The sequence below is a fragment of the Candidatus Zixiibacteriota bacterium genome (assembly GCA_040752815.1).
Classification (GTDB): Bacteria; Zixibacteria; MSB-5A5; order GN15; family FEB-12; genus JAGGTI01.
Window position 1 is genome coordinate 1 of the sequence record JBFMGC010000016.1, and the last position, 45,249, is coordinate 45,249.

Below are 45,249 nucleotides of genomic sequence, written 5' to 3' on the forward strand. Positions count from 1 at the left end.
TCGCCCGCGCGGCTGCTTTTGCTATCGGGTTGACCGGACAGAGCCAGTTTGCCGGTTCGCTTGCCGACTCAGCGCGCTCCGGGCCGACGGCTGTTGCTGCAAACGCCCTAAAGTCGGCCGGTCGACTGGCCGACAGCAGCATGACCGCTGTCCACGGCGTTATCGCCGGATACCTGGGCGACGCCGCCCCCGAAGTGCGCGAGGCGGCCGGCCTGGCTCTGTTTTACGCTCGCGCCAAAAGCGCCGCCGAGGTGATTATCCCGCTATTGGAACGCGAGACCGATCCCGTGGTCCAGCGGGCGGGCTTGTTTGCTCTGGCCAGGTTGGGGGTGGCCACGGCCGGGCCGACTTACTCCCGCTACCAGGCTGATCCGGACCCGGAAATCAGAATGCTCGCCGTGCAGGGGCTCGGCAAGGCCAACCTGCCCGACCGGGTTCGCCTGATCGCTCTCTCTCTCAACGACGACGACAAAAGAGTCACCGCCTCAGCTATCGCTGCCCTGCAAACTACCGGCGATTCTGCCGCCACGTTCTATCTCGCCCGCAAGCTGGAGACCCAGTCAGATGAAACGCTGATTGTCGCCTTGCTCGGCGCGCTGCAGGCGCTGAAAAGCGATAAGGGTGTCGCCACGGCGGAAACGCATCTCTCATCCGGGTTGTCCGACAACGTGGTAGCCGCCGCTATACGCTATCTCGCGCTGATAAAGAAGGACCGTGTGGTCGGTGTGGTTGATTCGCTTCTCAGCACGGAACCGTCGCCCCGCGTGCGGGTCGCCTGTGCCGATGCTTTCGCGGAGGTTCGTCACTCCTCGGTAGTGCCGCGTCTCGCAATGCTCTTCAAGGATGAGGATCCGCTGGTACGCGGCGCGGCCTTCGAGCATCTGGTCGAACTTGACTCGACCCAGCGCGATCTGTACATCAAGATCGCCTTGGACGATCCGGATCTGATGCCGGTGGTGCTGGCGCTCGATCAGATCGGCCAACGCAAGTTGGTCGGCTACCTCCCGCAGGTCGAGGCGATGATGGCCGATGCCAAAGAGCTGGATATTGATATTCGTCGCGGACTAATCGACGTGATCGGCCGGTTTGTCGATTCCCTCGGGACCGACACCACCATGGCGGAACTGCTGATAAAGGGGCTGTTTGATCCGGAGTACGTGGTCAGGCGCCAGACCAACGAGCTGTATCTGGAGAAATTCGGGCGCGACCGCGCCAACATGGTCACGCCGGCCGAAACGCGTATCTCCGAACGCCGGCTCGAAACCGCTGTCGGTGATAAGAAAGGCAACCCGGTGGCCATCGTTCAGACCAGCCGCGGCGATATCGAAATCGAACTGCGCCTGGATATCGCGCCGCTCACCGTGCTCAATTTCATCGAGCTGGCCAAATCCGGGTTCTACGAGGGCCTCAATTTCCACAGGGTAGTTCCTAATTTCGTGGTGCAGGGAGGCTGTCCTCGCGGCGACGGCTGGGGCGGGCCGCCGTATTACATCCGCTGCGAATATTCCGATCTGCCGTTCGAGCGCGGCACGGTCGGTATAGCCACGTCGGGGCGCGACACCGGCGGTTCGCAGTTCTTTATCTGCCACTCGCCGCAGCCGCATCTGGACGGACGTTACACCGTGTTCGGACAGGTGCTGTCCGGCATGGATGTGGTCGACCAGATCGTGGTCGGCGATACCATCGAGAAAATTATCATTCGGGAGAGCTAAATCATGTATGGATACAGGCTAATCCTGTCGGCGGTGCTGCTGGCCCTGCCCCTGGGCGTGCTGACAGCACAGGACCCCAGCGGAATCGAGCCGGAGGCCCTGATCGAGCGGGTTCTCGCGGTAGACAAAGCGCAGCGGGAGCAGCTCCGAGATGTGACCTTTGACGCCGAGTATATCGAGCGCGAGGAGTCAGACGAAGGTCCTAAAGAGAAGATCCGTTTAGAGAAGAAAGTCTATATCAAGTATCTCAACGATACCGCCTGGTACGCCGAAGAGTATCTGGCCTTCTATGAAGAGGGCCGGCAGAAGAGCGAAAACGACCTGAAGAATGAAGCCGCCGAGCGCACCGAGAAGAAGAAAAAGCGCAAGGCGCAGGATATCTCCTACCCGATGCTCAAGCCGTTTTACTCGATCGCCCGCCCGCTTTACGATATTCAGTATCTCGGCGTGGCCGACGAGCGAATCGAAAACCGGATCTGCCATCACTTCACGGTCACGGCCAAAATCCCCGAAGACAGCCTGGTCAACGGGCATTATTACTTCGAGGCCGAGAACTTCCACCTGGTACGCGTCGATTTCACGCCGTCGAAACCGGTCAGGAAGATGATGTTCAAGCTCAAGACGCTGGACATGTCGATCTTGTACGGCCCGGGCCCCGATGAGATCTGGCTGCCGAAACAGTTCGATATCCGCGGCAAGGGGAAGGCGGCACTTTTCATTGGCGTCAATTTCGCCGGCACCGAATATTACCGCAACCCGCAGATCAATACCGGTCTGCCGGAGTCATTGTTTGAGGCTGGCCATGACGACTGATCGAGGCTTCAAGGAACATATCGTCAAAGTGAACATCCCGGCCGGAACCAATTTCATCCTCGGGATGTCGCACTTCATCAAGACGACCGAGGACTTGTACGAAACGCTGGTAACCGCGTCGCCGTCGCTCAAATTCGGTCTCGCTTTCTGTGAGGCGTCGGCCAAACGGCTTGTGCGTTCCGACGGCAACGATGCGGAGTTGATCGAGCTGGCGGAGAAAACGGCGTTCGATATCGGCTGCGGGCACACGTTTATGGTGTTTCTGCGCGACGGGTTCCCGATCAACGTGCTGGGGCGGATTCGTAATATCGACGAGGTCTGCCGAATATTCTGCGCCACCGCCAATCCGCTGCAGGTAATTGTAGCCGAGACCGACCAGGGCCGCGGCGTACTAGGAGTTATCGACGGCCAGACGCCGCTGGGAATCGAGGGCGAAGAGGACAAGCGGGAGCGGCTGACGTTTTTGAGGAAGATAGGATACAAGCGCGGCTGATTAGTGGTGGCCCGCTGGCCTGCCATATTTGGTGGAAGGACACGAATCTAAGTACGGACCGCGCCTACTGACTTACAACACCAACGGAGTTGCACCATGCGCTTTGAACTGGAACGATCTGAAACCGAAAAGCTGGTAATCGAAAGCAGTCAATACAAAGGGCACGACCTGGTGTCGCTGCGAATATACTTCCTGAGCCAGGAGCAAGAGTGGCTGCCGACCAAAAAGGGCGTGACCTTCCGCCGCGATCAACTCGACGAGGTGCTCGGTTTTCTAAATCAGATCAAGGACGAGTGAATAGTAGGTCGGGACCTTCATGGTCCCCGACATCGTACCGGTGTCGGCAGCTGTGCGCCTCGACTGCGGAGAAAGAAAAACCCACCCGTTGGGTGGGGGTACCGGTTTAGATCTACAACTTTCATCCCAGGGCAAGCCCTGGGGCACCGGGATGGACAATTGATATAATTCCAATCTCCCGCATGTTAGTCTTCACCACCAACAAGAAACGCCTGGTGCGGCATTTCCGCAAAGACCCGGTTCTGTTCGGGTATCATATCGGCGACCTCGATGATTTCTTTTTCCCCGACTGCCTCTGGACAACGCTGGTCGGCGAACATGCCGATATCGGCGATGTCATCCTCACCTACGTGGGAGGCGATACTCCCACGGTTCACGCGTTCGGTCTGGGCAATGCGTTCGAGACACTGCTTCGCGAATACCTGCCGATCGCGCCTAAGCAGTTCTACTGCCATTTCCAGAAGCAGCATCACGGCGTATTCCGAGATTTCGCGGACGAATCGCCGCTGGGCACTCATCTGAAGATGAAGCTCGACCCGGCAGCTTTCACGCGATATCAGGCAGCAGCGATTAGTGGCGTCGGGCGACCCGGCCCGACGCAGCTTAGTAGGTCGGGACCCCGCCACCACCATGATGGTTGCTCTATTGTTCGCCTTGACCCGTCGCACGAAGCGGCATTGCTTAACCTCTATGCTATCGCCTATCCTGATAACTACTTTACTCCGCGCATGCTCCAGACCGGCAAGTACTTTGGATGTGTCCACAACGGCTCGATTATCGCGGTCGCCGGAGTGCATGTGGTTTCCGATGAACACAAAATCGCCGTGCTGGGCAACATCACCACTCATCCGGATCACCGCGGACGCGGCCTGGCGACCGACATCACCAGCGCGCTGGTTGCAGAGTTGGCGTCCGAAGAGAAGCTGGTCTGCCTGAATGTTAAGGCCGACAACGCACCGGCACTCGCCTGCTACCGCAAGCTCGGCTTTGTGCCGGTGCACGAGTACGAGGAATCGTTGTTCGAATTGAGGTAGCTGCGTTGATTGAGATAGGGCAGAATTCCAACGGCGGCGGACCGCTGGCGTCAGCGAGCGACCGGCAATTCTGCCAACCATCATCAGTGTCTGGTACATGCCACACGCAAGAAAAAACCGGCCCGCCGTGAGGCGGGCCGGCCGCGTGATGCATGGGAGTCCAATCCCAGGAGTATTTCTTTCGCGTCCGCCTACAGCTCGTTCCAGATGAACGTGTACCAGCCGCTTGTCAAGGTTCCGCCCACGTTAGCGTAGTAGCTCTCGATCATCAGCTTGTACACATTGCCGCCGGTTCGAATCAGGTAGACATGCTCGTCCGACAGAAGCTGGTGCATCGGCGGGCCGGTGTAGGTGTACCAGTCGGTGAGGGCGGAACTCGGGTTGTCGGGGAACAAGGGCGCTACTGGCTGGGTCGTGAAGGCATCGATGTCGGTCCGGTCGTCCAGCTCCGTGTAGGCGTCGAACACGGCACACTCGCCCGTTCCGTTCGGACCGGAATTCTGCATAACAATGTAAGACGAGAATGCCAGGTCCCACTCCGTAGAGTTGCTTGGCGTGGCCGGAGTGACAACCGAGCCCGAGGAGAAGTCAAAATAGGCAGTGCCCATCTCCACCGGGATCGCCGCTGTTGTGGTCGCACCGCTCAGATCGCGAGAATCGGCAGTCGGTTGGTAGTAGTAAGTAATGTAAACCGTTCCCATATCCGGCGGCATTCCGGCGCCTACCAGTGAGTCGATTTGAAACTTGATGTAGTTGTCGCCCTCGGCGTCGACCATCGAATAGACATACCTGTTGGGTATCAACTGGTGCAGCGGCGGGCCGGTGTAGGTGTACCACGGATCGACTTGGTACTCGATCACATCCTCCATCCACATCGCACCGGCGGTGTCTGCCATGGTCACCGCCTTAAATGCCATCACCCCCAAATCGGCGCCTACGCAGTCGCCTGCATTCGACGTGGAGCTGCCGCCGTTGAGTTTAATCACTTCGCGCCGGAATGCCAGATCCCAGCCGGTTGCCGTTCCCTTGGACAGACCGGACGTAGTTGTGTCCTTGGTAGTAAACGAGAAACCGTTGAAGTCAGTGTAGCTGGAGGCGTCCACTTTCGAACGCCAAAAACCGCTGTCGACCCAGGTCGACGTGGCCGTGTTGTTGGGCCGGTTGTTCGGGCCGGTCGGATTGTCGTCGTCCGAACATCCGGCGACCACGGCCAGCGACAACAGTGTCGCCAGTGCCAAAAGTCTCTTCATCAAAAAAGTCCTCCTAAGGGTTGTATTTGTCAATTGCTTAATTTCCAGTCGTATTTCATGCCGGCGAAAACGGTAAAGCCGGGCCAGTAGCCGTAGTTCACATCAACCTGGTCGAGCAGGTTTTCCAGGCGGACATAGGTCTCAAGCCCGCCCATGCGCTTGAAGAAGTTAAGGTTGAGAGTCGTTCGCGAGGGAGCGTATCCCGGTTCGCCCTCATTGCCTCCCGTGTTCGAGCGCGGCACCCACAGTTTGCGAGACTGGTACGTGCCCCAGAACGTGCCGCCTATCCCCCACTTGTCACAAAATCCGGTGAGGAACAGTTTGGCGGTGTGGGCGGGGCGATTGACCAACTCCTCGCCCGTGCCGAGGTTGAGGCTCTTCAGGTAATCGTATGAGAACGAGAAGTCGACATTCGATGACAGCCGCACGCGCGACTCCCATTCTATCCCCTGCGTGACGGCCCGGTCGATGTTCTGATAGACGTAGATCCCGCGCCAATAGGTGGGGTTGCTCCCGATCATGACGAATTCGATCAGGTCGTCCAGGTGGTTATAGAAATAGGTGATGCGGTGCATGCCGATCGCGCCGTACGAAAACTCGGCCGATATCGACGCGTTGAGCGAGTTCTCATCTTTGAGCGGCTTGAAATCGAGCCCTGCACTGCGCGCCAGGCTGTCGACCGCCCCGACCCGCCCGCCATACACAATATAACCGGCGGCGGTGTGATCGAAGGTAAAGTACTGCTGCTTTATCGACGGCGCCCGGAAACCGTAGCCGGTAAACCCGCGAAGTTTGAGCTGCTCGTTGGGCTGATACATGATGTTGATCGACGGGTTGGTCTTCCCGCCGAATGAACTGTGGTGCTCATAGCGCACGCCGGGCAGGAAGGTCCACTTCTGGTGGGGGCTGTATTCGTATTGCAGGTAGGCATCGCCGGCCTCGTCGGCTTCCTTCTCGCGGGCCAGTTCATTCGATTTCAGGTCCTGGTGGTTGTAATCGAAGCCGTAGGTGGCCACATGATTCTGGCCGATGACGTAATTCGAGCTGTACGAGGCCTCCAGAAAGACGTCTTCGGTTTTCGACGTATCCACCCAGGCGCCATACTCACGCTCTATCTTGTTCCACTGGTGGTCATAATAGGTGCCGTAAAGGCGAAACTTCATCGAGTAGTGTTCCCCGGACAGATAATCGAGCACCAGGGAGCCGTCGTAACGGTTGTTGGTTTCGTCGTCATCGTAGACCAGCAGCAGATTGCCCGGCCAGACTTCGGATTCGATCCAGTTCTTGTTCTCGAACATGAGCCGGGTCGAGCCGGTGACATTCCATCGCTCGGAGAGCTTGCGGCGGAGCTTGCCGTCCAGATTGAGCCGTTCGATCGCGTCCTGGCCATTTGTGTGCGGAGTGGATTTGTCCAGATCGAACCCGTCGGTACGGTAGTACTTCGCGCCGATATTGGCGCCCCAGCGATTGTTGCTGAATTCGGCCTGGAGGTCCGGATTGAACGTGGCGTGTGTCCCGTAATCTCCACGGAACGCTAACCCCCTGGTGTGTGTGTGCAGCTTTTTAGTGATGATGTTAATGACACCGCCCATGGCGTCCGAGCCATAGAGGGTCGAACCGGTTCCCTTCACAATCTCGATCTTCTCGACATTCGACAAGGCGAACTGTCCGAGGTCGAGCGAACCGTTCACCCGCCCGACCGCCCGCTCACCGTTGACCAGCACTAGGATCCGGTCGTTCTGTATGCCGCGAATAGTCGCCCCCTTGCCAGAGAGATCATCATTGATAGTGATGCCTATCGAAGACACCAGAGCTTCATCGACCGTGGTGGCGCCCGTGCGCTGGAAATCACGCCGCGTGACTACCTCGGTCTGAACCGGCACTTCTTTGAGCAGGTGCGGCGAACGGGTGCCGGTAACGACTACGTCGTCAAGCACCCACGGCAGCGGTGTGAGGGTGATGTCAAGTTCGGTATGGCCCTGGACCTCAATCCGCAGCGTATCGCTGCGATCATAGGCGACATGAGTAGCGAGCAGGCGATAAGGGCCGTCAGGAAGCTTCTCGAAAGCAAAAAGCCCCTGGCGGGAGGTTTCAATGACCGTGTCCAGCTCGACTATCCTTACATTTGCGCCCCAGATGAGATTCCCGGTTTCGGAGTCGAGCATGCGGCCGCTCAGTGAGCCGGCGATCGCCGACCCGGTGGTCAGCGAGATTGTCGCCAGAGTTGCCGGAACGAGGGAACATCGCATATTCAAATCCTTTATCTCCGCTTTATCCGGCGGGAATTATAGAGTTTTTGGGATTTCTTATGTCACGATATTGTCATGATCCGGGTTTTTCGTCCGCTGAGGCATCTGTTGTGCTGCAAGAGGTTACACGCTATGATCGCCCCCGCCAGCCACTAAGTTTGTGAAAGAAAGAACATGGAACGGCACTTTAGAGTACCGGCCAGGGGTCCCACCGATCTGGCGGCTCACCCGTGATGTACTTCACGCATCAGGTGGCCCACCCGCTTGCGGGTGGGAACCGGATAACTCTCTCACAGCAAGTCTCTAATTCAAGCCTCGATTTCATTCAATCGCGCGCTGCGCGACCGCGTGGGGTTGTGCCCTGACACCAGCCAGGCTGATTGCCCTGCACGCGTCAGTTCACACCCCTTTTGCCTTGTTGAACGGTCAAGGCAAAAGGGGCAGGAACTGACGTAAAGGCGCTTGGGGCCTTCTGGCTGTGGTGCGTGGTGGAGCCTGCCCCCGACTCGATCGGGGGTCCTCGTCCACCACGGGACCGCCCCATGACTCAGCGTGAGAACTTCCGCGCGGCGCGTTCGAGCTCGGGTGTTGTCAGGTTAGCAAGCTTGCGGCGGATAAGAGCGAGCATACGGTTATCGAGCTTGGCCAGCTTGCGGGCGAAACCGCCCGATTGAATCTCCTGGAATAAGCGCTCCATGCGTTTGCGAGTACCCCGATCTATGATCCTGGGTCCGGCCCCGAGCGAGCCAAGTTGAGCGGCCGGCGATATCCGCGAGAGCATTCCGGCGATCCCATGAGTCTTGATCAGGGCGACAATCAGGTCCAGTTGGTAGGCAACTTCGAGATAGGCGTTTTCAGCATTCCAACCGTGTTTGCGCAGGGTTTCGAAACCGGATTTTACCAGCATCGCTAAACCGCCGCACAGCACCGCCTGCTCGCCGAACAGATCTCCGACCGCTTCCTTGGAGAAACTGGTTTTCACCAGATTCTTCCTTCGAATTCCTATAGCCTGTGCCAATTCCAGCGCGGTCTTTGCCGCCTTACCGCTCGGATTCTGGTGCACACCGACGAAAGCCGATAGCGACCGATCGGCGAGAAACGCCTCTCGAACTGCATCACCCGGCGCATGCGGTGCTATCAGGATCACATCGGCTCCTCTGGCCGGCTTGAGCAGACCAAAATGCACGGAGGTACCATGCAGGAACCAAAGCGTGACGCCGGGGGTGAGGAGGGGGGCGATGCTTCGACCGTAGACACCAGCGTGCAGATGATCGGGGAAGGCAAAGCAGATAATCGACGCGTCCTGTACAGCTTTCGGAATTGTTGTGACTGTCAATCCCTCTTTGCGGGCGCGGCTCCGGGAGTGGGATTTCGGACGAAGGCCGACCACGACCGAATATCCGGCGTCTCTCAGGTTTCGGGAGATCGCCCGTCCCTGTGACCCGTATCCGATAACCGCCACCGATTTAGCTTTTCGCGAGCGCGCCATAACGGTAATATACTCCTGAGGCCACTGGCCGCAACCGGCGTGAATACCCATGGACGCTTACCATCAGCAGATGCTCGATTTGGTTAGGGCCGCACTCAACGAAGATATCGGCCCCGGCGATATCACCTCGCTCGCCTGTCTCGAACCGGCGCGTATCAAGGCGGAGATCATTTCCAAGTCCGACGGCGTCCTTTCGGGTGTGGAGCCGGTTCGGCTCGCTTTTCATCTGGTGGACTCGGCGAATCGCGTGAACTTCATCAAGCGCGACAGTGACCGCTTCAGGCGCGGCGAGCGGATCGCGGAGATCGAGGGGTATAATCAGACCATCATGACCTCAGAGCGGGTGGCGCTCAATTTCCTGGCACACCTGAGCGGTATCGCTACTCACACTGCTCGGTTTGTGGAGAAACTCAACGGCACCACCTGCCGGCTGCTCGATACCCGCAAAACCACACCCGGCCAGCGCCTGCTCGAAAAACGGGCGGTGCTTCACGGCGGTGGGAGCAATCATCGAATCGGCTTGTATGACATGGTGCTCATAAAGGACAATCATATTGCCGCGGCCGGCTCGATCACCGAGGCGGTACGCCTAACACGAGAGTATCTCGGTTCGGTCGATTGCCGCGAGCAGTTTGGTGCGGTAGGTCCGATTGAAATCGAAGTCGAGGTTACGAACGAGAAGGAGCTTGAGCAAGCCATAGCGGCCGGAGTCGATCGCCTTTTATTTGACAATCAATCATCGGAGGCGTTGGCTGAGTTGGTCGCAAAGGCGCGCTCGATTAAGCCGGCAGTCAAACTCGAGGCCTCCGGGAATGTCACGCTGGATAATGTCGCCGTCGTGGCCGCGACCGGGGTCGATTTCATCTCAACTGGAGCGATCACCCACTCGGCGCCGGCGGTCGACTTCTCCTTGCTCGTGGTAAACAGGCTCCCGTGAAACAGGCCGAACTCGACAACCTCACCGAAAGACTGATTGCTTACGTCCGAAGAAAGCCGGGGCAGTATTATGCCTGGGGCAAACTGTCCTCGCGGTTGCAGGTCGACCGAGCGGCGCTCACCCAGGCGCTTGCGATGGCCTCGGGATGGGAATACAAGTTGAGGGCGAACCGCACGAGAGGTGTGAAGTTCGTCGCTCCGCCCGATCTGATGACCGCAACCGAGATACTCCACGGTCTGAAAACCAAATGGCTGGGTCACGCGGTGCACACTTTTGGAAGTGTCACGTCGACCAATGACGTCGCCGCCAAGCTCGCCGAGGACGGCGCGCCGGAAGGTGTCATTGTCACCGCCGAAGAGCAGACCCGGGGGCGGGGGCGTCTTGGCCGCAAGTGGTACTCGCCGCCAAGGACCGGCATCTATGTCTCAGTCATTCTGCGCCCGAGAATCCCCCCCGAAGACGCGCCCGGCCTGTCGGTCATGACCGCAGTGGCGCTCGCTGATACGCTGCACAAGTGGAAACCGGGCCTGGTGCAGATCAAGTGGCCGAACGACGTCTGGATCAATGGCCGCAAGACTGCTGGCATTCTAACTGAACTGTCCGCGGAGCGGAACAGGATTCATCATGTGATAGTGGGGGTGGGAATAAACGTCAATCATCGCGCGACTGATTTTCCCGAAGAACTTCGACCACTCGCCACGTCGGTGGGCCGCGAACTTCGTCGCAAGGTTAACCGGCTGGGTCTTCTCCGCTCATTTCTGGCCAGATTCGAGAGAGAGTATTCTGCTTACCAGAAACATCGGCTCAGAAAATCTCTTCTCCGCGTGCGCAAGTACTCGGCGCTTCTCAACCAGACCGTGACAATCCAGTTCGGCCAGACTCGGCAATCCGGGAAAGCGAAGGACATCGCGCCTAACGGGGCGATGTTGCTCGAGACCGGCGCTGGCATACAAACAATCACGGCAGGGGAAGTGACGGTGGTGCGGGGGTAGACGCTGCCGCTTGCTCGCGTGCCGCAGATTCGTTACCCTTCCCCCATGTACAACGACACCGTCATGGACCATTTCCAGAACCCGCGCAATACGGGCGACATGCCCGATCCGGACGGACTCGGCCAGGTCGGCAACCCGGCCTGCGGCGACGTGATGCGGTTGTATATCAGAGTGGTGGACAACCGGTTGGTCGATATTCGCTGTCAGACGTTCGGCTGTGCGGCGGCAATCGCGTGCGCGTCGGCGGCGTCCGAAATGGTCATGGGGAAATCGCTCGACGAGGCCTTCAGCCTGACGCGCGATCAGGTGGCCGCTTATCTCAACGGCCTTCCGGAGCACAAGATGGCCTGTTCCAATCTCGCCCCGGATGCCGTCCGCGCCGCAATCGAGGACTACCGGGCCAAGTTTACCAAGTGAGAGATGGATTTCTCCGCAGCTTCGGCGGGGTGACTCAGACATCGCCGATCTGGTCGGGGACCACAGAAAGGACGAGACCCCATAGGCGGTAGCTTAGGCCTCGTGCGTGGTGGACGTCCTCGTCCGCCACGTCCCTATCGGACTTTTTCAACCAAAAAAAGAGCCCCCGGTGGTCAGGCGGGGGCCTTAGGTCTAACTTCGCTGGGACAATTTGCCCAACAAGGTCAGCCATCACATAGAGCAAACCCCGTGCCTCGGCGGCTTTCGATCTCACAGCTAATTCTATGACATACAATTAGTTAGGCGCAGAAACTGCGTCGAGCCGCGCCGCGGTGACTAGTTGTGCAACCCTGTTCAGGTTTTGAACAGTGACGTGCGGCTGGACTGTGTCACTTTAACTGACGGAGCTACCCTATGATGATGCTGTCGCAGGGCTTTAAGGTGCCCATTCGAGTGGCTGGAACGGTCGCGGCGTGGCATCATCGTTCATAGACTCCTGGGGTGCCTTTTCCAGGCGGCATATCAGACATTTCTATTCTGCGTTGGCAAAGAGTGCAAATTGCCTTGACCTTGAATGGGGTTCTGCTATATTCGAAAGCTGTTTTAGAAGCAGGAAGACATGAAGAGAACATTTCAACCATCGAATCGCAAGAGACTGAACGATCACGGCTTCCGCGCCCGGATGGCGACGAAGAACGGCCGCAAGGTGCTCGCGCGCCGTCGGGCCAAAGGCCGCAAACGTCTGGCGCCATCGGTTGGTCGGAAGAAGTAAACTGCCGCGCTCGGCCAGCCTCAAGCTTCGGGCCGAGATCAATTCTCTTTTCGATAAGGGGCAGCGATTTCCGACCGATTTTTTTACCCTTATCTGGCAGCCGGCCACACAGTTCAAATATGGCGTGTTTGTCGCAAAACCCCTCGGAACAGCCAGCCGTCGCAACCGGATCAAACGCCGCTTCCGCGAAGCGCTTCGGCTCAGCCGACAGGCGCTGTCGGTTCCCGGTTTCGTGGGGCTTTTGCCTCGACCGGCCCACGACGAGCCGCCGATGGAGCGATTGATTGACGATGCCAGCCGGATATTCGAGCAGATCAGCCGAGGCAGGTGAGCGTCCCGGCTTGGCGACCTGGCCGCTAATCGGGCTTATTTTATTGTATCGCATGCTCTTGGCGCCTGTACTGCAGAGCTGGTTCGGGGTCGGGTGCCGCTTTTATCCGACCTGTTCCCATTACGCCGAGCAAGCCCTCCGCAGGCACGGAGCATGGCGCGGGAGCATCATGGCCATCAGGCGCCTGGGCCGGTGCCACCCGTGGCACGAGGGAGGGTTCGATCCGGTCAGATGACCTGATCCCACCAAACCGCCGGGCCCGAGCGGGCCGCCGGCAAACAAGGATGTGGTAGTGGACAAGAAGTCGATCATCATTGTCGTAATCCTCGCCATCATAGTCATCTTCTACTGGCCGATTCTGGAGAAGCTCGGCCTGATCGAGCCGACCCAGCCGCCGGCGCCCACTGGCGACACGCTGTCGGTTGCGCCCGCTGAGGCTCCCGGAGTCGTCTCACCACCGCCGACTTCTTCATCGGACACCACACAATCTGCCCAGCTGATGACCGCTACGGCGGACTCGGTCAAAGCGGACACACTGGTCGTGCAGACCAACAAGTACCAAATTACCATGACCACCCGGGGCGGCGGGCCGATATCGATTCTGCTCAAAGACTACACTTACCGAGATGGCCGCCTGGTCGAGTTGATTCCTCACGCCGACCAGGCAACACTCGCCGCCGCTTTCAACAGCGCCACTTTCTCAACCACGGCCCTTCCCTTCGTATGTAACTTGCCTGGCGGCGAACATAGCGCGACCGATCGGCCGGTCGAAGTGGTTTACACTTATTCGGCCAACGGCGCCACTATCGAGAGGCGGTTTCTGTTCCGCCCGGATGACCATGCCTTTGATCTGAAATTCAGTGTCGATCAACCGTCGCGGTTCGGTTTCGAGCGCGAGTACCAGCTCGGATGGAACACACCGCTGGAGCCGACCGAGCCGGATCTGCAGGACGATTGGACGTCGATGCAGGCGGCAGCCATGATGGCCGGTTCGAGAGAGACTCTCGATGGTTTCGATGACGGCGTCTTGCGGGAGAGCATCGACGGCCAGGTGACCTGGGCGGGGGTGCGCTCCAAGTATTTTGCGTCGGTGCTCATCGCGCGCAGCCGCCCGGCCGAGGGTGCGTACGCCAACGGCCGCGAGCACGACGTCATCCGCTCCGACGGCGGCATGCTCAAGGAGCGGCGCATCACCGCCGGCCTGAAGATGCCGTTCACGGCGGCGAGCCCTATCGTAGATAGTTTTACCGTTTTTGCCGGACCGCTTGACTACATGATGATGTCCGAGTACGATGTCGGCCTTCAGGACATGCTCGATATCGGCACTACCCCCTATGTCGGCTGGCTCATCAAGCCGTTCGCGCTGGCGATCATGTGGATCCTGCCGATTCTCTACAGCGTCGTTCCCAATTACGGAATCGTCATCATCCTGTTTGCGCTGATCGTCAAGCTCATCACGCTGCCGCTGTCGATGCGGTCATTCAAGTCGATGCAGGCTATGAAAGAACTGCAGCCGAAAATCGAGGAGCTGAAGAAACGCTTCCCCAAAGATCCGCAGAAGCTCAACCAGGAGATGATGAAGCTCTACAAGGCACACGGGGTCAACCCACTCTCGGGCTGCCTGCCGATTCTGCCCCAGATGCCGTTGTTCTTTGCGCTCTTCTCGGTCTTCCGCTCGACCATACTGTTGCGCAACGCGCCGTTCGTCTGGTTTATCGATGACCTCTCGCGCGGGGCGCAGTCGTTTACCGATCCGTATATCATCCTGGTAGTACTGATGGTGGTGGCGCAGTTCTATTCACAGAGCCTGACCATGGCTACCGGCCAGCAGAACAAGATGCTCTTGTACCTGATGCCGCTGCTGATGGGTTTCATCTTCTATAAGTTCGCCGCCGGGTTGGTCTTATACTGGACCAGTTTCTCACTATTGTCGCTGGTGGATTATTTCCTGTTCCGGAAGAGCAAGAACCACGAAGTCAAGACGGCCTGATCGGTATGCCCGCGAAAAAAAAAAGAGTTCTCCGGCGGTCGGTGACGACACCATCGCCGCCGTCATAACCCCTCCCGGCCAGGGTGGCGTGGCGGCGATGCGAATCGCCGGACCCGGGTCACGGATGATTCTGGAGAAGCTGTTTCGTCCCAGTTCGCGCGCCAAACTCTCTCCCTTTCTCATGCGCCATGGACATGTCGTATCGTGCTCCGGAGAGCTGATCGACGAGGCCCTCGCGGTGTTTATGCCGTCGGGTCGATCTTACACCGGGCTTGATCAGGCGGAGATCTTCTGCCACGGCGGCAGCCAAGTGGTCAAACGGATCCTTGAGGCGACTGTAACCGCGGGAGCACGCCCGGCTCAGCCGGGAGAGTTTACCAAACTTGCCTTTCTTAACGGCCGGATCGACCTGGCGAAAGCTGAGGCGGTGGCTGAGATAATCGCCGCGTCTACGGAAACGTCATACCGGGCGAGCCGTGAACATCTAGTGGGCAGCTACTCCCGACACGTCGAGAAGCTGCGATCCGGTTTGCTGGCGTCGCTGGCCGACCTTGAGGTCGCTATCGATTTCAGCGAGGAAGATATTGGCCAAACTGAAGTGAGCCGACTCAAACAACGCCTCGACGGAATAGCCTCAGAGATAGATCGCCTAGCCTCGAGTTACAAGAGGGGGCGGATTATTCGCGAGGGGTTTCGCGTTGTCATTTGCGGACGGCCCAATGCTGGTAAGTCCTCGCTGTTCAACTTGTTACTGAAACAGGAACGGGCCCTGGTCGATCCCGAGGCAGGTACCACGCGGGACTATCTGTCGGAGTGGATCGACCTCGACGGGTTCGCGGTCAATATCATAGACACGGCTGGACTGCGGATACCGGCTGGTCGCGTGGAAATGCGGGGACAGGCCAAGGCGCGGGAGCTTATTGACTCAGCGGACCTTATTCTATGGCTGGCTGACATGACTCTGCCGGAATGGCAGAACGAGCTTGAGGCCGATACTCAGCCGTTCGTCCAACGCAGTAACCTGTTAATTGCAAACAAGATAGACGTCGTGTCCAATGCTGGTGCCGATATGCTGTCAGGCATCTTACCGCTTTCGTGTGTCACTGGTGAGGGACTGGAACGGCTTAGGTCGGCAGTCTTGCATGTCATCAACGCGGCCGCTCCTGACCTCACCTCCGGCCAAGTGGTCACCTCAGCCCGGCACAAACGGTGTCTGGACGAGGCAGCCGAGTCGATCGCTCGGGCCTCGGCTGGTATGACGAGCGGTGAATCGCCGGAGATTTTGGCGTTCGAACTGCGCCAGGCTGCCGACCAGCTCGGCGAAATCACTGGTCAGGTTTACACCGAGGAGATCCTGGGAGAGATCTTCTCGCGGTTTTGTATCGGCAAATGAACCGAAGTGCGCCCTGACGGGTTTCACGTGAAACTGGTTTGGTGCGCCAGCACTCTCTGGCAGGGCAAGAGTCAGGCACTCATCCCATTCTGTTACCACTATCTTGGTTGTTTTGTGACTTGACGTTAGATTCTCGCGACAACATGCCTGATTTCGATGTCATAATCATTGGTGGCGGACACGCCGGTGTCGAGGCCGCTCTCGCCGTGGCGCGCATGGGCAAGAGAGCCGCTCTGATGACGATGGACCGGACCAGGTTGGCGCTGATGTCCTGCAATCCGGCGATTGGCGGTATTGGTAAGTCACAGTTAGTTAAAGAGGTAGATGCGCTCGGCGGGCTGATGGGGGAGGCCATCGACGCCACCGGTATCCAGTTCCGTCGGCTCAATCTCTCCCGAGGCCCGGCGGTCTGGTCGACCCGAACCCAGGCGGACCGGATTGCGTACAACCGGTACGTGGTCGATTATGTCTCACGGCAGTCGGGAATCGAGATTATCGAAGGGCTTGCCGGCGATATTATGGTCGAACATGGTGAAGTGATCGGGGTGAGGCTGGAAAACGGCGAGGCTGTTTCGTCGCGAGCTGCGGTCATCTGCTCCGGAACCTTTCTTGGAGGACTTATCCATATAGGAGAAAAGAAGATACCTGCCGGGCGAATGAACGAACCGGCCGCCTATCGCCTTTCAGATAGCCTTCGCCAACTCGGATTCGAGGTCGGCCGTCTCAAGACCGGAACTCCGCCTCGGCTCGATGGAAACTCGATTGACTGGTCTCGCTGCGAGCTTCAACCGGGTGATGTGCCGATACCGTTCTTCTCCTATCGCACTACCCGTCAACCGTTTGAGCAGACACCCTGTCACCTCACCCGGACGACCGAGGCCACTCAGTCGCTCATAATGGCCAACTCGCATCGCTCGCCAATCTTCTCCGGTCAGATCAAGTCAACTGGTCCCAGGTACTGCCCGTCGATCGAGGACAAGTACTACCGATTTGCCGACAAGCTGACTCATCACATATTCTTAGAGCCGGAGGGCAACGGTACATCGGAGATCTACCCCAACGGCTTTTCCACCGCACTGCCGGAGGAGGTACAGCGCGAGGCGATTCGCACTGTGGTTGGGCTGGAGAGAGCCGAGGTCACACGGCCCGGCTATGCGGTCGAATATGATTACTGCCCGGCCTGCCAGATTGATCGGTCGTTCGAGACGCGGCGAATCAGAGGGCTGTTCTTTGCCGGGCAGATCAATGGCACGTCGGGCTACGAAGAAGCTGCCGCCCAGGGGATTATGGCCGGGATTAATGCCGTGCTGAGGGTCGAGAACGAGCCGTCACTTGTACTTGACCGGTCGGAGGCGTATATCGGCGTGATGGTGGATGATCTGACAACTCGTTCTACCACAGAGCCATATCGGATGTTTACGTCGCGAGCCGAGTACCGGCTCGCGCTTCGCGAAGACAACGCCCGCGACCGGCTTTATGGGTATGCCCGGAAATACGGCCTGGTCGACAAAGCAGAGCTTGACGCCTTCGGCCGAGTGCAGACTGAGACTGAGGGAGAGATCGCAAGGTTCGAAAAGACGAGAGTGCCCGTTGCCGACTTGGGCGAGTTGTGCACCCGGTTTGAGAAGCGCGATCGGGTATCAATAGCCGAGCTGCTGAGGCAGCCGGGACTGTCACTGGTCGACGTTCTTCCTATCCTGGCCCGCTTCAACGGCGGCATGAACAGTTCCACCGAAGTGCTTGAGCGGGCGGCGATCAATATCAAGTACCGCGGTTATGTCGATAAGCAGCAACGGGAAATCGATCACTTCCGGCGTTTGGAGCGGGAGACAATTCCGGGGAATCTGGCATACGAATCGATGGCTGGACTGCGGCGCGAAGCCCGTGAGAAGCTGGTCCGGTTTCGTCCGGTGTCGCTCGGGCAAGCGGGGAGGATCGAGGGGATAACCATGGGCGACTTGGCCGTTCTGTCAGTTCACCTGAAGCGGCACAAGGTGCTGGCCGGTTGAGCGGAGCGCCGAAAGACCTCGGCCCGGTCGACCTGGCGGCATTGATCGACCGGTATCTGGACCGAACGCGGCTCGATCGTTATTTCGAGCTCCTCATGGAGCACAACCAGCGGGTCAACTTGGTTTCACGTGAAACATCCCGCGCCGATTTCGATCGCCTGGTAGGAGAGTCACTCCTGCCTCTCGCGAAGATAAGATCTACTGTCGACAGCTATCTCGATATCGGCTCCGGCGGCGGCATACCCGCCATACCAATCATCCTCAGTTCAGCAGTATCGGCCGAATCGACTTTAGTCGAACGCACGATCAAGAAAGCGCGCGCACTCGAAGCTCTGGTTCGTGATCTCGGCTTGAAAGCTGCTGTGCTCCCGCAGAATTTCGAGGAGCTCCGCGATCTGCCCCCGTTGAATCTCATAACTCTTCGTCTGAGCAAACCGACCGAAGCGATGCTCATCAAGATTCGCCGGTCGCTCGCACCCGGAGGGACGTTTGTCTATTACAGTACCCCGCAGGTGTCTATTCCGGGATTCAAAGGCCAGGTGTACACTTATCGCTCGACAGAAGATCCAGTCGCCAAGAGCCTTACCGTCTTCAGATTATAAGCTCACAGACCGCCCAAGTTTTTCCTTGCGCCTGTACAGCAAACTGCTGTACCATCGGCTAAAGGACTATTCATGACAAGGAGTTGTCGTTGAGCAAGATCATCGCGATTGCCAACCAAAAGGGCGGGGTCGGCAAGACTACAACCGCGGTCAATCTCGCCTCTTGCCTGGCCGCGGCAGAACAGCGCACTCTCCTGATCGATATCGATCCCCAGGCCAATTCCACGAGTGGGATGGGTTACGAACACCGACCGGAAGACACCACCATATATGAAGCGCTCATAGGACGGGTATCAATCACCGACACCATCCGCCCCACCCAACTCTCGTATCTGAATCTGGTCCCATCGGCGATCTCGCTTGTCGGCGCGGAGGTCGAGCTCGTGAGCATGATCTCGCGTGAAACGCGTCTCAAGCAGGCGTTGGCGCCGATCTCCGGCGAATATCAATATATAATAGTAGACTGCCCGCCGTCGCTCGGTCTTCTCACCATTAATACTCTCACCGCGGCAAGTTCCGTTATCATCCCGATGCAGTGTGAATACTACGCTCTCGAGGGGCTGAGCCAGTTGATGAACACGATCAAGCTGGTGCGGCAGCATCTCAATCCGGATTTGAGAATCGAGGGGGTACTGCTCACCATGTACGATGGCCGCCTGAATCTCTCGAAACAGGTTTCGGCCGAGGTGCGCGGGCATCTGCACGAGCGAGTCTACGACACCGTGATCGCCCGCAACGTACGACTCTCCGAGGCGCCGTCGTTCGGCAAGCCGATTATCCTCTACGACATCCTGTCGACCGGCGCGGAAAACTATCTGGCCTTTACCAAGGAAGTGATGGCGTCATGAGCAAGACGGTTCTGGGCAAGGGGCTGGGGGCGCTCATTCCGGCCGAGCAGGATATCTCGGTCGATGAAGTCCATTATCGGGTGATACCGCTGGACCGGATCGCGCCCAACCCGATGCAGCCGCGGCAGCAGTTCGACGAGGTCGGCCTGGCCGAGCTGGCCGAGTCGGTCCGGCAGAACGGCCTGGTGCAGCCGCTGGTGGTGCGCCGTAACGGTGGCGGCTACACGCTGGTGGCCGGTGAGCGCCGCTACCGGGCCGCGCGCATGGCCGGGCTGGAAAAGGCCCCGGCCGTTATCATGGATGATATTGACGATGTTCGTATGCTGGAGCTGGCCCTGGTGGAAAACATCCAGCGCCAGGATCTCAACCCGCTCGAGCTGGCCGACGCATACCGTCGGCTGATCGAGCAGTGCGGCCTCACGCAGCAGCAACTGGCCCAACGCGTGGGCCGAAGCCGCGCCGCGGTCGCCAATCATCTGCGTCTGCTCTCGCTGCCTGATTCCATCAAGCGGCTTATCGCCGATGGCCGTCTCACCGAGGGTCACGCACGGGCGCTGCTGGCGCTCGACAACGAAAGCCGCATGCTCGAGATGGCCGAGCGCATTGTCAGCAACTCCCTGAGCGTGCGCGAGGCGGAACAGGCCGCACCCGGCAAAAAGAAACGGCGGCGGCTGGAAGTTAAACGCCTCAGCCCGGCGCTGGCCGATATTGAGGCCGATTTGAAGCGTCGGCTGGCTACGTCGGTAAAGATCATGCCCGGTCTCAGGCGAGGGCGGATCGAAATCGAGTACTACGGCGAGGACGACCTGAGCCGCCTCTGGCAACTGTTTCGTAAGATCGACTCGTAGGTATGGCCGCTCCGAAGTACGTAACCATCATGCTGGTGCCCGACGGCACCGAGGCGCGCACCGGCTGGCGCGTGCGGCAGTGGATGCTTCGGACGATACTTATAGGCCTGGTGGTGCTGCTGGTTGGCATCGTTTTGTTCTTCATTTACTACGGCGCCGTGGTTTCGCGGGCGGCGCGCACCGAGCAGGTGATCAAAGAGAACGAAGACCTCAAGCGGTATTACTACAAGGTGCAGTTACTGGAACAAAACCTGCATCAGGCGCGCGAGGTGGTCACACGCATGGCCCGCCTGGCCGGCATGGAAGATTTTCAATTGCCGGAGATTCCCGATGATTCCTCACTGTTTATGGAACTGTCCCGCTCCGGCGCGACTACAAACATACGTCCGCGCACCCCGGACTGGAGTTTGCCGGTCGGCCTGCCGATACAAGGATATGTGACGCAGCGCTTCGAGTTAGTCGACCCCGGCCGGTATCATCCCGGGGTGGATATCGCCTGTCCGGTCGGCACGCCGGTGCTGGCAACCGGATCGGCGGAAGTGGAATATGTGGCGTTCGATTCCGCCTACGGCAACATGGTTGTGCTGCGGCACAATGACAGTGTGACGACAATCTATGCGCACAACGATACCATACTTGTTACAGAAGGCCAGGCGATTCGCGCGGGCGCCAAGATTGCCGAATCAGGCAACAGCGGCCGTTCGAGCGCGCCGCACCTTCACTATGAACTGAGAATAAACGGAGAACCGATAGATCCGCTGGAAAATCCGTATGATCAAGAAAACCACCACCAATGAGGCGAATGGATTAATGAACACCATTATCGGTAAGGACACGGTCATTACCGGCACGCTCGATGTCAAGGGAGCGCTGCGGGTCGACGGCCAGGTCAAGGGCAAGATCATTTGCTCTGACTGTGTCACGGTCGGAGCGACCGGACAGATCGAGGCTGATATCGAGGCTCAGACCGCGATAATCGCCGGCCATGTCAACGGCAACGTGGTCTGCGGGGACAAGATCGAGCTGCAGGCCAAGTGCGAGATGGACGGTGACCTGAAGACCAGGTCGCTCGTAATCGAGCAGGGAGCCATATTTTGTGGCGCCTGCAACATGAAGGGCGGCACTCCGGATCTCGGTTTCCTGACCCCGGAACGTTCATCTGAGCGGATCACGATAGCCGACCAGGACGAAGATCGCTAATTCACACTTTCTCAAAATGTGTGGACAAACGCCACGAATTGTGGATAGTGACGTAAGCGGCTGTCGTACTTCAAGATATCGTCAGGCGTCCCGCTCGGCAGAATGCCGCTTATCCACAAAGCGGCGTCAAAGTTAAGCCCCTAAGATGATTTGGGTTAGATGCGGCTTCTGAAGCGGTGGATTAGGGTTTCACCGTCTAACTGGTTGCGCCGCAGTGCATTCCCGATTTCCACCGGCGACCCAGTTCGCCGGCCCGCTGCCTTGCAGCCAAGGTGGCGGAGCACCCACGGCCGAGCGACAAAGTCACAATCGCGCAGCTCGATTCAAAATCGTTTGGACTAACCCCTGTACTCGCCGTAACTTGGCACGTCAGACCGAGTATAAGTTTGTTGTAAGAAAAGAAGATACCAGCCTGCACCGCAACCCGGAGGAGCGCATGACGCCTCTTGAGGCCACATCCGATATTCAAGCTGTCCAAAACCTCAATTCCGCGACCGCGAAAATCAAAGCCGAAATCGGCAAGGTGATTGTCGGTCAGGATAAAGTGATCGAACAACTGCTCATCTCGCTGTTGTCATCGGGCCATTGCCTGCTCGTGGGCGTGCCCGGTCTGGCCAAGACGCTCATGATCTCCACCCTGGCACGCGTGCTCAATCTCAAGTTCAGCCGCATTCAATTCACGCCCGACCTGATGCCGTCGGATATCACCGGCACCGAAATCATCGAAGAGGACCACACCACGGGGCGCCGTGGCTTTCGTTTTGTGAAAGGACCGGTGTTTGCCAACATCATTCTCGCCGACGAGATCAACCGCACACCGCCCAAAACTCAGGCGGCGCTGCTTCAGGCGATGCAGGAGCATGAAGTGACTGCGGCGGGCGAGACCTACAAACTCGAGGAGCCGTTTTTCGTGCTGGCTACGCAGAATCCGATCGAGCAGGAAGGTACCTATCCGTTGCCCGAGGCGCAGCTCGATCGTTTCATGTTCAACGTGATTGTTGACTATCCCGCGACCGACGAAGAGGAGTTGATTGTCAAGACTACCACCACAGTCGCGATGCACGAACTAAACCGCATCATGTCTGCCGACGACATCATTGGTTTCCAAAAGCTGGTTCGCCGGGTGCCGGTGTCCGATCATCTGGTTCACTATGCCGTGCATCTGGTGCGTGCGACCAGGCCGCATGAAAACAACGCGCCCGACTTTATCAAGAAGTGGGTCAACTGGGGCGCCGGTCCGAGAGCCTCGCAGTATCTGATTCTGGCGGCGAAGACCCGCGCGATTCTCGACGGCCGTCCGACTCCCGGCCCCGACGACGTCCGTTTTGCGGCGTACCCGGTGCTGCGGCATCGCATAGTCACGTCGTTCAACGCCGAGGCCGACGGGGTTGATTCGATCGAGATCATCCGCCGCGTGCTGGAGACGGTGAAGGAGAGGGAGTGACTACCAGCCATCGCATAGTCTTTGGCGACGCCCGTTCCATGAGCCTGGTGCGGGATAAAAGCGTGCATTTGGTGGTTACCTCGCCGCCGTACTGGCAGCTCAAGGACTATGGCAGCAGCGACCAGATCGGCTTTGATGATTCCTACGAGACCTACATCAATAACCTGAATCTCGTATGGAAGGAGTGCCATCGCGTTCTGCACGATGGGTGCAGGCTGTGTGTGAACATCGGCGATCAGTTTGCGCGCTCGGTCTATTATGGCCGATACAAGGTGATACCGATACGCACGGAAATTACCCGGTTCTGCGAAACTATCGGTTTTGACTTCATGGGTTCGATCATCTGGCAGAAGGTCACAACGTGCAACACAACTGGTGGCGCGACGGTGATGGGATCGTATCCGTACCCGCGCAACGGGATCGTCAAGATCGACTACGAGTTCATACTTCTCTTCAAGAAACACGGGGCGGCGCCCCGGGTCAGCGAGGAAATCAAGCGGCAGTCAGTGATTGCGCCTGAAGAGTGGAATGTCTTCTTCAACGGCCACTGGAATTTTCCCGGTGAGCGCCAGGATGGACATCTCGCCATGTTCCCGGTGGAACTGCCGCTTCGACTGATTCGCATGTTCACGTTCCAGGGAGAGACGGTCCTTGACCCGTTTCTCGGGAGCGGGACAACATCACTGGCCGCAATGAAAACCCAGAGGCACTCAATCGGCTATGAAATAAACCGGCGTTTTGAAGATCACATCGCTGATCGGTTGAGAGCGGGGGACAGTCTGTTCACCAGGGCGACAGTTGAGTATGTACTTGATGCGAGTCGCCCTTCGACGGAAAGTCTGGTCAGTCTGCCCTATCAGTTTCGAGACCCCTTGATGCTGGACAAGAAAACCGATCCACGCAAACTGCGATTTGGATCGGTGATCTCAGCGGCAGATAAGAAGGCCACAAAAGATGCGGCATACCACAGATGACATAGCAGCGTCGTGAATTGAAGGCGCTGGTAGACATAACCGCTATGACCGAACTGAAACCCCTCTCCTCCTTCCCCCCCATCGCCAGGCTGTTTATCGGTCTGTTCACTACCCTCATGCTGTTGGTCTGCGCGTGGGCGGTCTGGATTTACTCGGTCGAGAAGGGCGAGGTCGACCAGTCCCTTCTCAACCCCCCGCTCACACCTGAGGCCGAAATCGAGGTGATCTCGTCCGACAGCTCCGCGGTGCTCGCCCCGATCTGGGACTCCGAGCACGCCGGTCTCGCGCTCCCGCTCGACAGCGGCGAAATTGATACGATGGAGGACCTGTCTGACCTGGTTGAAGGGTACGACGGTGTCGGCGATGACAACGAATACCGCGAGGAACCGGAAAACCGCTTTCGCCACAACCTCGGCCTGGCTCACGTGCACGTGAACGGGCAGACGCTTCTGTTCTTCGCGCTCGGGGCGGTCTTTCTGTTTACATCGGTCAAGCTTGCGCTTAAGAAGACCGTGCTCTGGTCATTTGCGATCATGATACTCGCCCATACAATTGGGCTCACCGGCGAGGGTTTCCACTGGATATATGATGACCTTCTCGCGCTCAGCGGCGTTCTCCTGTTGGCGCTGGTTGCGTACATGTGTTTGATGATTTATGTCGACCTGGCCCGCTCGCCGAGAGACAGCACGTGACATCGGTATGGCTTACCCCTCAGTGAATTCGCGCACATGAACAACTTCGCTATCGCCATACACGGCGGCGCCGGTACGATACTCCGCTACGAGCTGACGCCGGAGAAAGAGAAGGCTTATCGCGACGGCCTCGCGGATTCTCTCCGCTCCGGTTGGAACGTGCTGCGCGACGGTGGACTTGCGCTCGAAGCTGTCCAGGCGGCGGTGGTAAGCATGGAAGACAACCCGCTGTTCAACGCCGGCAAAGGGGCAGTGTTCACCCATGAGGGAATCAACGAACAGGACGCCTGCATCATCGATGGCCGCACGAAAAGCGTGGGCGCGATCGCGGGCGTAAGACGAATCAAGAACCCGATACTTCTTGCGCGGCTTGTGCTTGAGAAAAGCGAACATGTTCTGTTCTGCGGTGTGGGCGCTGAAAAGTTCGCCGTGGAGAATGGCATGATTCCTGTCGATGACCCCGGGTACTTCTGGACCGAACATCGCTGGAATCAACTGCAGAAGGCGCTCGAGCGCGAAAAGCGCGAATCGAAAGTGACCACACGGCTCGATCACTCTGATGATCGGGAGAAAACCGGCACGGTCGGTGCGGTGGCGGTCGATCAGCACGGCAATCTTGCGGCGGCGACCTCGACCGGCGGGATGACCAACAAGCGCGACGGCCGTATCGGTGATACTCCGATTATCGGCGCCGGTACGTACGCAGATAATAATACCTGTGCGGTCTCGGCCACGGGTGTGGGTGAGTTCATCATGCGTAACGTGCTGGCGTATGATATTGCGGCGCTGATGGAGTACAGAGGGATGTCGTTGAATGACGCCGCCGGCCTTTGTGTGATGGAGAAACTGGCTGCGCTCGGCGGCAGCGGCGGCGTGGTGGCGATTGACAGAGATGGCAACATCGCGATGCCGTTCAACAGCGACGGCATGTACCGCGGCTTCATGCTCGCCGACGGCACGATGGAGACGGCGATATTTAAGTGACTTTGATTTCTGATCGGCAGCGCTCCATCCCTGCCGAGGAAACGCCGGCAGGCACGGAGGCCTGCCGATCAATAGTGGTAGGTCGGGTTCCGAACATTGACCATTTGAGTGAGAAACCCGACACCATAAGTCACCCTGAGCCTGTCGAAGGGTGACTATATGACGCATGTAACGTATATAAGTCAGGCTTCGACAGGCTCAGCCTGACTTGCAGGCAAACGTGCCCGGCAGACGTCTTCGTCTGCCGGCGCAGGAAGTGGTAGGTCGGGTTCCGAGAAGCGGGCGACGGAGTCGGACGCGACGTGAAACCCGACACAGGCAGAGATGAACAATGTCGGGTTTCTTGGTCCTTCGCTTCGCTCAGGACCGGCGGAACCCGACCTACAAAACCCGAATGATTCGGCAATGTCGGGTTGCTCGTGTCTCGCTTCGCTCGACGCTCGTGAACCCGACCTACAAGAAATTGCCCGATTGAAATGACCCGCGGTACCCCACAGCTTGCTGTGGGTTCGGTCGCAGAAAATGAAATGATCACACATGCCCACTGATTACCGACAATACCTCCAGCCCGAAACCGTCTCCAAGCTCAAGGGGATGGAGCTCAAGGCCCGCATGGTGGTGGAGGGGTTTATCGCCGGGTTGCACAAGTCGCCGTACCACGGCTTCTCGGTCGAGTTCGCCGAACATCGCCAGTACATGCCCGGCGACAACATCCATGACATCGACTGGAAAGTGTACGCCAAGACCGATCGGTATTACATCAAGCAGTATGAAGAAGAAACCAACCTCAAGGCGTACCTACTGCTCGACTGCTCGGCGTCGATGCGCTACCACTCCGGCAGCCCGGTCAGCAAATTCGACTACGCCGGCATGCTCTGCGGCGCGCTCAGCTACATGATGCTGCGCCAGCGCGACGCGGTCGGGCTGGTTACATTCGACCGTACCATCCGCCGCTATGTGCCGCCGCGCTCGAAATCGGGTCACCTGCACGACCTGCTGACCGAGATCGCCCACCAGCAGCCGTCCAACGAAACCGATATCGCCGGCGCGCTGCACGAGATGGCCGAGCGAACCAAACGACGCGGCCTCGTGATCATTCTGTCCGATCTGTTGGACGAGGCGGAGGAGATCATCTCCGGGCTGAAGCACTTCCGATACAATCGTCACGAGGTGATTGTCTTCCATATTCTGGATCCGCGCGAGCGGGATTTCAATTTCGGCGGTGAGGCGCTGTTCAAGGATATGGAGACGGGGGAGGAACTGTCGACCCTGCCTTACCAGATGAAGCGCGAGTATGCGCGGGCGGTGCAGTCGTACGCCGAAACGATCGCCTCGGCCTGCCGCCAATCGAACATCGACTATCACCCGATCGACACCGCCATGCCCTTCGATCAGGCGCTGTACGCGTTTTTGGCGAAGCGGGAGAGGTTGTACTAAGGGGCAGAGAGACTTACCACACTTAGACAACGAACTCCACAAACTTCTTGACTATTAGGTAATTGCTATGTTGATTGTCTAATGGTAGAGTACGGGGGAATGGTATGGCAGCCAACGAATCGCCAAACGGCACGCAGAGCCAACATCAAGTAGAATCAAGCTCGGAAGCCCGGCCTGAGCAACATGGTGTTTCAACTGAGGCGGGACCACTTACCCCGGTGAGGGATTTGACGAAGAATCCGAAGTTCATTCGCGACCCGATTCACGATCTAATCCAGATTGACGACCAAATGGTTCTGAATGTTTTGAGTACAGAGCCTATTCAGCGGCTCAAGTACATCAGGCAGTTGGGGGTAGCGTTCTTCGTCTATCCAGGTGCCGATCACAGTAGGTTTTCACATTCACTGGGCGTCTACCACTTGGCTCGTCGAGTTCTGAACCAGATTCATGAGGATGATTCAGAAAGGAGGAAAATCATACAACTTGCTGCTCTGTTGCATGACACAGGGCACGGACCATTTAGCCATCTTTTCGAAGCCGCGCTAAAAGAGGTAAAATACGCACATTTCGAGAAACACGAAAAGTGGACGAACAGGATTGTTATGGAGCATCCGCAAGTGCTCCAAGTGCTTGGAGAATCCATGTGCGGGCACGTGCGAGATGTGATAGCGGGCTTCTACAAGCCGCAGTATCTTGGTTCCATAGTCAACTCCCAGCTCGATGTAGACAGATTCGATTACATGTTGCGTGATTCTCATATGACAGGCGTCCATTACGGAAAGTTCGACCTTACGTGGATGCTCAGGAATCTCTCGAGGCAAAGCTATGAAGAGCTTGACGCCGACGGAGAAAAGGTGCCGGTAGATAAGATCGTGATAGATGGAAGGCGGGGATTAGGCAGCCTTGAAACCTACTTGCTTGGGAATTTCTACTTATATGCGCATGTTTACTATCACAAGACTGTTCAAGCAGCAGAAGGAATGCTCGTTAAGATACTCCGGCGAGCAATCGACTGTGCGAAAGAAGATGCGAAACGCACATTCCTTCCCTCCGTTCTCGCCAAGATTGGCGCCAATGAGAAACTCGAGCTTGATGAGTATTTGCAGTTGAATGATTTTGTGGTCTTGACTTGGATACATGAATGGGGCAAGAAAGAAATTGACACCATTCTTCAGGACCTGTGCAGGCGGTTTCTGCAGCGGAAACTCTTCAAGGCGCGTTTGGTCACTGATCTCGGGGGGCGCGAGTATGCTGACAAAAGGGATGAGGTGAAAAACCTGCTCAGCGCAAAGGGTTTTGATCCCCACTACTACCTGGTCGAAGCTGAGCCAACCAGATTGGCTTATAAGGACTTCTTCTTCCTCAAAGGAGCCGGTAAGGCTCTGGACGAAGTTTATTTTGTTGACTCGGATGGCAGGGTGAAGCCTTTTTCGTCTATCAGCAAGTACGAAGTCAGTAAGGCTATTCGTGATGTAACTCTTGACGAAAAGTTCTTCATCGTTCCTGATGAAATCGAGCTATAACTTGTATGGCGGAACGTGAAAGGTTAGTAGATGGATTCGATAGATAGGATTTCCATGCTTCGGCAACTCATTGCTGAGGCTAGTGGGGTGGTATATAGCCGGAAGAAGCTTCACAAGCTGGTCTTTCTTTTGCAGGCCGCTGGTGAGGATTTTGATCAGGAGTTCATTTATCACAACTATGGGGTGTTTTCACCAACGCTGGCCCACGACCTTGATGAGGCTCGGGGTAGTCAGCTCATAGCGGAATCGAGGTCTGTAGATCGCGGCGGCTATACTCTGAGTCTGCCGACGGACGGCGGTGAAACTCCTTCCGTTGGCATCCAGATTTCCCCAAAGTGTGCTGATCTAGTAAGACGCTTGGCGGGAAAGTCTCCACAGCACCTCGAGGTTCTTAGTACAATTATCTACTTGTCCCAGCACTACTATGCAGCGGATGCGATCAGGGAGAAACTGAAGATTCTGAAGCCTGACCTGAGTGATCATTACAGCGCCGCGTATACTGACGCTCGAGATATCTTTGGTGTGGCGGTGTGAACCGCACTGCCTCACCCGGTCACAGCATAAACCTCATCTTCGGGCCGGTGTGCGTGAAGCCCTCGCGAAGATAGAAATCCACCGTGCGTTGCCAAACCTCGCCGGGCGGGGCGGTGACATCGAGACGCATCCAGCCCCGGTTGCGGCCGTAATCCTTGGCCGTCTCCACCAGCATCTTGCCGATGTTCTTGTTTCGATGTTTGGGCGGCACGTAGAGTTCGTTGATGGCGCCATAGCAGCCGCCCGCATAAATCGCGAACGATTCCGCCAGCGTGATCATCCCCAGGGTCTCGCCGTTCTCGGCAATCGCAACGAACGCAATAAACCGCTCTTTGCTCGTCTCCCAATCGGCGAGAATCTTCGCTCTGTCCAGCGCGCGGAACTCGTCGTCCTCGCCGCCGAGTTCAACGGCCAGTTTATTGACCAGATCGATAATCTGATCGGCCTGCTCGATGCCCAGTTCTTCTATCAGTACCATGCGGCCAATTTAGCGCAAGCGTCGCACCAGCGCAAACAGAAGCAGCATCGCTCCAAAAGCGCACACAATGGTAGCGCCCGTGGGCGTGTCCAGCAGGAACGACAGCACCAGTCCCAGCGCGGAGCCGACCAGGCCGAACAGCCATCCCCAGACCAGGCGACGTGCGATCGAATCGGTTATCAACGCCGCGAAAACCGATGGCACCACCAGAAAGATGAACACTAGGAGCACGCCACACATCTTAACGGACGATGTCACCACCACGGCAAAGGTGGCATAGAATAGGAAATCCCACAGACGCGCATTAGCCGGCCGGTGGGAGTGGTTAAGCGTCAATGCCAGAAACCTGTCACGCGCCAGATAGTGAAACGCGCCGACCAACGTGTACGTTATGGCCGTCTTGAGCACCATCGCCGGAGTAACAGTCAGAATACTGCCGACCAACAGATGTTTTATGTGCTCAGCGCCTTCGGGTGCATGGCTCACGCCCAGGATGGCGGCAGCCGTACTGACCGCATAGACAATACCTATAATCGCCTCTTGCGGGACCTTGCCCTCAATCTCACGAGTAAAGGTGAATATCGTGCCGCCCAGCAGCGCCGAGCCGAGCGAAAAGAAATACGCAACATCGCCCTCCAACTCGAACCCGAGCAGGAATGAAAAGGTCATGCCGAGCGCCGCTACCTGGGCCAGCGAGAGATCGACAAAGATGATCCCTCGCTTGATGACATGCAGTCCGAAATATACATGTATCCCCACCAAGACTACGCACGCGATGAACGGCCAGAGCAGGAACTGAAGATAGTCGTTCATTTTATTGCCTCAAGCAAAGCTTCGATATTGCCTGCGAGCCATTGGGTGTAGGTTTCGTTTTCTATGCGGCCACCGACCGACGGGTAGGCGGTGATCACTTTAGCGCCGGTCTCTGCGGCGATTTTGTCCGGAACCCGCTTGTCAAAATACGGCTCGACCGCAATCGCCTTGATGTTTTTGCTCCGCATGAGGTCGATCATCTCCTTGATGTGTGAGGGCGACGGCGCCACGCCAGGGTACGGCTCGACAAATCCGGCGGCCACGATCCCTGTGAAAGCGCAGAAGTAGGGCCAGGAGTTGTGGTAAAAGACCACTTCTTTGCCTGCAAGAGTTGCGGCTTTCTGTTTCAATGTTTCCAACTCGGTCTCAAGTGAAACCAAATATGTCTCCTGGTTCTGTTTGAACTCTGAGGCATGCTGGGGATCGGCGGCAGAAAGAGCATCGACAATGGCGTCAGTGATCAGTCTGACGTTCTGTGGGCCGAGCCAGTAATGGGGATTGCCGAAACGGTGCAGGTCGCCGTAACGGGCGTCGGCCTTGAATGTCGGGACTTCCAGTGGTCGAACGTACTTTGAACAGTCGACGATTTCGAGTTTGCTGTTGCGGGAGCCATCGATGATCTTGTCCATCCACATATCCAATTCCAGTCCGACCTTCAGAACCACGTCGGCTTTGGCTACCTTCATCATGTAGCTGGGGCGAACCTCTACGAAATGAACGTCTGTTTTCGGAGACGCGATCGACTCGACCTCGACCAAGTCGAGGCCGATCTGACGAGCGAAATAGGCCAGGTCGCTCGTGGACGCCACGACTTTCATCTGAGCCGTGGAGACCACCGGTGCGAGTAAGAGAGCAAAGGACATCAATGTATATTTTTTCATGACTGCCTCTTAGAAGTTGTGAGGTTGATGGGGGCCAAGCGAAAACAGGAACTGGAGCTTAAGCTCCCAGTAGCCCTCGCGGTCATCCGGTTCGGTCCAGTGGCCCGCCAGGCGGACAAGACTGGTCTCCTCTATCGGCGCAAAGCCAAGAAACAGTCCGGCGCGCCACGTGTCTGATACATTGATCACACCGACCTCTTCCTCTTCGCCGTCATCGTGATGATGCTCGCCCGCCCTGACGCGGGCGTATTCGAAAATGCCGCCGATATTGTATCGCTGTCTGAAGCGATAATCGATGTAGCCATAGCCGCCGTAAGACGTCAGTTTGTCTCCACCTTCTTGTTCCTCCGAGCGCATTATCCCCTCGCTCTCAACTTGAAGGATAGTATAACGCGAGGGTTTGTACTTGTATTTGAGATCCAGCCCGGCAAGCCAGGTGCGAAGTTGACTGGTTTCGACCTCGTAGACGGAATTGACCACTGATCCGCCAAGCGCCAACTCAGCGCTTTCGGACGTTGCGAACGAGCTGGCTAAGCGTCCGAAGAAGCCGGGATGGCGGAGGGGGCTTTCTTCCGCCGGTTCTTCATGATGATGACCCGCCAGGGCGTCACCTTTGAGCGTCCCGAGCATCAACTCAGTGTAGGCATCGCCGGTCGGAAGCAGAAAGCCGGCGCGCACCGCCATATCGCTGAGACCATGATCGCCAAAAAACACTTCGTGTGGCAGCGGCCTCATTATAAATGACCAGGCGTGCTCATGCACCGAGTTGAGCCGTCCGAATTCAAGCAGGTACTTGCCGACACGGAGGTTCATTCCCAGAGGCAGGCCGCGCAACACCGTTCCATACAGCTCTTCGATCTCGGCGTTGTGCTCGCCATGCCAGCCGATTACGGCATCGGCTCGGGCGTATGGATTCAGGTATCCCGCGACCATGAGTTCCATCGAAGGAACAGCCAGGTTGAACCTCTCGCTCTCTTCGACATGGGTAGTATCATTGTGGCTGTAGACGCGGAAATCGCCGATGAGGGATATGTCTGGATTGAGCGTCGTCTGCGACATTAACGGACCGGACACAGACAACATTACAATTACAAAGAGAATACACTTCAGATTCATGTTGCACTCCATACGACCGGATAGCACCGATCGCTCCATGAGGTTCAGATGAATGAATGACTGATGCGAATCAGGCAGCTATGCTGCCCTGAAACACGGCTGGAGGAGCGCGGGAAGTTGGAGAGAAATTCCAGGAATCAGGCTGTGAATCATCTACGAGGGTGTGCAGTCGCCCCACAGGGACGAACACGGCAACGCGAAAATTGGTCGACGGCAGGTCAATCGTGCCGTTGCCAAGCTGGCAGGTGGGACAATATTCCGAATGGTGGTGGTGTTTGACGCAATTGCTGTCGCACCCTTGACCCGCTTGGGCGCAGGAGTGAATATCTATGGTCAGGTGGGCGGCGTGAAACGGGGTCAACAGGAGGAAGTACAACCCGATCAGGATCACGACTAGAAATCTGGTGGTTGCGCCGGCTTTCATTTGAGGCCCGCCAGGGAGAATTCTATCTACGAACGCTACAACGAGAGATACGCCATCATAGTTTCTATCAGTTTTGCGGTGTCGGCGGGTACGGCACGAACCTCGATCTGATTCGCTCCCGCAATCTGAACGAACTCAGACACCGTCTGGTCCTCGCTGTCAAGAATGAGCGCGCGGCAGACCGGCGGGCGGATAGTGGCAAGGCTGCGGTACTCCGGCGCGTAGCCGGAGCGAAGCTCGTACCAGAATTTGAATATCGAGCGCGGGAACGGTATCCAGTACATGTCATGCTCTGCCATCAACTGATCCAGCCATCGTCCGGTGGTCAGGTACGGCCGAACCGCGACCACCGCGTCGAAGTGGTCTTCTTCCGCAGCCGACAGCAAAGCCGCATCGGCGCCTGCGCGGAAGCCCACAGCCACGAACGGGCGGATCACCCGGTCGCGGATGCGCAGGTGGGCAATAAGCTCGTTCAGATCGGACGCCTCGTATTCGCCGTCGCTGTGATACCCCGCGCTCGACAGCCCGCTGGCCCGTTGATCGTAAAGGCTGACCGCCCAGCCCGAATCGAGAAATGCCGAGGCCAGGCCCAGAAGCGAATTCCGATCGGCCCGCTCGTCATGCAGCAACACTACCGAACCCCTGAGCGGCCTCGTGTGCTCAGGCGAGAGGGTGTCCGGAGCAGGAGTCAGCCAGGCGCAGGCCAGCGTCGTGAGACCGTCGGCCTCGACCCGGAACGTATCCACAGTCGCGTTCAGGCCGGCGAAGGCCGAGATGTCGTTTGCCGGGAGCGAGTCAGCGCTGAAGGTGTTCAGATCGATGCGCCCCAGGTAGGCTTTGGTCCGGCTGAGCGGGTAGGCTACAAACGCCGCCACGAGAATACCGACAACCACCACAAAAGCGACGATTTGGAGAATTTCCTTGACGTTCTGGGACATTTTGGCCATTTCGCTAACTCCTGACAGATTAAAAAGTTATGATACGTGCTCCGAACGGGGTGTCAATAACAAAAAGCGGGCAAGGCTGCTTAAACAGGTGCATGCTCCCGACCTGCCGCCGTCCCTGGGGCGACGGTCGGATTAGGTGCGCCCCGTGCTCCCGCCGTGCTCCCGACAGCGGGCGCCGCTCTAATAGGGGCATGTTGGTCCAGCTTATGGTGAGGGTGCGCAAGGATCGCCGGTCAATGATTCGCTTATCGGGAAGTATCCACGTGTGACACCGTGTGGGCGAGTGCTTCGCCACACCCATAGTGGCCCTTTTGCGAGGGGAGGGGCCGCGCCGACGCTTCTCCCGGCCCGCCCCGCGGGCCGGCGGGGGCTGCGCAAAAATTAATCAAAGAAATCTGGCCGATACCCCTTGACAACTCGGAGACTCCTCTGTATATTCGACACGGATGATAGGTGACTGTTCCACGTAACAAATAGTTTTATGACGGCCGCGATTTATCCGCCGCCAGACAGTACCAACAGCTTTCCGATCCGATACACATAACTAAGCGAGTCCTGTGTACGTCGCCTCACGGCGCGGCTGTGGGGGCCGCCCCGGAGAAACTTGCAGGTTACTTCATAGCGCTAACTGGTAAAGAGACTAGAAAACGTAACTGAGGTTATCCGGTGATATTGAATTCGGCTTGGTTCGCCGACAATATCACTAAGTATCTCGGTTGTAAACCTTTGCCAGGAAGCTGCTGAGGACAGGCCAGGAGTGATCTTGAGCAACGTCAGCAGCCCGGATCTCAAGGAGGAAGCTTGTTAAACATCCGTTCGTTCCCCGAGCGCACCTGCTTACTTGCCCTCGTGCTTGCGGTTTTGCTGCTCTGCCCGGCAACCGATACCCAAGCGATCGAGCGCCTGCGAGTCACGGTCGGTGACACTACCGGCACCCCCGGCCAGCAAAACTCCGTCATCACCGTGTTCCTGACCAACACCCAGGACCAGATCGCCGCCTTCTCGCTGCACCTGTTTCTTTCCCGCAACGACATCGCCAACTTCCAAAACAACCTGGATACGGTGGTGGATACCACCTATTGGAAGGAATGGTGCTGTACCGAGTATGTGGGTGAGAATTGTGTCGATTCGGTCCGAGACACCTGCGCGGTCGATTTCCCGGACCTGGAGCCGTGGGATTTTCGCATAATCGACACGGTCGAGGCCTTTGTAGGTAATTTTGACACGGTCGGTACGCTCATTTCCGGGTGGGAAATGGTCACGTCGCGTTCCGTGTCCACCGGCGACCTCGGCCTGGACATTCTCGTGACCGGAATCGCCGACCGCACCACCGTGCCCGGCACCCGGCCGCCGATTAACCCCCAGCAGGGCGGCGTGCTGTTCCGCATCCTGGCCGACATCTTCCCCATTCCGCCGGAATTGGAAGACCGCACGGCCGGTATCATTATCGACGTATCCTGGAAGCCGTACTTTGTCTTTTCAACTCCGGCGGGGACGGCCATTGGCTGGATCACAGTCCAGGTGCCCGATACCAACTATTATGAGTGCACCAACCCGGTGCCGCCTCCTGGGACCGGATGCTATGAGTGGACCCACATGCCGCAATCACAGTGCACCAACGGCTGTGATTCGGTCGCCATTGTCATGGTTGACGTGGCCAAGCTCGATTCCACCCAGGTCAAGCTGTTCGACGGCCAGATCGAGGTGCTCAATTACATCTGCGGCGACGTCAATCACAGCGGCGACTTGACCATCGGCGACATCACTATGCTCATTGACCACCTGTTCATAACCGGCGTGGAGATCGTGCCGATCGAGGCCGGCAATGTGAACTGCAGCACCGAGATACCGGTGGAGCTGAGTATCGGCGACGTGACCGTGCTCATTGATCGCCTGTTTATCACTCAAACCCCGTTGTGTTGTGAATAGGTTGAATGGAGTTCGTGCCCGTGTTAGCCAATCCTTCGAAAAGTCTTAATACCCGGCTAACCGGAGCAAACTATCAATGGTCCGGAATTGAGGCAGGGCAGGGGTCCTGCACTCCTGTTATTTCGGTAGGGCAGGGGTCCCGTACTCCTGCCATCGATGGCAGGACCGCAGGGGTCCTGCCCTACGAGGACTGCGAATAGCGGTAAGCTACGAAAGAAATGGCGCCGGGCCTTTGGGCGGGCAGGGCGCCTGAGATAAAAAGAGAAAGAAGAAAGACGGAAAGGAAAGGAGGACATCCGAGAGAGAGGATTTTGCACGCGCTCGTAAATGTTTGACTGTCGCTCTTTTTTTCACGACTATGGCAGCCGCAGCCGTCTGGCTCTCAGGCTACGGAGACCGGGTCGAGAATCCCGAGGGGGGATAGAGAGAGGATAGTTGAACTAAATGACAACGTTTGTTGTAATGAATGCGATTTTTTTAGGAGAGCAAAAATGAGGAAACTTTCATTTTTCCTTACGTTCGCTTTGGTACTTTCCCTGGCGTACGGTGCGCTCGCACAACGAACCAACCTGGGTATTATTTCGCTTGACAATGTCACGAACCAGTACACTCCCACACAGTTGGCGGCGGGCAAGACGCACGTGGCCTCCATACGGTACAACCTCTTAGGCTTAAGCGCAGCCAACCCGTGGGTAGGCTCGAACGCCTTTGAGGTGTACTCGCCGGACGGCGCCAACTGGGTGAACCTGTTGGCTGCTGACGGTCCGATTGTCAGCGCCCTTCCGGTGACTGTGAGCAAGTTCAGGAAGTACTACACTAACGCCAACGCAGGTACAGTCAACTGGGTTGCCACCGCCGGCGGCGGCACCACCCAGCCGGGCCCGAGCACCGGTCCGCTGAGCCGCGTTGGTTACTCGCTGGCCACTTTGGACGTGACCGGTATGGGCGGGTATGCCGGTGGTTCCACCAACGGCATCGCCCTGACCCTACAGTTCCAGACGCTGCTGGCCGATGTCGGCAAAATGATGTGCCTCGACTCGGTCAACGGCAAAGCCACGGTGGCCTGGGAATGGGCCGATGCCGGTCCGGCTGCTGACGACTGGCCACAGTGGGATAACGACCCTGGTACCGCTGGTAACCAGGAAGGCGCCCGCTGCTGGGAAATCTTCGAAGTGCCGAACCTCCCGCCGGATTGGTGCGATGATCCGGCCGTAGGCAACGTGTCCTTCAACCACTGCCAGCAGGGTTCATTCACCCTGTGCGCAACTGATCCGGATCCGGAACAGTGCGATCCGCCCGGTGACGGTTCTGTGGTATACTCGTTTGCCCCCGGTTTCGAAACCGGCTACGGCACGATTGCCGGTAATCTGTGGACCTGGTCCGGCCCGACCGTACCGCAGGCTGCCAACGTGGATATCGAATTCCTCGTTAAGGATGCCTGTGATGCGGAACAGGCCGCGCACTTCGTGCTGCACGTGACCACTACCAACAACGCTCCGACGATACAGTGCCCGTCGCTCAGAACCGTCAGCATCAACACCTGCAAAACGCAGACTGTGACGATTGCTGATGCGGATGTTTGCGACGCGCTTACGTTGTCGGTACTGGGCTTCAGCCGGACGTACCTCGGCACTTACAACATCGTCGGCAACGTCATCGAGCTTTGCCCGGTGACCGGTGACGAGAATGCGGCCCCGTTGTTAATGACGGTCCAGGTCAGCGATGGTAATGCTACCGCGACTTGCGACGTGCCGTGGAACGTGATTGCGGGATCTCCCTATCAGGTTGAATTGCAGAAAGATTCAGCCGTGTACCAGGGTCAGTACCGCGATATTTTTATTAAGCTGCACAAGTTCGATGCGGCCCAGGGTCTGGGCGGTTTCGACTTCCTGATTGCTTATGACGCCTCCGCGCTGGCCCTCCAGCTTGCTTACGAGGGCGAAATCTACAATCAGGATACCGACGTGCCTCCGGGTTGCGGCTGGGAGTTCTTCACCTACCGCTTCAGCCCTTACGGCAACTGCGGCAACGCCTGCCCGAGCGGCATGGTTCGCGTAGTTGGTCTGGCCGAGACCAACAATGGTCCGTACCATCCCGATTGCGGCGTGGAGAACGTACCGATCGTTCTGGCGTACCTGAGATTCCTGGTCAGCAATGACCGGACTTTGGAGTGCCAGTTCGTACCGATCCGGTTCTTCTGGTATGGCTGCGGTGACAACACCCTGTCGAACGATGACGGTTCCGAACTGTATTTGTCGGAAAAGGTGTTTGATTTCTGCGCATACAATGAGCCGTTCCTCGGCTGTGAAATCACCGCCGACGATCCATTCCCGACCTACCAGGGCGCTCAAGACGAATGCGTCTACGTAGATGAGGGAAGAGGCAAGGTTGCCAAGCGTAACGTTGACTTCCAGAACGGCGGTATTGATATCGCCTGCGCCGACTCGATCGACGCTCGCGGTGATATCAACCTGAACGGTCTGGCGTACGAAATCGCCGACGCGGTCATGTTCACCAACTACTTCATTTCGGGTGTTGCGGCGTTTGGAAGCCATATTGAAGGTTCGATCGCGGCTTCCGATACGAACGCCGACGGCCTCGCTCTGACGGTCGCCGACCTGGTGTACCTGATCCGTGTGATCATTGGCGATGCCGTGCCGTATGACAAGATCGCCCCGGTGGCTGCCAGCATTACCGTCAGCCGTGACGGTGTCTTCAGTGTCGACGGTTCAATGGGTGCGGCCCACGTTGTCGTTGCCGGCAATGTGACCCCAACCCTGTTGGCCCCCGGCATGGAGATCAAGTCCGGCTTTGACGGCGAGAACACCAATATCCTGGTGTTCAGCCTCGACGGCAACAGCTTCTCCGGCAGCTTCCTGCGCGCCGATGGTCAGGTCGTCAAGACCGAATTCGCCTCCAGCACCGGTGCGCCGGTAGTGGCGAAGGTCATGCCGTCCGACTATGCGCTGAGCCAGAACTACCCGAACCCGTTCAACCCGAGCACCAAGATCGACATCCTGATCCCCGGCGCCGGGATTGAGTGGAAGCTGAATATTTATAACGTCACGGGTCAGCTCGTTGAGAGCTTCTCCGGCGTTAGCAATACCGGCTTCGAGCAGGTTGTTTGGGAGGCCTCTGGTGTCTCCTCCGGCGTCTACTTCTACAAGTTGACGGCCGGCACCTTCAGCGATACCAAGAAGGCTATCCTTCTGAAGTAACGCCGAAGCGTTTTAGGTTCGAATCCCCGGAGAGGTTACCCCTTTCCGGGGGTTCTAAAGACGGACGAGATTAGAACAAGAAAGGAAGAGAGCGTATCGCGAGAAAGCTATTGAGATAAGACGACTAACTTTTTGCCCAAGTGGAGCTTGAATGACCCTTTTAGTTCGGAAAACTGCAGTTTTCGCGTGACAAAGCGGTCTTTTTTTTATATAATGTGGCGCTCTCATCGAAACCAGTACCTGCCTGTTTCGGCGGGAGACGTCATGCTGCGGAAGAATGCAGAGACCTGCGGAAGAATGACAGACAACCTCACTATGTTGCTCGCCGCCAGGAAGAAGGAGTATTCTGAGCCTAACTGGTAGTGCTGAGTTAGACTGGCTGTTGAGAACATAAGTTCTTACCGTTTCTACTCTTAAACGGACGTTTTCAGAGAGACTAACTCTGGGTAGAGCCGGAATTGGTCCGCCAGGGAGTCGGCGACCAGGCTCCGGCCACGAGCAAGTTCCGGTCTGAATCTTGCTCGGATGGGATTGGCAAAGTGCCACTTTTACGCGTCACGCTATGACGAAAAGGTATTTTACAGTAGTTTGCAGTATCATGGCGCTGCTTGCGGCAGTGGGCAGTGATGTCCGCGCCGAAGGCAACGTTGTCGGCTATTATGTCTATGTCGATTCGGTGCAGGCTGGGGTTGGGGAGGACATCTCGATCCGGTTTCTTCTGGGTAACGAGCAGGCGCTCACTTCGTTTTCGGTGCCGATAACTTATAACCCCGAACTGGTGACGCTCAAGTCGGTCAGTTTCACGGGCTCTCGCGCCCAACACCTTGCCAATAAGATAGTTACACCCGCCAACCTAAGCACGGCCAACGGCCACTTCATGGTCTCGGCCTTCCAATGGCTCGAGGACCCTATTGCCGTTGGCGAAGGGCTCTTGTTCACCGTCGTTTTTGGCGTCAAGAGCACTGCTTTGCCGGGCCAATCCACAGTTCTCGATACGCTTTTCTACCCGCCGGGCGGTTATCTCGAAGTGGTGCGCGCCGATGCTCCGGGCGGGATTCGGCCGGCATTCCGGCCGGGCCGCATTCTCGTGGGCGAGCCGAACCGGGCGCCGGTGTTCACCCTGATTTCCGATCAGTATGTCCTCGAGGGGGACAGCCTGAAGCTAAACGTGCGCGTGACGGATCCCGATAGCGACCAGGTCACGCTGGCGGCGACCTCCAAGCCGATCGGTTCGCACTTCGTTGACAATGGTGACGGCAGCGCACGGTTTGCGTGGGTGCCGGACTACGTGGGGCCGAACTCCGCGGACGGGTCGCCGGTGAAAGTCAGATTCTGGGCCGGCGACGGCGACCTCTCCAGTCAGATGGAGGTGACTGTCCACGTTGTTAATCGGAATCGCTGCCCGGTGATCAGTGCTCCGTCGGCGGTGAGCGTGGAGGCCGGCGAAACCCTTGATTTCTCCGTTTCAGCGGTGGATCCCGATTTCGAAACGATAAGCTGGGGCTGGTCGGGCCTGCCGTCGGGGGCGAGTTTCGACGCCGCTAATCCGGGGCGCCTGAGCTGGGTCTCGTCGGTGACGGACAGCGGCACGTTTGCGCTTCGTTTCGTGGCAGTTGACCCTCAGGGCCTGGCCGACACCGCGACCGTGGCCGCGTCGGTGCAGGCGGTAGCGCTGTACACGCTGCGCATCGACTCGGTGAAGGCGTTTCCGAACGAGGACGTTCAGTATCGCATCGTACTGGACAACAAGCTGCCGGTGAACGGGTTCAATCTGCTGATCCACTACGATCCGTCGGCGCTGGCGTTTCTCTCATTGACCAACGCCGGCACGCGGGCGGCCGATTTCGAATTCTTCACGGCAACCAACAACAACAACGGCATTCCCGGAGATGTGCGCATCCGCGGTATCGCCAGCCTCGCGGGCGCGACCCCTCATCTCGCGGCCGGCGAGGGGCCGATCGCGATCGGGCGGCTGCATACGAGCGGCGACCTCGCGTTCGCCGGCATGAGTATCCCGCTCCGGTTCGAGTTCCGCGACGCTCCGACTAATCAGGACAACACCCTGGCCGACAGCATCGGCGCCCTCATCCGGCAGAGCGATATCGTCTACGTCAACGGCAACGTGCTGATCGAGGACATCGGCGAGATTCTCATAGGCGACATCAATCTGAATCGCATTCCGGCGGAGATCGGCGACGTCATCTACTTTACCAATTTCTTCATCAATCCGTCGCTATATCGCTTCAACGCGCTGCAGTACGCCAACTCCGATGTCAACCGGGACAACATGGCGGCGACAATCGCCGACCTGGTGGCGCTGATCAACTGGGTGGTGAGCGGGAATCCGCCGCTGGCCAAGACGGGCGCAGTGACCACGCCGGGTGCTGTAATTGAAACATCGGTCAATGCGAGCGGAGCGCGGTTGGGCTATGAGTGCGCGGAGGAGATCGGGGCGGCCTTTGTGGTGTTCGAGACCGATCGGGAGATTTCGGCGGACATGATTGTCTCCGCGCACGGGCAGATGACGCTCGATTATCGCCAGGACGGCCGCGATGTGAAGGTGCTGCTGTACAGCCTCGACGGGGGTGTGTTGGCTTGCGGGAAGTGCGAGCTGTTTACTGTTAGAGGTCTGGATTCATTTCAAGTCAGCCACGTCGAGCTGGGCAGCGCCGACGGCCGCATGGTGGAAGTATCCATGGCGGCCGCCGGCCCTGAACTGCCGACCGCGTATGCGCTGGCACAGAATTATCCGAACCCATTCAATCCGGAGACGACAATTGAATTCTCGCTGCCGACCCCTTCGGCCGTGGAACTCACCGTATACAACGTGCTCGGGCAGCAAGTGATAACGCTGGTGTCGGGTGAATATCCGGCAGGCGAGCACCGGGTCATTTGGAACGGCGACGATGACAGCGGTGTGCCGGTGGCATCCGGGATTTATCTGTACCGGCTGACCGTGGGATCAACGGTTTTGACACGAAAGATGATGCTCCTCAAGTAGGGCATGTGCATATAGCAATGATAACGATGACTTTTGAAATATGGTTGAGGTCGCGATGCGATTGGTGAAGATCCCCCTGATGTGTCTCTTGGCGCTTCTGGCACTGGCCGACTATTCCCAGGCGCAGCCTCAGTTTGGGTGCGATGACATCGTGCATTCGTCGTTTGACGTACTGCGTCTGCCGTTCTTCTGCGGCAAGCCGGGCGATACGGTGCTGCTGCCGGTCATCCTGGACAACGACTCAATCGTGACGTCGTTCCAGTTCCTGATCGAGTTCGACACGGCCTGGCTGCGCCCGGTGTTCATCCGGGACTCGTCGTGCGCGGTGGCGGACCAGACCGGTTGTATCCAGTGGAATGTCGACACGACTTTCGTGGATCACCTCATCACGCGGCGCATGCTTATCACCGATACCACGCCCGGCGAATTCGGGCCGGTTATCGACACGATCAACCAGTTTAGTATTAATCTGTTCCAGGGGCGCAAGAATGTGCTGGCCTGCAACGCCGTTCCGGAGTTCTTGACTCTTGACTCGCTGCCGCCGGGCAACGACACGATTTTTTACGTCAAGATGGCCGTCAAAGCGACCACGCCGCACCTTCAGCTTGCGCGCTTCACTTTCTTTGAGAGCGACATCTTCATAGTCGATGATAGCGTATTTCCGCCGGATACGACCTACTTCAACGGCTGTAACGCCTCCCAGATGGTGACTGCCTGGTACAAGGGGCTGAACGGCCAGGGAGAAGACTCCACCGAGAACTTCCAGGTTTACCCGACCACTGACCTGGGCTACACTTACTGGTTCCAGGCTGATACGGCCTGTGTACCGCCGGCCATCCCGGACCCGACCGTAGCCTTCTCGGCCAATCCGACATCTATAACTACCAGTCAGACATCCGCGCTAACCTGGACCTCGACCAATACGGACTCGGTGGTGATTCGGGATGGCGTTGGCTCACGCCTGGCCTACCCGGTCAACGGGCAGATATCGGGTACAATCAACTGGTCTCCGCCGAGCACCGGGACTTTCAGCTTCACCGCGCGAGCCTACGGCACCAACGGGAACTCGGCATTCGGGAACGCCACTGTGACTGTAACTACCGGCGGAACCGGCCAGGGCCCGAATATGTCTGTGTCCGGGCTGGCATCGCCGTATAATCAGGGCGAGCTGATCAGCTTCACGGTAACGGCCACCAATACTACTGGTACACAGATTACTATTGTCGCCTCCGGCCTGCCGGCGAATGCCAGTTTCGGTAACGGCGGGCAGGTGATCGGTGTCAGCCCGCTGACCGGCACGTTCAGCTGGACACCGAGCAACACGCAGGAGGGGTTCTTCACAGTCACGTTTACGGGCAGCCACTCTGGCGGTTCGACCGTGTTGCCGATCCAGATCGAGGTCAAGGAGCTGGAGTTCGACCGCCTCTTTTCCACCTCGCGCGAGGGCAACCGCCCGGTAGGCGGACGTCCCGGCAGGGCCGGAATCGCCTTCCCGATCGACCTGGTCAAACGTCAGCCGGTGTACGGTATCCAGTTCGATATGACGTACCCGGATGAGTTCCTGAGGATCGACTCGATCATGACCACGATACGAATTCCCGAATACGTGGTGTACGACAACATCGGCGCCACTCCCGGCACAATACGCGTGGTCACGTTCGGCCTCAACAACGAGGAAGTGATCGATACCAACACCACGGCGATACTGCACATGATGATGACACTCGATTCGAGCGCAGTGCCGTGGACCGACCTTGTCATTAATCTCGAAAACGGCCGTGAGTCAACCGATCCGGATCCGCTGGTCGGGTCCAAGCCGCTATTGACCGATTCCGGCCTGGTGGTGGTGGATTCGCTGGGCGATGTCAACCTCGATCGGTTCATCGACGTCGCCGACGCGGTCAATATCGTTGCCTACATCATCGGCACCTTCCCCCTGGTGGAACGACAGTTCGAGGTTGCGGACATCATCGAAAACGACTCGGTCAACGTGTTTGATCTGGTGGCCGATATCAACATGATCTACGGCATCGCCCTGCCTGCGCCGGTTCCGCCGCCGCCTGACCAGATCGCGGTGCTGTCACTGGCCTACAACGAGATGATCAGCGGTTCGAATGATCTGCTGGTGGTTCGCTCGCAGATCCCTGAGGAAGTCGCCGGCGTGCAATTGCAGCTGAACTACGATCCGACCGCGGTCAGTTTCGGCTCGCCGCGTCTGACGGCGGACGTCTCCGGCTATGCCCTCCACTCGAACGACAACGGCCAGGGACGTCTGAAAATCCTGCTGTACAAGTTCGCGCCGTACAACTCGGGTGATTTCATGCAGCCGGGCGATGTCGACCTGGTGGAAATCCCGATCACGGCCTACAAGGACCTGAAGGCCGACGACAAAACCCGTATCCGGCTGACCGAGGCGCTGCTCTCCAACACGGTCGCCGGCGCGCTGGCAGTCCAGGGTGTCGACACCCCTCTGCCGAACCGGTTTACACTCAGGCAGAACTACCCCAACCCGTTCAACCCGACCACGACAATCGAGTTTGAGATCGGCGTGGCCGATCTCGGCGCCCTGCAGCAGGATGTCAGTCTGGACGTCTTCAATATACTCGGTCAGCATGTGACGACTCTGTTTGACGGTCGTTACGCTGCCGGCGCTTACAAAGTTACCTGGGATGCGACCGACCACGACGGGCGTCGCGTGGCCAGCGGTGTCTATCTCTACCGTCTGAAAGTCGGTGAGGAGTTTATGACCAAGAAAATGCTCTTCCTCAAGTAAGGGCTCGCGGAGGAACTGTTACGATGAACCGAATGGTACGAATAGTTCTAGGTGCTGCGCTGCTGTTGACGGCGGCTGGCGCCGGCTTCGCCCAGACTGCGCCGGTAGTTACAGACATTCCTGATCAGACAATTGCCGAAGGTGCCAGCTTCACTGCAATCACGCTTGACGATTTTGTCAGTGACGCGGACAACACAGACGCTGAGATGACGTGGACTTTCTCAGGTAACACCGAACTGACTGTCAGCATTGATGTTAACCGGGTAGCCACGATAACGACTCCGAACTCTGATTGGAACGGTTCGGAGACGATCACGTTCAGGGCAGCCGATCCGGGGCTGCTGGCGGACTCGAATGCTGCGACGTTTACGGTGACGGCGGTAAACGATGCGCCTGTCGTGACGG

At 57.8% G+C, this 45,249-nt stretch carries 40 protein-coding genes; 31 read left to right on the forward strand and 9 right to left on the reverse strand.

What is annotated here, in order from left to right:
* The 5 genes from AB1772_05910 to AB1772_05930 form a co-directional block, all read left to right on the forward strand.
* A partial coding sequence (locus AB1772_05910; protein MEW5795878.1) for a peptidylprolyl isomerase occupies positions 1-1,712 on the forward strand: 1,712 nt, incomplete at its 5' end.
* Between the two features lie 3 nt (positions 1,713-1,715).
* A complete protein-coding gene (locus tag AB1772_05915) occupies positions 1,716-2,525 on the forward strand; it encodes a hypothetical protein (GenBank protein ID MEW5795879.1) in 810 nt (269 codons plus the stop codon).
* Positions 2,515-3,018, forward strand: coding sequence for an adenosine-specific kinase (locus AB1772_05920; protein ID MEW5795880.1), 504 nt, complete (start codon positions 2,515-2,517; stop codon positions 3,016-3,018). The genes AB1772_05915 and AB1772_05920 overlap by 11 nt, the downstream gene beginning before the upstream one ends.
* A gap of 96 nt (positions 3,019-3,114) precedes the next feature.
* Positions 3,115-3,315: a transcriptional coactivator p15/PC4 family protein gene (locus AB1772_05925; GenBank protein ID MEW5795881.1), complete on the forward strand. Its 201-nt coding sequence runs from the start codon at positions 3,115-3,117 to the stop codon at positions 3,313-3,315.
* A gap of 182 nt (positions 3,316-3,497) precedes the next feature.
* Positions 3,498-4,349, forward strand: a complete 852-nt coding sequence (locus AB1772_05930; GenBank protein ID MEW5795882.1) for a GNAT family N-acetyltransferase — start codon at positions 3,498-3,500, stop codon at positions 4,347-4,349.
* A 191-nt stretch (positions 4,350-4,540) separates the two neighbouring features.
* On the opposite strand, the gene AB1772_05935 is transcribed toward AB1772_05930, so the two are convergent.
* From AB1772_05935 to ilvC, 3 genes are all read right to left on the reverse strand, one after another.
* Positions 4,541-5,599, reverse strand: a complete 1,059-nt coding sequence (locus tag AB1772_05935; GenBank protein ID MEW5795883.1) for an HmuY family protein — start codon at positions 5,597-5,599, stop codon at positions 4,541-4,543.
* A gap of 29 nt (positions 5,600-5,628) precedes the next feature.
* On the reverse strand, positions 5,629-7,848 hold the full coding sequence (locus tag AB1772_05940; protein MEW5795884.1) for a TonB-dependent receptor: 2,220 nt from the start codon (positions 7,846-7,848) through the stop codon (positions 5,629-5,631).
* Between the two features lie 547 nt (positions 7,849-8,395).
* Entirely contained in the window at positions 8,396-9,337 is a 942-nt protein-coding gene (ilvC, locus tag AB1772_05945) for a ketol-acid reductoisomerase (GenBank protein ID MEW5795885.1), read from the reverse strand.
* A gap of 49 nt (positions 9,338-9,386) precedes the next feature.
* On the opposite strand from ilvC, the gene nadC reads away from it, so the two are divergent.
* The 21 genes from nadC (at position 9,387) to AB1772_06050 (ending at position 29,264) form a co-directional block, all read left to right on the forward strand.
* Positions 9,387-10,274, forward strand: a complete 888-nt coding sequence (nadC, locus tag AB1772_05950) for a carboxylating nicotinate-nucleotide diphosphorylase (protein ID MEW5795886.1) — start codon at positions 9,387-9,389, stop codon at positions 10,272-10,274.
* Positions 10,271-11,266, forward strand: coding sequence for a biotin--[acetyl-CoA-carboxylase] ligase (locus AB1772_05955; protein ID MEW5795887.1), 996 nt, complete (start codon positions 10,271-10,273; stop codon positions 11,264-11,266). Before nadC ends, AB1772_05955 begins: the two co-directional genes overlap by 4 nt.
* A 45-nt stretch (positions 11,267-11,311) precedes the next feature.
* Positions 11,312-11,683 carry an iron-sulfur cluster assembly scaffold protein gene (locus AB1772_05960; GenBank protein MEW5795888.1) on the forward strand — a complete coding sequence of 124 codons (372 nt, stop codon included), beginning with the start codon at positions 11,312-11,314 and terminating at the stop codon, positions 11,681-11,683.
* Between the two features lie 619 nt (positions 11,684-12,302).
* The gene (gene rpmH, locus AB1772_05965; GenBank protein ID MEW5795889.1) at positions 12,303-12,455 is read left to right on the forward strand and encodes a 50S ribosomal protein L34; all 153 of its coding nucleotides are present in this window, start codon (positions 12,303-12,305) and stop codon (positions 12,453-12,455) included.
* Complete coding sequence (gene rnpA / locus AB1772_05970) at positions 12,439-12,786, forward strand: ribonuclease P protein component (GenBank protein MEW5795890.1); 348 nt, start codon at positions 12,439-12,441, stop codon at positions 12,784-12,786. The genes rpmH and rnpA overlap by 17 nt, the downstream gene beginning before the upstream one ends.
* Positions 12,746-13,021 carry a membrane protein insertion efficiency factor YidD gene (gene yidD / locus AB1772_05975; GenBank protein MEW5795891.1) on the forward strand — a complete coding sequence of 92 codons (276 nt, stop codon included), beginning with the start codon at positions 12,746-12,748 and terminating at the stop codon, positions 13,019-13,021. The genes rnpA and yidD overlap by 41 nt, the downstream gene beginning before the upstream one ends.
* Positions 13,022-13,078: 57 nt before the next feature.
* Positions 13,079-14,776 carry a membrane protein insertase YidC gene (gene yidC, locus AB1772_05980; protein MEW5795892.1) on the forward strand — a complete coding sequence of 566 codons (1,698 nt, stop codon included), beginning with the start codon at positions 13,079-13,081 and terminating at the stop codon, positions 14,774-14,776.
* Positions 14,777-14,828: 52 nt separating this feature from the next.
* The gene (gene mnmE / locus AB1772_05985) at positions 14,829-16,169 is read left to right on the forward strand and encodes a tRNA uridine-5-carboxymethylaminomethyl(34) synthesis GTPase MnmE (protein MEW5795893.1); all 1,341 of its coding nucleotides are present in this window, start codon (positions 14,829-14,831) and stop codon (positions 16,167-16,169) included.
* Positions 16,170-16,312: 143 nt separating this feature from the next.
* Entirely contained in the window at positions 16,313-18,178 is a 1,866-nt protein-coding gene (gene mnmG, locus AB1772_05990; GenBank protein ID MEW5795894.1) for a tRNA uridine-5-carboxymethylaminomethyl(34) synthesis enzyme MnmG, read from the forward strand.
* Positions 18,175-18,780, forward strand: coding sequence for an RsmG family class I SAM-dependent methyltransferase (locus AB1772_05995; GenBank protein MEW5795895.1), 606 nt, complete (start codon positions 18,175-18,177; stop codon positions 18,778-18,780). The genes mnmG and AB1772_05995 overlap by 4 nt, the downstream gene beginning before the upstream one ends.
* Before the next feature lie 89 nt (positions 18,781-18,869).
* Complete coding sequence (locus tag AB1772_06000; GenBank protein MEW5795896.1) at positions 18,870-19,628, forward strand: AAA family ATPase; 759 nt, start codon at positions 18,870-18,872, stop codon at positions 19,626-19,628.
* A complete protein-coding gene (locus tag AB1772_06005) occupies positions 19,625-20,476 on the forward strand; it encodes a ParB/RepB/Spo0J family partition protein (GenBank protein MEW5795897.1) in 852 nt (283 codons plus the stop codon). Before AB1772_06000 ends, AB1772_06005 begins: the two co-directional genes overlap by 4 nt.
* Positions 20,477-20,478: 2 nt before the next feature.
* Positions 20,479-21,273: a M23 family metallopeptidase gene (locus AB1772_06010; GenBank protein ID MEW5795898.1), complete on the forward strand. Its 795-nt coding sequence runs from the start codon at positions 20,479-20,481 to the stop codon at positions 21,271-21,273.
* Positions 21,248-21,676 carry a polymer-forming cytoskeletal protein gene (locus AB1772_06015; protein MEW5795899.1) on the forward strand — a complete coding sequence of 143 codons (429 nt, stop codon included), beginning with the start codon at positions 21,248-21,250 and terminating at the stop codon, positions 21,674-21,676. Before AB1772_06010 ends, AB1772_06015 begins: the two co-directional genes overlap by 26 nt.
* A 436-nt stretch (positions 21,677-22,112) precedes the next feature.
* Entirely contained in the window at positions 22,113-23,120 is a 1,008-nt protein-coding gene (locus AB1772_06020) for a MoxR family ATPase (protein ID MEW5795900.1), read from the forward strand.
* Entirely contained in the window at positions 23,117-24,094 is a 978-nt protein-coding gene (locus tag AB1772_06025; GenBank protein ID MEW5795901.1) for a site-specific DNA-methyltransferase, read from the forward strand. Before AB1772_06020 ends, AB1772_06025 begins: the two co-directional genes overlap by 4 nt.
* Before the next feature lie 44 nt (positions 24,095-24,138).
* Positions 24,139-24,786 (forward strand): hypothetical protein, encoded by a 648-nt coding sequence (locus tag AB1772_06030; GenBank protein ID MEW5795902.1) that lies wholly within the window; start codon positions 24,139-24,141, stop codon positions 24,784-24,786.
* A gap of 36 nt (positions 24,787-24,822) precedes the next feature.
* A complete protein-coding gene (locus AB1772_06035; protein MEW5795903.1) occupies positions 24,823-25,770 on the forward strand; it encodes an isoaspartyl peptidase/L-asparaginase in 948 nt (315 codons plus the stop codon).
* 537 nt (positions 25,771-26,307) lie between these two features.
* Positions 26,308-27,207 carry a DUF58 domain-containing protein gene (locus tag AB1772_06040; GenBank protein MEW5795904.1) on the forward strand — a complete coding sequence of 300 codons (900 nt, stop codon included), beginning with the start codon at positions 26,308-26,310 and terminating at the stop codon, positions 27,205-27,207.
* A gap of 104 nt (positions 27,208-27,311) precedes the next feature.
* The gene (locus AB1772_06045) at positions 27,312-28,730 is read left to right on the forward strand and encodes an HD domain-containing protein (protein MEW5795905.1); all 1,419 of its coding nucleotides are present in this window, start codon (positions 27,312-27,314) and stop codon (positions 28,728-28,730) included.
* Between the two features lie 30 nt (positions 28,731-28,760).
* Positions 28,761-29,264, forward strand: coding sequence for a hypothetical protein (locus AB1772_06050; GenBank protein MEW5795906.1), 504 nt, complete (start codon positions 28,761-28,763; stop codon positions 29,262-29,264).
* A gap of 19 nt (positions 29,265-29,283) precedes the next feature.
* Here AB1772_06050 and AB1772_06055 read toward each other — a convergent pair whose 3' ends face one another.
* The 6 genes from AB1772_06055 to AB1772_06080 all read right to left on the reverse strand — a co-directional run bounded on the left by AB1772_06055 (position 29,284) and on the right by AB1772_06080 (position 33,923).
* Entirely contained in the window at positions 29,284-29,742 is a 459-nt protein-coding gene (locus AB1772_06055) for a GNAT family N-acetyltransferase (protein ID MEW5795907.1), read from the reverse strand.
* Between the two features lie 9 nt (positions 29,743-29,751).
* Complete coding sequence (locus AB1772_06060; protein ID MEW5795908.1) at positions 29,752-30,555, reverse strand: metal ABC transporter permease; 804 nt, start codon at positions 30,553-30,555, stop codon at positions 29,752-29,754.
* Positions 30,552-31,436 (reverse strand): metal ABC transporter substrate-binding protein, encoded by an 885-nt coding sequence (locus AB1772_06065; protein ID MEW5795909.1) that lies wholly within the window; start codon positions 31,434-31,436, stop codon positions 30,552-30,554. Before AB1772_06065 ends, AB1772_06060 begins: the two co-directional genes overlap by 4 nt.
* A gap of 9 nt (positions 31,437-31,445) precedes the next feature.
* The gene (locus tag AB1772_06070) at positions 31,446-32,552 is read right to left on the reverse strand and encodes a hypothetical protein (protein MEW5795910.1); all 1,107 of its coding nucleotides are present in this window, start codon (positions 32,550-32,552) and stop codon (positions 31,446-31,448) included.
* 70 nt (positions 32,553-32,622) lie between these two features.
* Complete coding sequence (locus AB1772_06075) at positions 32,623-32,976, reverse strand: hypothetical protein (protein ID MEW5795911.1); 354 nt, start codon at positions 32,974-32,976, stop codon at positions 32,623-32,625.
* Positions 32,977-33,011: 35 nt separating this feature from the next.
* The gene (locus tag AB1772_06080; GenBank protein ID MEW5795912.1) at positions 33,012-33,923 is read right to left on the reverse strand and encodes a hypothetical protein; all 912 of its coding nucleotides are present in this window, start codon (positions 33,921-33,923) and stop codon (positions 33,012-33,014) included.
* A gap of 801 nt (positions 33,924-34,724) precedes the next feature.
* Between AB1772_06080 and AB1772_06085 the strand changes: the two genes are divergently transcribed.
* From AB1772_06085 to AB1772_06105, 5 genes are all read left to right on the forward strand, one after another.
* Positions 34,725-35,852, forward strand: a complete 1,128-nt coding sequence (locus AB1772_06085; protein MEW5795913.1) for a hypothetical protein — start codon at positions 34,725-34,727, stop codon at positions 35,850-35,852.
* A 491-nt stretch (positions 35,853-36,343) separates the two neighbouring features.
* The gene (locus AB1772_06090) at positions 36,344-39,070 is read left to right on the forward strand and encodes a T9SS type A sorting domain-containing protein (protein ID MEW5795914.1); all 2,727 of its coding nucleotides are present in this window, start codon (positions 36,344-36,346) and stop codon (positions 39,068-39,070) included.
* Positions 39,071-39,632: 562 nt separating this feature from the next.
* A complete protein-coding gene (locus tag AB1772_06095; GenBank protein MEW5795915.1) occupies positions 39,633-42,071 on the forward strand; it encodes a T9SS type A sorting domain-containing protein in 2,439 nt (812 codons plus the stop codon).
* 55 nt (positions 42,072-42,126) lie between these two features.
* Positions 42,127-44,844, forward strand: a complete 2,718-nt coding sequence (locus AB1772_06100) for a FlgD immunoglobulin-like domain containing protein (protein ID MEW5795916.1) — start codon at positions 42,127-42,129, stop codon at positions 44,842-44,844.
* Positions 44,845-44,867: 23 nt separating this feature from the next.
* Positions 44,868-45,249: hypothetical protein (locus AB1772_06105; protein ID MEW5795917.1), on the forward strand; the 382-nt coding region annotated here is incomplete at its 3' end.

Bases quoted from the DNA above. Each gene is read 5' to 3' on its own strand.
- AB1772_06030 (MEW5795902.1), top strand. From the start codon at position 24,139: ATGACCGAACTGAAACCCCTCTCCTCCTTCCCCCCCATCGCCAGGCTG.
- AB1772_05920 (MEW5795880.1), top strand. From the start codon at position 2,515: ATGACGACTGATCGAGGCTTCAAGGAACATATCGTCAAAGTGAACATC.
- AB1772_05935 (MEW5795883.1), bottom strand. From the start codon at position 5,599: ATGAAGAGACTTTTGGCACTGGCGACACTGTTGTCGCTGGCCGTGGTC.
- AB1772_06075 (MEW5795911.1), bottom strand. From the start codon at position 32,976: ATGAAAGCCGGCGCAACCACCAGATTTCTAGTCGTGATCCTGATCGGG.
- AB1772_06010 (MEW5795898.1), top strand. From the start codon at position 20,479: ATGGCCGCTCCGAAGTACGTAACCATCATGCTGGTGCCCGACGGCACC.
- AB1772_06035 (MEW5795903.1), top strand. From the start codon at position 24,823: ATGAACAACTTCGCTATCGCCATACACGGCGGCGCCGGTACGATACTC.
- AB1772_05925 (MEW5795881.1), top strand. From the start codon at position 3,115: ATGCGCTTTGAACTGGAACGATCTGAAACCGAAAAGCTGGTAATCGAA.
- AB1772_05940 (MEW5795884.1), bottom strand. From the start codon at position 7,848: ATGCGATGTTCCCTCGTTCCGGCAACTCTGGCGACAATCTCGCTGACC.
- AB1772_06060 (MEW5795908.1), bottom strand. From the start codon at position 30,555: ATGAACGACTATCTTCAGTTCCTGCTCTGGCCGTTCATCGCGTGCGTA.
- yidD (MEW5795891.1), top strand. From the start codon at position 12,746: ATGCCAGCCGGATATTCGAGCAGATCAGCCGAGGCAGGTGAGCGTCCC.
- AB1772_06045 (MEW5795905.1), top strand. From the start codon at position 27,312: ATGGCAGCCAACGAATCGCCAAACGGCACGCAGAGCCAACATCAAGTA.
- AB1772_06080 (MEW5795912.1), bottom strand. From the start codon at position 33,923: ATGGCCAAAATGTCCCAGAACGTCAAGGAAATTCTCCAAATCGTCGCT.
- AB1772_06090 (MEW5795914.1), top strand. From the start codon at position 36,344: ATGAGGAAACTTTCATTTTTCCTTACGTTCGCTTTGGTACTTTCCCTG.
- AB1772_06005 (MEW5795897.1), top strand. From the start codon at position 19,625: ATGAGCAAGACGGTTCTGGGCAAGGGGCTGGGGGCGCTCATTCCGGCC.
- AB1772_06065 (MEW5795909.1), bottom strand. From the start codon at position 31,436: ATGAAAAAATATACATTGATGTCCTTTGCTCTCTTACTCGCACCGGTG.
- mnmG (MEW5795894.1), top strand. From the start codon at position 16,313: ATGCCTGATTTCGATGTCATAATCATTGGTGGCGGACACGCCGGTGTC.
- AB1772_06095 (MEW5795915.1), top strand. From the start codon at position 39,633: ATGACGAAAAGGTATTTTACAGTAGTTTGCAGTATCATGGCGCTGCTT.
- AB1772_06050 (MEW5795906.1), top strand. From the start codon at position 28,761: ATGGATTCGATAGATAGGATTTCCATGCTTCGGCAACTCATTGCTGAG.
- AB1772_06020 (MEW5795900.1), top strand. From the start codon at position 22,113: ATGACGCCTCTTGAGGCCACATCCGATATTCAAGCTGTCCAAAACCTC.
- AB1772_06100 (MEW5795916.1), top strand. From the start codon at position 42,127: ATGCGATTGGTGAAGATCCCCCTGATGTGTCTCTTGGCGCTTCTGGCA.
- ilvC (MEW5795885.1), bottom strand. From the start codon at position 9,337: ATGGCGCGCTCGCGAAAAGCTAAATCGGTGGCGGTTATCGGATACGGG.
- AB1772_06055 (MEW5795907.1), bottom strand. From the start codon at position 29,742: ATGGTACTGATAGAAGAACTGGGCATCGAGCAGGCCGATCAGATTATC.
- AB1772_06070 (MEW5795910.1), bottom strand. From the start codon at position 32,552: ATGAATCTGAAGTGTATTCTCTTTGTAATTGTAATGTTGTCTGTGTCC.
- AB1772_05960 (MEW5795888.1), top strand. From the start codon at position 11,312: ATGTACAACGACACCGTCATGGACCATTTCCAGAACCCGCGCAATACG.
- AB1772_06015 (MEW5795899.1), top strand. From the start codon at position 21,248: ATGATCAAGAAAACCACCACCAATGAGGCGAATGGATTAATGAACACC.
- rpmH (MEW5795889.1), top strand. From the start codon at position 12,303: ATGAAGAGAACATTTCAACCATCGAATCGCAAGAGACTGAACGATCAC.
- nadC (MEW5795886.1), top strand. From the start codon at position 9,387: ATGGACGCTTACCATCAGCAGATGCTCGATTTGGTTAGGGCCGCACTC.
- AB1772_06040 (MEW5795904.1), top strand. From the start codon at position 26,308: ATGCCCACTGATTACCGACAATACCTCCAGCCCGAAACCGTCTCCAAG.
- AB1772_05915 (MEW5795879.1), top strand. From the start codon at position 1,716: ATGTATGGATACAGGCTAATCCTGTCGGCGGTGCTGCTGGCCCTGCCC.
- AB1772_05930 (MEW5795882.1), top strand. From the start codon at position 3,498: ATGTTAGTCTTCACCACCAACAAGAAACGCCTGGTGCGGCATTTCCGC.